The organism is Leptolyngbya subtilissima AS-A7 (genome assembly GCF_039962255.1).
Taxonomy (GTDB): domain Bacteria; phylum Cyanobacteriota; class Cyanobacteriia; order Phormidesmidales; family Phormidesmidaceae; genus Nodosilinea.
Map to the genome: position 1 here is coordinate 1 of NZ_JAMPKY010000004.1, position 57671 is coordinate 57671.

Consider the following 57671-nt stretch of genomic DNA (forward strand, 5'->3'; position numbering starts at 1 on the left):
CGACGCGCTAGCTCATCTACTGCCAGATGGTTCACAACTTGTACTTGCTTAGGCATTGCACGCTTCTGATTGCAATCCCTCTAATTATGCTCCTCCATGCGGACTTGATATAAGATGCGATCGGCCAGGGGGCCAGCCATGAGCGCGGCGCCGGCACTCACGACCTGTAGTACCAGGGCATTGGCGGCAAACACCCTGCCCTGCTGCATGGGGGCAATCTGAGTCATCCAAATGGCGGTTTCGGAGCTGCCCAGCAGAGGAAAATTGAGCGACGAGCAGGACTGTGCCGGAACCCAGACTTGGGGCGCTCGCCCCAGCCCAAACACCGTCTTACTCAGCCCGGCACCAATGAATCCGGCCAGCATGCCGCCTACTCTTTGTTTTGGGCCACCCCAAACGCTAAGGATGATTGCCCCTGCCACGCCGCCAATGCCGGCTGCCGTTGCAGTGCTGGCTAGCACCTGGGCACTGCCGTTGGAGCGGGCCAAAATCATTGGCTCGTAGATGGCGCCACCTAGATCGTGGAAAAACCAAAACAGGGTGCTGATCAACAGCAAGGCCCGCAGCCTGGGCAGCTGCCAAACTTCGCGAAAGCCAAAGGTCAGCTTGGTCAACAGGGTTTCAATCTCAACCGTGGCTGGGGGCGCAGGCTGAGGAATTTGAAGGAAAAGGAGCGTGGCGATCGCCACCCCAAAACTCACCATATCAATTCCTACAATCCCCAGTAGACCCACCAGCGGATAGAGCACCCCAGCTAGGGCCGGACCAAAGATAGTCGCCCCGTAGTGGACTCCCGAATTCATGCTGTTGGCCCGCGTTAGTTGAGAGGTTGGCACCAGGCTAGAGATCGAGGTCTGATAGGCCAAACTTTGAATTTGCCCAAAGCTACCGTTCAGCATAGTGGCCAGATACAAATGCCAAATTTGCAGGTGGCTCGTTAAGTAAAGTAGGCCAATGCCAACTGTAGAGAGAACAGCAACAGCATCTCCCAATATCATCAGGTGTTTGCGATTAAAGCGATCGACGACCAGCCCCGCCACCAGGGTGATCGGGATGCGCGATAGCTGCGAAAAAAATCCCACAAGTGCTAAAGCCGTAGCCGATTTCGTCATCTCCCAGGCCCAGAGGGTCAAGGCAAACTCGGTCATGTAGCTGCCAATAGTCGAGACGAGCTGGCCCAACCAGATGATCGTAAAAGTACGCACAAACTTGTTCTCTAGCCTTAGGGTGCTTCGTCTGAATCACGAGAAGGGCGGGATTTAAGCGATAAGTTTAGTTTTAGACCCTCTGAAAATTGTTGCCGAGCAACAGAGTGAATCCCACTTTTGTAGCTTTACCCTAAATCCCTCTCCCAGAACGGGCGAGACTTTGAATCCGGCTCTCCTTCTCCTTTTTGGAAGAAGGGGTTGGGGATGAGGGTGTTTCAGCAATTTCGCCATAATCGCTGTCTTTGACTAAATTTTGCCAATGGCTAGGACAGCTTTTATCTCCTGTCAAAGCAGTGGCGTAGGGTTGGTCATAGATCCATCAAGCTGGCTGGTTGTCTTCTACCAAATACTTAAATAAGTCGTCTATTACTGCATCTGCAGCCAAGGGATTGCCGCCTCTCCAGGTCGGATAATTAACCGAGTAGACTCGATCGTTCTGAACAGCCCGCAGCTGCTGCCATAACGGATTTTGTTTGAGCTCGGTAATTGTCTGAGCCGCTTCAGAACCATCGGTGGCGACAAATAGAACATCGCCGTCAATATCCATCAGTCGTTCTTCAGACAATTTCACGATGCCGCCAGCAACCGGTACAGCTTGAGCCGGTGGTCGACGTAAGTTTGCATCAGCTAGAATGCTGCCGTTAAAAGAATTTTTTAAGTCTAGGTCAATTGTGCCGCAGCAGGTGTGGACAAAAGAGACTTCCGGGTTTTTCTGGCTATCTTCTAGGGCGGTTTTCAAAGACTGAATGCGTTGGTTGTAACGGTTCCACACCTGTTGAGCTGCATCTGTTTTTCCCAATACGTTGGCGACAAAGTCAACGTGCTGTCGCCAAGAGGGATATCCTTCCCAGTCATCGGCCACTGTAGGGGCAATTTGCGCTAGTTGGCTGTAAATGGCTTCGGTAGCATATTTAATGCCAATGATGAGATCGGGTTTTAGGGCGACTATTTTTTCAAGGTTGGGCTGTTCTTCTTTGCCCAATATTTGAATGGAGTTTAGATGTTCTGCCAGGTAAGGCGGTGGCTCGTCAAAATAGACGACGGTGGCAATTGGTTTGCCCCCCAGAGCGATCGCATCTCCCAGGCTAGGCACACTTAGGGTAATGACCCGCTGCGGCTGATTGGGCACACAGGTTTCTCCCAGAGCATGGCGAACCATGTGACAAGTTGACGACTCGGGCGCTGAACTTGCAGATGGCTGGTTTTCTGAACCAGTACAGCTCTGGATCAGGGCTACCATCAAGACTCCGCTCCAAAATAGTTGGATGCGTCGCCACCAGGATTTATCGATCATAGCGTTACGTTCTTAACCACTCATTTATCATCCTTAAAACGACCAAGAAACTGTGCCCCTGATCGTAAAAGGTGCGCCGTAGAAGACGCGCAGCGGGCTTTCTGCGGCTTCGAAATAGGTGATATTAAATAGGTTCTCGATGTTTAACCCAACCCGAAAATCCTCTCGGTTGTAAAACACCGAGGCATCGGTTCGGGTATAGCCCGGCACTTGAAATGAGTTATCTAAATCGCCTTGGCGATCGCCCACATAAAACAGCCCCAGCCCAAAGCCTAACCCCTGGAGCGATCCCGATTGCAGCTCATAGGTTGTCCACAGGCTAGCGGCATGTTCTGGCACATTATTGAGGCGATTGCCTACGGCTAAAGTAGTGTCAGCGGTAATTTGGGCATCTGTGTAGGCGTAGCCCGCCACAATATTCCATCCGGGCAAAATCTCGCCTGTAGCCGTGAGTTCAACCCCGCGACTTCTCTGCTCCCCAGTTTGCACCGAGAAGTTCGGATTAATAGGGTCTTCGGTTAACACATTAGTCCGCGTGATTTGATAGAGTGCCAAAGTGGTCGAGAACCGATTGTCGAGCCAGTCTGATTTAATCCCAACTTCGTACTGATTGCCTCGCTCAGGTTCAAAGAGACTATTGTCGAAGGCTGTGCCCACGCTCTGCAAGAACGAGCGACTGTAGCTGGTATAAAGCGCATGTTCATCACTGGGCTGATAGACCAACCCCAGACGAGGACTAAAGGCCTGATCATCCTGGAAAGCCTCAGAGCCATCGGCAAAGAGCGTCTGCTGACTGATCAGGTCAAACCGCCCCCCCAGTAAAAGTTTCAACTGGGGTAGCAGGTCGATTTGATCTTGAACATAAATCCCCACCGAATTAGTAATCAGAGGTTCTCTAGGATAGCTAGCCACGAACTGCAGTTGAGCTACTCCGTAGACCGGATTAAAAATATCAATGGGATCAAGAACAAATTCTTGACCACCGCTCGCGTAGATATCGCGATTGACATCAAAACCGAATAAGAGCTGGTGAGAAATGCTACCTGTTTGTACTCTGCCCGTCAGGCTAGTATCAAAGGAGTAGTTATCTTGAGATTGGTCGCCAGCCGTAAAAAGGCCCCGTTCTAGAGTGCGCTGATCATCGAGCAGCGCTGTGGGGAAGAGGGAATTTTGTGGCTGCTGCTGAAAGCTAGCTCGAAACGAATTTTGCAGCTGCCAATCGGGGTTGATTTGGTGATCGAGGGTATACCCTAGTCGCAGCACGTAGCGATCGTTTTTATCTAAATCATCATTGCGTTCTCCAATGAACCGATTGCGGGGCAGCTGACCATTGATGTTAGGCAAAACTGTGCCCAATGCGGGTAGCCCGCGATCGTTGGGCTGTTCAGAAATCGTATACTCGCCTTCAAAGTTGATTTGGGTGTTGGGCCCAGCTTGCCAACTGATCGTGGGCGCAATGACATAATTTCGGCGCTCAAAAAAGTCAATAAAGGTTGACGAACTAGACGCGCCTGCGGTGAGGCGATAGAGCAGGGTTTCAGACTGATTGAGTGGCCCGGTAAAGTCTATAAAACCGCCATAGGTGTCAAAATTGTCAATTGTTCCCTCCACAATATAGTGTGGGGTCGCTAACGGCTTTTTGGTCACAATGTTGACGGTACCACCAGGCGAACCCTGGCTAAACAAGGCCCCCGCCGGGCCTCTTAGAACCTCAATTCGCTCAATGTTAGGAATCGCGATGCGGGAGGTAATGTTGGTGTCATCGCGCAATCCATTGCGCAGAATATTTCTACCCGAAAACCCGCGAATGACATAGCCCTCAAAAGCTGACTGAGACGAGTTGCTGGGGGTACACCTACCACAGTCCGCAGGGCTTCGTTGACGCTTTGTACCTGACGATCTTCCAAAAGCTCTTGGGGCACTACCTGCACCGAAAATGGTAAATCGCGCAGAGGGGTATCGGTTCTGCTCCCGATGGCGGCGTTGGGAACTCGGTAATCCTGTTGCCCCTGGCCCGTAACTCCGATTTGAATGGCGTCTTCAGCACCGTCAAGCTGGGCAACTCCTGGCGCTATGTTAAAGACCAGGTTTCCTGCAGCTGTGTCAATCTGGGCGGTGGGTGGCCCATCGGTACCGGTAATGGACATCCGCACAGTGCCGTCGGGCAGGCTCGTTAACTGAACCAGGGCAATGCCCTCGGCAGGGGCAAACTGCTCAACGGTAGCCTCGTCAGTCAACTCCAGCGTTGCATTGAGAATGTCAGCAATCAGCGCATTGCCCTCGGTGCGGGAGGTGCCGATCGCTAGGGGGCGATCGCTAACCAGCTCAATTCTCAGGCCCTCTGGGGTATCGCTAATGTCAACGTCGGTAATCACTGCGGCGGCGGTTTGTCCCTGGGCCATCCACTCCTCCACGGTGAGTGCCGCCGAGTCAAGCTGGGCTGTCGCCTCTGGAACTCGCTCAGCTTCAGGAAGCTCTAGCGGTTCTGCCCCAGCCCAAGGGGCGGTCACGCCCGCTAGCAAGCCCATCACAAACAGTCCAAAACCCAAGGTTTTCGAAGTCATCATTCCCCACACACAACTAGCCACCAGTTTGTCGGCGCTTACAAACGAGAAAGATTCTCAATTGAGCTAGCTTTAGATTATGAGGCTTAGGCAGGGTTTTTCTCTGCGACCCGGACTTTTTTCTCTTCGATCGGGACTTTTTGAAGCAGCAAAAAAATAGTCGTGCAAAGCGCCGGGTCCATAGCCAATTCTTCAGCCTTGGATCCTACACCCTACGCCCCAAATCTAATTCCTAAGCCCCCCGACAGTTTGCTAATTGATAGGCCTTTGGCGTCACCCCAAACTTGCGCCGAAAAGCTCCGCTGAAGGCAGTTGGGCTGGCGTAGCCGACGATCGCCGCAACGACCGCAACGGAGCGTTGCTGCCCAAGTAGTTGGCAAGCTTTTTCCATCCGCTGCTGGGTGAGATAGCCAAAAATGGTAGTGTTAAATGCTTGACGAAATCCTTCCTTGAGCTTGCGATCGTTAAGGCCCACCTGCCGGGCTAAATCGATTAGGGAAGGGGGTGTTTGCAGATTACTTTGCAGAATTTGCCGCGCCTGGTGGATACGTTCTAGATCATCTTGATGAAGGATGGACTTAGCAACGGTACCATCATCCATTGCGTTTAGAAAAAGAGCAATCAGTTCGAGGGATTTAGCCTCTAGGTAAAGGGTTTGGGTCAGTCCTTGGTAAGGACACTGTAGGATTTGCCAGAGGGCAGTTTGCATTTCTGGCGTGATCGCGATGGGGTCAACAAAGGGGAATTCCTGTGCTCCCGTCAGCATGTTTTGCAGCGTTTTTGGTAGCCTAGCGCTGTGACTTTCAGCTAACGTCGTTAGCAGGGGTGGATCGAGATGAATATCGACCGATAAATAGTCTTGATCCGCAAATTCTCGCCAGCAGCTGTCTTGCCATTCTGGGCCGAGCAAATGGGCCTGGCGATCGCCGAGTACTGGCCCTTCGTTGTATTGACTGTGAGTTGTCAGGCTAAAAACAAATTCAAAACAGCTGCTTTGCTCTGGCGAACAGGCCTGCACTAAATTTTGGTGCAAACGGTAGCGGTGCAGGGTTAGAGCAATGCCACTGGGCAGATCGATATCGCGCTTGTAGCCAGTACCTAACCAGTCAGGATAGGTTAGGGTTTGATCCCGTTCATTTGCCAATAGCTCTGGCTGCGTGTTCTGAACATGCTCTCGCAGGAGCTGGCGCAATTCGCCATTTTGAAAGGTAGTCGTCACAGGCCGCTGGTCCTCCTCCTGACACCGATAATCAGACTAATTCTCGATAGACTGGCTGATGGGCAGGCACAGCGGCGTGTTAGACACGGGGTCAGTAATGATGCGGCTCTTTAGGGCAAAAACCTGCTGCACCATCGTTTCGGTTACAACGGCGGTGGGTTGCCCCTGGGCGATGACCTGTCCGTCGCGCATAGCAACCAGATGATGGCTGTAGCGACAGGCCATATTCAGGTCGTGGAGCACCATGACGATGGTGCGCTTTGCCTGGCGGTTGAGCTGGTAAAGCAGATCGAGCACCTCAATTTGATGGGATAGATCGAGGTAAGTAGTTGGTTCATCCAGCAGTAGGGTTTCGGTATCTTGGGCCAGGGCCATGGCAATCCAGGCTCGCTGGCGCTGGCCGCCGGAGAGGGTGTCGAGGGAGCGGTTGGCAAACTCGTGCAGGTGGGTGGTGGCGATCGCTTCCTCCACTTTCAGCTCATCCTCCTTCGACCACTGTTGTAGCCAGGTTTGGTGGGGGTAGCGGCCCTGGGCGACGAGTTCGCGCACGGTTAGCCCTTCTGGGGCAGCGGGGCTTTGGGGCAAAATGCCCAGGCGTTTGGCCAGGTCTTTAGTGGGTAGGTGGGCGATCGCATCCCCATCCAAATACACCGTGCCGCCCTGGGGCTTGAGTAATCGCGCCATGCCCCGCAGCAGAGTCGACTTGCCACAGCCGTTTGGCCCCACCAGCGTGGTGATCTGCCCCTGGGGAATGGCGAGATCAAGACCCTGAATAATTACGTTGCCGTCGTAGGCCAGGGTGAGCTTGCGGGTGGTGAGGGCGATTTGGGTGGCGGTGTTGGTGAGCATGGTGGCGGGGTGACGGGGTGACGGGGTGGATGGGTGGATGGGTGGATGGGTGGGTTAATTGGTTTTAGGTTTGGGGTTTATGGTTCTGCCTTGCACCTTTTGCCTTGTACCTAATACTCAGCACCTGCATTTTTTTGCCTTCTGCCTTCTCTGCATTACTGGTTGCGATCGCGGTAGAGCAGCCAGAGAAAATAGGGCGCGCCAATGACCGCTGTAATCACCCCGCAGGGCAGTTCTATGGGGGCGAAGGCGAGGCGACCCACGATGTCAGCGAGTTCGACAATGCAGGCTCCGGTGAGAGCCGCAGCGGGAAGCAAGCCTGCGTGGGAGGGGCCAACTAATTGCCGGGCCAGGTGGGGGGCCATAAGACCGACGAAACCGATGGTGCCGGCGGTGGCGACGGAGGCGCCGGCCAGGGCTACGGTGCAGAGCAGCAGGAAGCTGCGGGTCCATTCCACTCGGCTGCCGAGACCCTGGGCCAGGTTGTCGCCCAGATTGAGGGTGTCCAGATCCCTGGCCAGCACCATGGTCAGTGGCAAAAAAATGGCCAGCCAGGGCAGCAGTGGCCACAAATGTTCCCAACTGCGGCCGTAGACGCTGCCGGTCAGCCACACCAGCGCCTGGCTGACCGTATTGATTTCGCCAAAGGTGATCATCAGGTTGCTGAGAGCACTGGTCAGAGCCGTCAGGCCAATGCCCACTAGAATCAACCGAATGGGGGAACTGCCACCATTCCAGGCCAACAGGTAGATGGCGATCGCTGCCCCTAGACCGCCTGAAAACGCAGCGATTGGCAGCCAGCCCGTCGTCACCTGCGGAAACAGAACAATTAGCGCCACCGCCACCAAACTAGCGCCTGAATTAATACCAACGATTTCTGGAGCGGCTAGGGGGTTGCGAGTTATACCCTGTAGGATTGTCCCTGCTACCGCCAGTCCCATTCCCACCAGCAGCGCCACTAGGGCGCGGGGTAGCCGCAGGGTATTCACCACAAAGGCATAGTCAGGGTTCGCTGAGAAGCCCAAAATGGTCTTCACTACCTCCAGGGGCGGCAATGGATATTCTCCCTGGCTAACGTTGAACACCAGCGACAGCAGGGCAGCCAGCAGCAGCGCCACCAAAACCGCAGGGACACGGCGATCAACCCGAAAAGAGAGCGGGAATCGCCGGGGTCGAAGGGAAAGCCAGGGTTTTGTAATGGACATGGGAAGGGATTTAAGGTGACGGGTTTAAGGTTTAGGCTTGTCTAGGGCGGGCATTGCCCACTATCAACCTGTGCCCTACCGCTTGATCTTTGACCTGGCCAAATAAATAAAGAATGGTGCCCCCACCAGTGCCGTCATAATGCCTACTGGTAGCTCCTGGGGGTGGATGATTAGACGAGCAGCGAGGTCGGCGACTGACAGCAAAATGCCTCCAAAAAGCATTGAATAGGGCAAAATCCAGCGATAGTCGACACCGACGGCAAAACGCACCACGTGGGGCACCACCAGGCCGACAAAGCTAATGGGTCCAGCCAAGGCGACGGAGCTGCCCGCCAACAAGACCACCGCGATCGCTGCCCCCGCCTTTACCCAAGCCGTCTGCAACCCTAAGCCCTGGGCCACTTCTTCCCCCAGACTCATTAGCGTCAGCTGCCGCCCTAGGGCCAGAGATGCGACCAGCCCCAGGGCAATATAGGGCAGCACCGGTAGCATACTGGCCATATCCTGCCCGGCTAGCGACCCGGCTAGCCAAAAGCGAATTTCGTCTAGGGTGCGCTGGCTGAGAATGAGAATGCCATAGGTCAGCGAACTGAGCAGATACCAAATGGCGGCTCCAGCGATCACCAGTTTCAACGGTGTGAGGCCACTGCGGCCTAGGGAGCCCATCCAGTAGACGGTGATGGCGGCGATCGCAGCCCCTGCAAAGGCAAACCCTACATAGCTGCCGCCGCTGCCCAAAAAGAATATTGCCAGCACCATCGCCAGCGCTGCTCCCATATCAATGCCCAAAATGTCTGGGGCCGCCAGAGGATTGCGGGTCAACCCTTGGGTAATCGCCCCCGCTACCGCTAGCGCCGCTCCCACCACCACCGCCAAAATTGCCCTGGGCAGCCGCACCGTGCGAATAATCAAGTGTTCGGTCGAGCCATCAAACTGAAAAATCGCCTGCCACACTGTTGCGGGGCTAATATCCGCCGCCCCCAGCAGAATGCTGCATAGTAGGCAAACTAGCAAGAGACCACTGCCCAATCCTAACCCCAGCGCCAGGGATACAGGTGATTTAGAAATAGCTAGGGGTTGGGATTGCACCGACTTTGCATCCATATCAGTTGATCGAAAACCACCGAAACGATTCTTACTCGCCTCGCTGAGTCGCAATCCCCAAGGTTGCACCCTCAATCGCTCGCAGTTCGTCCATAACGGCGATCACGCGACCGTGGTTGACGGCTTCATCGGCGTTGATCACAATCACTGATCCCTGGGATGTGCCCATCAGATCGCGTACGCCAGTTTGCAGCTTATCTAGGGCGATCGCCTCTTTATTCAGGGCAATATCCCCCGACTCCTGCACCGTTACAGTGATTTGATCTTGTTTTTGCATCTCAGCACTGACCGCCTTAGGCAAATTCACCGGCAGCGACTCAGAGCGAGTCAAAAACAGGCTAGACATAATGAAAAATGTCAAAATCGCAAAAATAACGTCGATCATGGGCACGACGTTGAGCTCAAACTCTTCTTCTGGCTCTTCAGGAAGGTAGGACATAGGGGTAGATGGGTGGGAGGGTGGATGGGTAGGAGAGTTGGGAGTTGATGGGTGCCAGGTGTAGTTTTTTGACCTGTATCTAGTACCTAATACCTGACACCTATTCCCTATCTGGCAAAGGTCTCTTCCCTAAGCTGGGTCTTTCGGTCGTAGTGGGTTTCATAGAGAATCTCAAGTTGCCCGCTGTACTCTTGAATCAACGATACCTGCCGCTTGTAGAGACCCTTGAAGATATTGGCAAATAGCAGTGTGCCGATGGCTACGACCATCCCTGCGGCGGTTGAGACCAGTGCTTCGGCAATGCCACCCGTCACGGCAGCCGCATTCGAGTTGATATCGCCAATTCCTAAGGCGCTAAAGGCCGCAATTAGCCCCAAAACAGTGCCTAACAGGCCCAGCAATGGCGAGAGCGTGACTATTGTGGCGAAAACTGTATTAAACCGGCGCAGATGAGGTAGCTCTGCCTGCATAGCGCTGAGCAGGGCCAGATGAAACTGGCTGGGTTTAGCACCTTCTAGCTCTAGGGCTTCGAGGAAAATGCGGGCCGTGGGCAGATTCACGTTTTGTCGCAGCTTGGGGTACACATCCATTGGGGCTTGCCGATAGGTGCGCAAAACTTCTTGCATTACTGGACGCTGGCGGCGATTGATGCGAAACCAAAAGACCGTCCGCTCAATGATGAGCGCGATCGCCAGAATCGAGAACCCCAGCAGTGGCCACATGACGATGCCGCCCGCCGCAAAAATAGTACCCATAGGCTTTGCTGCAAAATAGTGTCAACAAGCATTCACTCTGATTTGCGAGCCAATGTCAAGGTTAAAACCAGGATTATTTTCATCAGCAGGTCTGGCCTTGGCAGCAATTTCAGAGAGTAAACTAAGGATGGAAACGTGTAGAACCCCTGCCCAGGAATGCTTTTGGCAAAATCTCGATCTTTATTAGCGGTCGTTTCTAAGGATAATTTGGCATTAAAAACTGCAGTCTTAATGCAACTGTTTGCCGATTGTGTAATATAGCTAAGAAGATTTTTGCCGTTACTTGGGCAAGCACTAATGAGTCTTTCAGAGATTTGCAGTCAACAACACCAGCACGAGCAGCAAAAACTCCGCAAGATTCTGCTTTGGGGAATTTTAGGTTCCGTGGGAGTGCATGGGGTAGGTTTTGGCCTCAGTCAGCTCGATTTTTGGCAGAGGCTGGCTGCCGATGACATTGAGCCAATCGAGCTGATTGTCGTCGAACCCCTGTCCGATACACCTGAAGCCATTCCCGACCCTAACCTGCCCGCCGAACTCAGCACCGAAGTCAATGACTCCGCACCAGGGGGTGGCGGCGGTGGGGGTGGCGGCGGTGGGGGTGGCGGCGGTGGGGGTGGAAACTTTACGGCAGCTCGGGTCATATCACCCCCTGCCCCTGCCCGGGTCGCACCTCCTGTAGAGCGGGTTGAAGCAAAGCCTGAGCCGGTGCGAAACACCCAAGCCGATTCAGTCGTTGAGGAACTTGAAGCTGAGCCAGAAATCTCAAAAGAAGAGCCAGAGACTGAGCCAGAAATTTCAGAAACAGAAGAGCCAGAAACTGAGCCAGAAATCTCAGAAGAAGAACCAGAGACTGAGCCAGAAACCTCAGAAACAGAAGACCTAGAACAAGAATCTCTAACCGCTGAATCTACGGAATCTCAGGCTGAGAACCTGCGCGACTTTTTGCAGCGTCTGCGCGATGCACAAGCTCAGACCGCAGCTGACTCAGCTGCTGCTGAAAATGGTGTTGCTAGAGACGGCAATGGATTGGCCACTGCCCCTTCCAACGGCAGCGGTGGCACCGGCAGTGGTAGCGGCATCGGTAGCGGTAGTGGCACCGGCAGCGGTAGCGGCACCGGCAGCGGTAGTAGCTCTGGCAGTGGTAGCGGTAGCGGCACTGGCAGCGGTAGTGGTAGCGGCTCCGGCAGCGGTAGTGGTAGCGGCTCCGGACAAGGTTCTCGCACTGTAGCCTGTCAAAACTGCGTGCGTCCCGACTATCCTCAAAGCGCTCTGGATGCCGGTGCTGAAGGCCAACCCATGGTCAGCGTCGATATCAATCCCGACGGCAGCGTTCGCAGTGTCACCCTAACTCGCTCCAGTGGCAACCCGGCAATCGATCAAGCCGCCATTCAGGCTGCCCGTAACTCACAATTTCAGCCCGTTAGCGGCGGAGCCAGTGTTCCCATCGAGTATGACCTGACCATTGAAGGGTCGCGTCGCAACCGCGATGCCCGTCGTCGGGGCGATCGCCAAGCGGTAGAGCTACCGCCAGAGGCCAACCCTACCCCCGAGACAGCAACAAACGAGCCCAGCCCCGTACCAACGCCCACGCCGACGCCACCTGTTGAGGCTGATGAGCCAGCCGCGGCTCCAACTCCACCAGCGGCGTCAGAACCAGAGCCCGCGGAGTCAGCACCCGTAGAGGCAGAGCCCGCAGAGCCAGAACCTGTAGAGCCGAAACCCGCAGAGGCAGCAGAGCCCGCACCCGCAGAGCCAGAGCCCGCACCAGCGAGCCCGCCGCCGGTGCAAGCGCCTACCCCTAGTCCACCCGCGCCTAGCGCTCCCCCACCGCCAGCTCCTGCGGCCCCGGCGGCTCCGCCACCCGCGCCAGTTGCACCACCCTCACCGCCCCCGGCTAGTCCTCCGCCAGCAGCGGAGCCGGCTCCGTCAGCTGCACCAACTGGGGAGTAGATGCAGCGCAAGGTTGAATTTGTATTCTGAAGCCAAGTCTCGTTTGTCTTGGTGCGTCCCGCGTCGGCAACCGACGCGGGACGCACTGCTTTTGGCATGAAGCAAAAGCGGCGTTGCTGAATGAGGGATGAACCGGCAAAGCCTTCAGACTCTGCATGGCCCCTTAAATCACCCAATTCTGGGGATTTTGAGACTCTATCTCCCTCAAGACTGGGGGCTGGGGGGCAAACCATACCTGCGTTAAGCAATGCAGCATGAAGCAAAAGCTTTATGCTGCTGCGCTCTGGTGTCTAGCCAGGGCTTTCTATATAGCAGCGATCGGGTGCCCAATTTAGCGCGATCGCCCATTCGCTCCATTTTGCTCTGGTTTAACCCCGGTCGGTATTCTCTGGGCCTTCCCCTCCATGGGACAACTCAGGGCTGCGACCAGCCGTAAATATGGCAGCAATATTAATTGAGGCTATAGATAGATCACCTTAAATAAGCCAAACCTATCAATTGAATTAAAAATTGCATTGCAAACTTGCGCCTCAAGGTGATCCACTGGCTCAAAAATGCCTATAGACTTACTTTCATGCAAAACAAATGTGCAATTGATTTAAGTCAATGCACGTTTTAGATGTTCTCTTTGGTCGAAGCCCTAGGCTTCTTGGGGCGTAAGCCTCGTGGTCCATTCTGCTCACCCACAGCTGTTCAACTAATCCACAGTCATTTAGCTACCGGCGCTCCCCCTGCGGAGATTGCTCAAAGGAGGTCCTATGTCCGATTATTCGCGTCGCAAGTTTCTGGTTACCGCTGGTGTATCGGCGGCTAGTTCGCTGCTACTCAAAGGCTGTTTGGGCAATCCCCCATCGGCTACGGTTGCCGTCACGCAAGTAGCTGCCGCTGCCCCTTTGTCCGCCGCTGACACGCCCGAGACCCCTAAGGTCAAGCTGGGCTACATTCCCATCGTGGAGTCGGCAGCGATCATCATTGCCCAGACAAAGGGCTTCTTTGCCAAGTACGGCATGACTGAGGTAGAAGTTGCCAAGCAGGCTAACTGGGCCTCGGCGCGCGACAACGTCACCATTGGCTCTGCCGGGGGCGGCATCGATGGAGGTCAGTGGCAAATGCCCATGCCTCACCTAATCAGCGAAGGCATTCTTACCAACGGCCGAAAGGTTCCTATGTATGTGCTGGCCCAGCTCAATACTCAGGGCAATGGCATTGCCATTGCTAACACCCATGCCGGCAAAGGCTTTGGGTTAGATATCTCAAGTGCCGCTGACTACATCAAAGGGTTTCCCAGCACCCAGGGCCGCAAGTTTAAAGCGGCTCACACCTTCCCCAACGTGAATCAAGACTTTTGGATTCGCTATTGGTTTGCTGCGGGTGGTGTTGACCCCGACACCGATATCGATCTGCTGGCGGTGCCCCCAGCCGAAACTGTGCAGGGCATGCGCAACGGCACCATGGACGCCTTTAGCACCGGCGACCCCTGGCCATACCGCATCGTGGCCGACGACGTTGGCTTCATGGCGGGTCTGACCCACGAAATGTGGGCCTTTCATCCAGAAGAATACCTGGCGTTGCGAGCTGACTGGGTCGATGCAAATCCTAAAGCCACCAAGGCTTTGCTAAAAGGGTTGATGGAGGCCCAGCAGTGGTGCGACAACCCTGACAATCGAGCCGAGCTGGTGCAAATTACCTCTGGTCGCAATTACTTCAACATTCCCCCCGAGATTCTCACGCCGCCTTACAAAGGCCAATACACCATGGGCGACGGCAAAGCCGATGTTAACGACATCAACGCTGGCCCCCTCTACTGGAAAGACCCCAAAGGCAACGTGTCTTACCCCTATAAGAGCCACGACCTGTGGTTTTTAACCGAGAGCATGCGTTGGGGTTTCCACAAGGACCAGCTCACCGACTTTGACACTGTGCGGCGCATTGTCGACTCCGTCAACCGCGAAGATCTCTGGCGTGAAGCCGCTACCGAAGCAGGATTTACCGCCGACATTCCCGCCGATACGTCTCGCGGCGTTGAAACCTTCTTTGACGGCATCAAGTTTGACCCGACTAACCCTGAGGCATATCTCAACAGTCTTCAGATTAAGCGGGTCTAGGCGGAGAAAGGGTGGATGAGTGGGGGAGTGGATGAGTAGGCGAGGTAGTTACGCCCATCTACACATCCACCCATCTACCCCTAACTCCAAACAGCACTGGTTCAGAGAGAGATGACCAAAGGCAAGAGCATGGGGTCCACCGTCCACAGCAGCCCCATTCCCCCTTGCCTCGGTGCCTGAACCAGCCTACCTCGGTCGGTCTCCCCAAAGAAAGGCCGGGGTGGGTTTCCTCCTCAAAGCGTTTGTGATTTTTTCCTTCTAACTTAGGTACGGCAACTATGGTTACTCACTCTCCAGTTCGCAAGCAGGCACGCCCTAACCCTTTTCTAGGCTCGGTTCAGGAGTTTTGGCAAAAGCGAGGCCCTGACCTGATTCCCCCCATCATTGGTATTGCGGTGTTTTTGACGGTGTGGCAACTGGTGTCGTGGTCGGGAGCCACCCGACTGCCCGGGCCGCTAAGTTTGTGGACCGATACGCGCACCCGCGAGCTATTGCTATATCCATTCTTTGATTTGGGTGGCTTGAATAAGGGGCTGTTTTGGCAAACTCTGGCTAGCCTAGGCCGGGTTGCCCAGGGCTACAGCGCTGCCGCTGTCGTTGGCATTGGAGTCGGGGTTTTAGTGGGAACTAGCCCCTGGTTAAATAAAGCCACTTACCCCATTTTTCAGTTTTTGCGGATGGTGGCACCCCTAGCCTGGGTTCCGATCGCCCTGGTGGCGCTGCAACAAAACCAGCCCGCTGCCATCTTCGTAATTTTCATCACTTCTGTGTGGCCGATTTTGATCAACACCATTGAGGGTGTGCGTCAGATTCCAGAAGACTACGACAACGTGGCTAAGGTGCTGCAACTGTCTCGCAAAGACTATTACTTGAACATTCTGTTTCCGTCGGCACTGCCCTACATCTTTACCGGACTGCGGATTGCGATTGGTTTGGCCTGGCTAGCGATTATTGCAGCAGAGATTGTGATGTCGGGGATTGTGGGCATCGGTTTCTTTATCTGGGATGCCTACCAGCAGAATTACATCAGCGAGATTATCTTGGCGGTGTTTTACATTGGCTTTGTCGGTCTGCTGCTCGATCGCGCGATCGCTTTTTTGCAGACGAAGATTGCCCCGGCTCGGAAGTAGGAACTTTGAGGGGAGACCTGCCCGGCATAGGTTTGCCCTCTCCCCCGACCCCTCTCCCAGGGAGGAGAGGGGAGCCGGAATCCAGAACTGTAGGTTGGGTGGAGCGCCAGCGGAACCCGACGGGTTGGAAATCTATAACGCTTGACATTTTCGTTGGTGGGCAGTGCCCACCCCACGGCATTACTTAACAACGATCGCGAGGATAGAACTATGAGCTTATTGGTGGCAGTGGATCAGGTGGATAAGGTCTTTAACCTATCCGACGGCGGCGAGTACATCGCCCTCAAGGGCATTGACCTAACAATTAAAACGGGCGAATTTGTTTCATTTATTGGCCACTCGGGCTGTGGCAAATCGACCCTTTTAAACATGATCGCGGGGCTATCGCTGCCCAGTTCTGGAGTACTCACCTTGGAGGGTAAGAAAATTACCGAACCTGGCCCCGATCGCATGGTGGTATTCCAAAACTATTCGCTCTTGCCCTGGCGATCGGTGCGCGAAAACATTGCTCTGGCGGTAAATTCGGTCTATGGCGACAAGTCCAAGGCTGATCGCCGGGCCATTGTTGAAGAGCACATCAACCTGGTGGGTTTGCAGCACGCCGCCGACAAATGGCCTGACCAGCTCTCGGGGGGCATGAAACAACGGGTTGCGATCGCCCGCGCCTTGGCCATTCGCCCCAAGCTGCTGCTGCTGGATGAACCCTTTGGGGCGCTGGATGCGCTAACTCGAGGCAATCTGCAGACTCAGCTGATGCGCATCTGCGACGAGAATAAAGTCACTGCCGTGATGGTTACCCACGATGTAGATGAGGCGGTGCTGCTGAGCGATCGCATCGTCATGCTCACTAACGGCCCCGGAGCCGAAATTGGCAACATTTTAGAGGTCGATATTCCTCGCCCCCGCCAGCGCATGGAAGTGGTGGAGCACCCTAGCTACTACAGCCTGCGCAGCGAAATTATCTACTTCCTCAACCAGCAAAAGCGGATTAAGAAGCTGCGAGCCAGAAAAACTACGGCGGTGGCTCGTCACGGTTTGGAGAAGGTAAATCTGGATATTGGCTTTGTGCCACTGACCGCTTGTGCCCCGGTGGCGATCGCCAAGGAAAAAGGCTTCTTTGCTAAGCACGGCCTGGAGGAAGTTAACCTAACCCGCGAAACCAGCTGGCGCGGCATTGTGGACGGCATCGCTGGCGGCTACCTAGATGCTGCTCAAATGCCCTCCGGTATGCCCCTGTGGTTTTCCCTAGGTGGCCACAAAAATACCCCGCTGCCCGTGATCAGCGCGCTGACCATGACCCGCAACGGCAACGCCATCACCCTATCTCGCCGTTTCTATGACCAGGGCGTCCACAGCCTGGATGCCTTTCGCGATATGCTGCACCGCACCCCCGAAACCCAGCACCGCATGGGTATGGTGCACCCGTCGTCGATGCACAATCTGCTACTGCGCTACTGGCTAGCGGCGGGCGGCATCGACCCCGATCGCGACCTGGCTCTGCAAACCATTCCCCCCGCCCAGATGGTGGTGGATCTGAAGAACAATGCGATCGACGGCTTCTGCGTCGGTGAACCCTGGAACCTGCGCGCCGCCATGGACGAGGTAGGCTTTACCATCGCCACCGATCGCGAAATTTACGACGGCCACCCCGGCAAAGTGCTCGGCGTGCGCGAAGACTGGGCCGCCGCCTACCCCAACACCCACATTGCCCTTACCAAGGCCCTGCTCGACGCCTGCCGCTACTGCGCCGACCCCGAAAACGAGCTAGAGATTCGCCAGATTCTCTCCCAGCGCGCCTACTTAGGCACCCCCATCGACTACATCCAGCTGGGTGACCCCAACACCAAAGTCTGCGAGCTGCAAAAGCCCATGCGCGAGTACGCCCACCACCTGTTCTTTGGCGACGGCGCCAACCGCCCCAGCCGCACTGAACACCTCTGGCACATGACCCAACTCGCCCGCTGGGGTGATGTGCCCTTCCCCCGCAACTGGCTAGAGATTCTCGAACGCATTGTGCGAGTCGATGTCTATAGCACCGCCGCCCGCGAACTGGGCCTGCTCGACGCCAAATTCACTCGCGGCAGCATTCACCTGTTCGACGGCACCGACTTCGACGCTCAAGATCCCATTGGATATTTGAACAGCCTCGCTATCAAGCGCGACATCACCATTGCTGAGGTGGTGCTGGATGGACGGATGGCAGCCTTGGCTGCGTAAGGGGTGGGGAGTGGGGGTAGGGGTGGATGGGTAGGGGGTGGATGGGTGACGCTTGCTTCTTCATTCATCTAGTCAGGGTTTGGAGCCTTCCGTCCAATTCAGGTTTGGAACCCCACAGTTTGATTCCTTTGACACCTCCATCGGCAGAACAGGCGTTTAAACCGATGACCAGCAAATCCTTTCCGTGAGGTCAAGGACGGCGGAACGTCCTTGTCGATGGGGGTCTGGGGCCTGCGAAATGGCCCCAGCGGCAACCTTGGCTTTTCCACCCCACTTTCGTCAGCCCAACATCCTACGCCCTAGGCGATCGCTTTCTCGGCAACCACATCTCAACGTTTAGAACATTCCATCTTTAAGGAGTAAAACCATGCAACCTACCCCTCTCAAACTCAAGTCTCGTCGCCCCGCACGTTCCGAACAGGCCGGCTATACCCAACCCTCTTCCGACCAAGGCTTTCTGGTCTTTGATCAAGTCTCCAAAAGCTTCCCCACTGCCAAGGGCCGATTCCCAGTACTAGAAAACGTCAACCTGAGCATTCAACAGGGCGAATTCGTCTGCTTCATTGGCCACTCCGGCTGCGGCAAATCGACCCTGCTCAGCCTAGTCTCAGGGTTCCAGCAAGCTACCCAAGGCTCCGTCACCCTCAACGGGCAACCCATCCTCAAACCCGGCCCCGATCGCATGGTCGTCTTCCAAAACTACGCCCTGCTTCCCTGGCGCACCGTGTTTGAGAACGTCTACCTAGCGGTGAAATCGGTATGGCCCAATAAGCCCGAGGCCCAAAAGCGGGCGATCGTGCGTGACCACTTGGCCATGGTGGGACTTACTGAAGCCGCCGACAAGCGCCCCGATCAGATCTCCGGCGGCATGCGCCAGCGGGTTTCCATCGCCCGCGCCCTATCCATTCGCCCCGAAGTGCTGATTCTCGACGAACCCTTTGGCGCGCTTGATGCCATCACCAAAGAAGAACTCCAGGAAGAACTGCTCAAAATCTGGAACGACCACCGCTGCACAGTCTTGATGATTACCCACGATATCGACGAGGCATTATTCCTAGCCGATCGCCTAGTGATGATGACCAACGGCCCCGCTGCCGGTATCGGCGAGGTGATGAATATTCCCTTCGAGCGGCCCCGCGATCGGGACCAGATTATGGAAGACCCGCAGTATTACCAGCTGCGCAACCACGCTCTCGACTTTCTCTACAACCGCTTTGCCCACGACGAAGGGTAGCAACCGCTAAATTCCAAGGTTCTAGCCAAGTTTACTGGCCGACTTGTAGAGCCAGAACTAGAACCTTGGAATCTCTGCACTACGGATTACGCTAAGAGCAGATTTTAACTATGGTCACCCCTCAGTTATGAAGTGGTGATTATTACGCCTGCTCCCAAATTTGCCGAATTTCACCGGGAAGGATCGAAACAATTTCCTGGTTTCGTTCAGCAGGCAAAATTTCTTTCATAGCTGAGAACACGGCTGCTGTTACCTCCTCAGGAGCAACCCCGGAGGGCAATGCACCTTCTTGTTGCAGACGCAGCATAAACGTCCCTGGCTTGATGTGTAAATTTTGTGCAGGGCTAATGCGGCTGAAGAAAGCGACCATGACGTTGGGATCTTTCCAAAGATCAAGCACTTCTTGCTCAGATTCAGATGCGCCTGCTTTGAGGTCTTCTTCGATCTGGTCGCTGGTTTTGTTCAACATCATATCCCGCAAAATTCGGAATACTATGTTTGTGGCCCGCTCAGCATCGTTAGCGGTTTTCAAACTACTCCGCTCTATCACTTTGTCGAGAAAAGACTGTTGCTGGGTTTGACTTGCCATAATTTCTCACTACAACTTTTGCAAAAAAAACGAATTGAACTCAGTCAATTCATTGGGATTCCACTACATGTTGCGAAGTGTGAAGATGAATTCCATCCGTCTTTCGACGGAGCCATCTGGCAGAGGTGCTGAGCCAAGTACTCATTAATATTTTCGAATTAGGGTTGAGTTGTTGGTTAGCTTGCTGGGCCTAGTGATTGAGATAGTTAACTATTCGAGGTTCAAGCTGCCGAAACTGTAAGATATTTACTTTTAAACTTTGCGTATTTTGGCAATTTTAGGCAGTCTACGCCAAGTTTCATCTAATATGGCTTTGCTTCAGGCTGCGATCGCCCTATCGCCCGAATTCGTTGAGATCAACCTATATGGTGGACTTGGCAATTTGCCCCATTTCAACCATGACCTTGAGTGAGTGGAACCGCCAGCAGTGACTGGTTTACCAGCCCAAGTGAAATGAGCGGATGGCATCATAATTTCTGGCCCAGAATATGCCCATGAGCGCCTCACTGCCGATGCTAGGGAGGAGCGGGCTTGACTAAATATTTAGGCGACTCAACATAGCCCTGCCGGTAATAAAACCGATGAGTCTGCGCGCGGCGGTTGTGACAGTGCACTTCAATACGATTGCACCCCCGCGCCCAAGCCAGCTTGCTGGCCTCTGTTTCCAGCGCCGCCCCCACTCCCTGCCCCCGTGCCGCCGGGTCAACACAAAAGTAGCTGATGCGGCAAAAGTCTCCCGGCAACGCCAGCTGCGGAATAAAGTGCAGCGAAATGAGACCAACAACGGCGTCCTGTTCTACGGCGACCAGAACCGCGGCATCGGCATGGGTGAGCTGCCGCTGGAGACTGTGAACGACAAAGTCGGGGGTGACGGGGTAGTCGAGGGCAGTAAGCAGGGCCGCGATCGCCACACTGTCTCTCACCTCGCCGGGTCTAATCTGCATAGGCGATCGAGTTCAGCGCAACGCAAGGATTTACTTTAAAGGCCACCACGAAACCTTATCGCGGGTGGCTCCGTACACTTCCTTGAGCCCCTCGGGGTCAACCACCTGCACTTGGTCATTGGCCGACTCAGCGGTTTTGCTGGTTTTGATGTAGCCCGCCTTCGTTAGCCCCTTTAAGACCTGCTCAACGGTACGGTGGTTGAGCTGGCAGGCGCGGGCAATGAGGTCGATGGGCAGGTCAAAGCAGTAGCTAGTGCTGCTGCCCTGGCTCGGCTGACTGCCCAGACTGCGCTCTTGATAGATCAGCGCCCGCAGCAGCGCCGCCACAGCTTGGGGAGGGTAGGTGCTGCAGTTGAGCAGGTGATACTGAAACTTCTCGCGCAGCTCAAATAGGAGAGAGTAGCGATCGCGAAAGATTTCGTGCTGGTCGTATAGCGATTGCACCACCGCTACCGGCACCTTGATCACGTCGGTAGTTTTGTAGGCTTCCACCAAACTGGGAAACGCCCGCACCACCGGCCCAAACCCCACGGGCAAATTGCGCATGCCAAAACAGGCGCCGGGGTAGGTCATGGCCATGACCCGGTCGAGGGGAGTGCTGCGCATGATCACTGGGCCGCCCTCGACCACCACGTAGAGGTGCTCTAACCAGGTCTGCGGACGAAAGGCCGTATACACCGGCCGATTGGAGTACAGCTTTTCTACGACCAAGACACTGGAGTCTAACCCGTTGAGCAGGTCTTTGGCCTCTAGGCCCTGAAACAAAAAACTTTTCGTGGTCAAGGTTTCGACGGCATCAGTCGCCGCAACCTGGCCTTTTTGCCTTGCCATACTGCACTACAGGTTCGTTACCCCGCCATTGTCCCTCGAAAACTACGCTTGCTCAAGAATTCTTGACCGCAATCTCGATTGACCTGTATTTGAATTGGAGAATTGAACCGAGTGGGCAGCTAAGCTGACAGTGAGTGGTAGGGCAGCGAGCGATCGCCCAAGGCCATCGAGCCGCCCCCAAATAAACTTATTAAGACAAACTTAGTAGCCGTCGTCGGTTTCAGTGTTGAACCACAGATCGGCTTCTAGCTCCACCAAGTCGAGCAGGGCCTCGTGAACGGTGCCGGCCTGGCCCTCAATAGCCAGATCAAACCAGCCATCTTCTTGGCCGTTGGCTCCCAGCAACGCGCCTAGAATATTCACCTTGAGCCCATAGCGGTTAATCAGGTTTGAGATTACCGGGTCGGGGTGGCGCGCCTTGGGAATGCGGACTTTTACTTCAGTATGAATCAGGCTTTCAGGGTCTTTCAGGTGCAGAGCCTCAAGACCGTAGTCGGGAGAAACGGATGACATTAGGAACCTCCTAGGACATGAGCTGCGGGGTTTGCGATCGGGCCTGCAGTCTGACCAACCCAAAACCCAAAACCGTAAACTTTAGACCGGATTAGTGCCCTCGATGCTGAATACCAGCCGTGCGCTCTAGCAAATACTTCACTACCAGAGTGACCACAGCCAAACAGGCCAGCAGCAGGGCAGCGGTGTAGGCTGCCTGGCTGTTGTACTGAATGTGGGCCTCTTCAATGAAGAGGGGCAGGGTTTGGGTTTTGCCGACAATGTTGCCCGAGACCACGGTCACCGCCCCAAACTCACCCATGGCCCGCGCGTTAGTCAAAATTAGGCCGTAGAGCAAACTCCACTTAATCGACGGCAGTGTGACCCGCCAGAAGGTTTGCCACTGGTTCGCTCCCAGGGTGGCGGCGGCCTCTTCTTGCTGGGTGCCCGCTTCTTCGAGGGCGGGCAGCACCTCGCGGGCAATAAAGGGCATGGTGATAAAGATACTGGCCATGACGATGCCCGGCAGGGCAAAGATAATCTTGATGCCGTTGGCCTCAAGCAGCGGCCCAAACCAGCCCCGGTTGCCAAACAGCAGCACCAGCATGAGACCCGCAACCACCGGCGAAATCGAGAAGGGCAGGTCGATAATGCTGATCAGGAGCGATCGCCCCGGGAAATTTTTGTTGGCCAACGACAGCGCTGCACAGATCCCAAACACTGTGTTCAGCGGCACCGTAATTGCTGCCGTAATCAACGTCAGCTTGACCGCATTTAAAAAGAACTTGTTGGTAAACGTGTCGAGCAACCCGGGCAGACCCGCCTTTAATGCTTGAACAAACACGTTGAGGGTCGGCACCAGCAAAATTAGCCCCAGGAAGCCAAAGACAAAGGCCACCAGCAGCCACTTGCCCCACTGAAACGTCGTCCCCTGAGATTTAGGCCCAGCGGCAGCAATGGGTTGCTTTAAAGATGAATCAGCCATAGAAGCGCCTCCCGCGGGCCTGAATAAGGTTGATCACCAGCAGTGCCGACAGCGAAATCAGCAGCAGCACCGTACCAATTACCGTTGCGCCGGCGTAGTCAAACTGTTCCAAACGCTGAATAATCAGCACTGGTGCGATTAAGTCTTGAAAGGGAATATTGCCCGCAATAATCACTACTGAGCCGTATTCGCCCACCGCCCGCGAAAATCCCATGGCCACGCCCGTGAGAATGGCCGGCATCAGCGGCGGCAAAATTACCCGCCAAAAGGTCTGCCACCGAGAAGCCCCCATGGACCAGGCCGCCTCTTCCATTTCCGGCTCCAGGTCTTGCAGTACCGGCTGCACCGTCCGTACCGAAAAGGGCAGCGCGATAAAGATCATCGCCACCAGCACCCCCAGACGGGTAAACGACACTCGAATGCCAAAGGGCTCTAGAAAGCCGCCAATCCAGCCGTTGGTGCTGTAGATAGTCGATAGGGTTAAACCGGCCACCGCCGTAGGCAGAGCAAAGGGCAGATCGATGATGGCATCTAAAAACCGCTTCCCCGGAAACTCATAGCGCACCAGCACCCAGGCAATAATTAGCCCAGCAAAGCCGTTGATAATGCTGGCCACCAGCGCCGTAAAAAAGGTGACGTTGTAGGTCGAGATCGCCACCGGATCGGTAGCAATGCGCCAAATCTCTGCCGGGTTTAGGGTCAGCGCCTTGAGCACAAGCGCCGCCATCGGCAAAAACAAAAACAGGGTGAGATAGAACCAGGTAACCCGCCAAGTCCAGGGAGCGTGGAGAATCTGGTGCCAAAGACCTGGGGATGAAGACGGTGGGGATGAAGTCATAGGTGCAGAGAAAGCATGTCGATTAGTCAGTTCTGAGCGACCGTTACCTCAGCCCGATGCGATCGCGTCAGGCTGAGGTAACCGTCATCTACCTACTTGCCAACTTTGGATTGAACCTGGTCAAAGATCGCCCCGTCGGCAAAGAACTTTTTGTCAATCTCTTCCCAGCCGCCTAGGTCGGCCACCGTAAAGAGAGTTTCGATTTTAGGAAACTGATCGGCAAACTGCTCACCCACCTCGGGGTCAGAGGGGCGGAAGCCCACTTTGGCGAATTCCTCTTGAGCCTCTGGGGTAAACAAAAACTCCACAAAGGCTTCAGCGACCTCGCGGGTGCCGTGCTTATCCACGTTGGCATCGACGACGGCAACGGGGTTGTCAATGGAAATATTTACCTCGGGAACCACAAAAGGCAGCTCCTCGCCATTTTGGGCGGCCAGCAGCACCTCGTTTTCGTAGTTAATTAGCACATCGCCCTGGCCCCGGTTGAAAAACACGTCGGTAGATTCTCGCGCATCCTTGGGCAGCACCGGCACGTTTTGATAGACCTTGGTGACGAAGTCTAGGGCGGCGGCATCATCGTTACCGGTCTGGGTCTGAAAACCCCAGGCCGCTAAAAAGTTCCACTTGGCACCGCCAGAGGTTTTGGGGTTGGCGGTCACCACCTGCACATCGTCGCGGGCTAGATCTTCCCAGCCCTGAATATTTTTGGGGTTGCCCTCGCGGGTGACCAGCGCTGCTACCGAGGAATGCACAATGGCGCTATTGGGAGTTTCGCCTTCCCAACCGGGCTCAATCAGGCCACCCTCTTCAATTTTCTTGGTGTCCCCAGCCAGGGCTAGGGCGACGACATCAGCTTCTAGCCCGTCGAGCACGGCTCGAGTTTGAGAGCCTGAGCCACCGTAGCTCTGGTTAAAGGTGACTTCCTGACCAGTTTCTTCCTTCCACTGCTCCACAAACTTAGGAATGATTTGCTCGTAGGCCGCCTGGGTCACAGCGTAGGAGACCAGGGTCAGCTCTACGGGACCAGCGGCAGCGGTGGTCGCTTCGCCGCCATTGCTGGCCTCGGGGGTCGATGAGGTGCTACCGCAGGCGGCTAGGGTGCCCGCCAGCCCCAGGCCAGCCGCAAATAAAATTGCCGACCGCCGCGAAATATAACGTTGAGGTGATGTCATGGGTAGCTCTCCAAAGAATCTCCGGTATCTCGATAGGGTTTTCGAGGATTACGTTTATGGACTGTATCACAAAATTTTGGACTTCGATCCAAAATGAAGTTGAAGCCATTTGCACATTTTTTTAAAGCTAGATCGATCTAGTTTTGGGATGAGTTGCAATTTTATTGTGGGTGGGGTAGCGTAGGGTCACACTGCGGCTTGGTCAGTAGGCGATCGCCCCTAGGGCACTGAGGCACGCCCTGCCCTGCCGCCTAGATTTGGGTTTACGTTGATAGCAAAAGCGGCACCGCTTCCCTCAGCCTTGGTGCCGCCTCGTTAGCTGAAGCACACTGTCGATTTTGGGGAACACCCGTGGGAATTAGAGTAGATAACGTTTCAAAACAGTTTGGGGATTTTCAAGCCCTAGAGCCCATCACTCTAGATATCAAGAGTGGTTCTTTGGTGGCCCTGCTGGGACCTTCAGGCTCGGGTAAGTCGACCCTGCTGCGGGTGATTGCCGGTTTAGAGCAGGCCGACACCGGCAGAATCTACATCTCGGCCCAAGACGCCACCCACAAAACGGTGCAAGATCGCCAGGTGGGTTTTGTGTTTCAACACTACGCCCTGTTTAAACACCTCACCGTGCGCAAAAACGTGGCCTTTGCCCTAGAGCTGCAAAAGTGGCCCCAGGATCGCATTAAGAATCGGGTCGATACCCTGCTCGACCTGGTGCAGCTGGATGGATTGGGCGATCGCTACCCCTCCCAGCTTTCTGGTGGTCAGCGGCAGCGGGTGGCTCTGGCGCGGGCCCTCGCCGTTGAACCCCAGGTGCTGCTGCTCGACGAGCCCTTCGGTGCCCTCGACGCTAAGGTGCGCAAAGATCTGCGCGACTGGCTGCGCCGCCTTCACAACGATGTGCATGTCACCACCGTCTTCGTCACCCACGACCAGGAAGAAGCGATGGAAATCGCCGACGAAATCGTGGTGATGAGCCAGGGTCGAGTCGAGCAGGTGGGCTCCCCCGCTGAGATTTACGAAAACCCGGCCACTCCCTTTGTGATGAGCTTTATCGGTGCGGTTAACGTGCTCTCCCCCGACAACACCTGGAAGTCGCTCCACCGCGACGCCCCCACCCACGGGGAGGTGTTTCTACGCCCCCACGATATTGAGATCTTCACCGAGCATCACGACGGCAGTGTTGCCGCCACGATCAACCACATCATTCACCTGGGCTGGACGATTCGCATTGAGCTGACCCTCGATAACGGCCATCCCATTACTGCCCACATCAACCGTGAGCAGTATCGCGACCTGGGCGTTGAGACAGGGCAAACGGTTTACCTACGAGCCAAGCTGATTCGTAGCTTTGCCCCTGCACCGGGCTATGCGCCGTCGGTGGCCTAACCGACTCGCTTGCAGCCTAGCGCCTTGATCCCTTGGTTTGCGCTCAGCTGGTTCAGCCCAGCGGTGTGCTATTCAAGGGGCTTCAATATAGTGTCATAGTAGTTTTGGCCCCAAGCCGGGGGCCAAGACGTAAGCAGGTAGGCGGGCAATGGGAGCAGGTATAGAACTGGGGCTGGCGGTCAACGGGTTGGCGCAGCTAGCGTCACCGGGGCCAATTATCTTTCAGCTGGGGCCCTTGGCCATTCGTTGGTACGGGCTGCTGATTGCGATCGCCCTGGCGATCGGCATTACCCTGGCGCAACGGCTGGCCCAGCGGCGCGGGCTTGACCCCGAGGCGGTTGCCGACCTGTCGATCTGGCTGGTGCTGGGGGCTTTGCCTGCCGCCCGTCTCTACTACGTCGCCTTTGAGTGGGATCGCTACGCCGATGACCCGCTGAGTGCCTTCGCCATTTGGCAGGGGGGCATTGCCATCCACGGGGCGATCTTGGGCGGTATGCTGGCGGCGCTGTTGTTTGCCCGTCTCAATCGACTGTCGTTTTGGGCCCTAGCGGATGTGGTGGCTCCGGCTTTGGTGCTGGGCCAAGCCATTGGTCGCTGGGGCAATTTCTTCAACTCTGAGGCCTTTGGCGGCCCGACCAATCTGCCCTGGCGGGTTTATATTCCCCCCGCCCAGCGCCCCCCCGGGCTGGAAACCGTGGAGTATTATCACCCCACCTTTCTCTACGAATCGCTGTGGAATTTGGGGGTGTTTGCCCTGGTGCTGTGGCTGTTTTTCTGGGGTCTGCGCCATCCCGAACGGCTGAAGACGGGCACGCTCTTTTTGGTCTACTTCGCCACCTACAGCTTAGGCCGCCTGTGGATCGAGGGCCTGCGTCTCGATAGCCTAATGCTGGGGCCGCTGCGAATGGCCCAGGTGGTGAGCCTCACCGGTATAGCGCTAGGAGTAGCTGGGCTGCTGTGGCTGTACATGGGGCGGCGATCGCTGCCGGATGTGGCCAAAGGTAGCTAAATCTCAATCGAGAGCGCACGTAGGTAAAGGCTCCTGACTGCCACCGTGCGCGTTCTAATTTGCTGCCTATTGCCCAACCAAAAAACGCTCTGGAAATCACAACGAGATTTCCAGAGCGCAGCAAGGGGAGTGACGATTGACAGGGGTTGGGGGACTATTGCGGTGGGGAACTGCCTTCGGAACCGCAGTTGCCGGGGCCGCCGCCTCTTCCCATGTTGCTGCGCAGGGCTTCCTGGAGATCGGTTTCGTTAACGCCCAGTTCGGCGGCAGCGGCGGCCAGATCAGGGCGCGGCGGTGGCTCAGCGGGTAGGCCCAAGGCTTCTTTCAAGGCGGCTTCACTGACGCCTAGCTGTATGGCGGCGGTGGCTAGCCTTTGGCCGCGATCGCCGTCTCTGCCGCTGCGCAGGGCTTCCTGTAGCTCAGTTTCACTGACACCTAACTCAGTCGCGGCGGCGGCCAAGTCAGGGCGCGGTGGCGGTTCAGAAGGCAGACCCAGGGCGGCTTTGAGGGCGGCTTCGCTAACGCCTAGATCTGCCGCAGCGTTGGCCAGCCCTTCACCGTGACCTCGCCCTCGGCCCTCGGGCCGCTGAGCGGGCTCAGTTGGAGTGGCTTCGGGCTGCGGGGGTTGACCCTGGGTGGTTTGGCTAAAGGCGGCCAAACCTAGACCACCAACCAGGGCAGCCGCCAGGCCAGCAGTCAGCAGTGAACGATGAATTACCATGAACGATTTGCTCCGGGTGATTAGGTTGACGATTCCTATTAAGCCTGGGCACTATGGCAAAACCATGGCCGCCAAATTACAGCTTTGTCATTTTTGCGGCCTGCTGGCGGTGCTAGGCTGTGAGCGCCTATGAACGTTTTATTAGTCGAAGACGAGGCCAAAATTGCCAGTTTTGTGGCCCAGGGGCTGCAAGAACAGGGCTTTGTGGTGGACACCTGCCCCAACGGCACTGAGGGCTATGCCCTGGCCACCGATCGCACCTACGATGTGGTGCTGCTCGACATCATGGTGCCGGGGATGGACGGGCTGGCCATTCTCAAGGCGTTGCGGGGGGCAGGCTATGCCGTGCCGGTAATTTTAATTACCGCCCGCAACGAGCTAGACGATCGCTTGGCTGGGCTAAATCTTGGGGCCGACGACTACATCGCTAAGCCCTTTTATGTCGAAGAACTGGTAGCTCGCATCCATGCGGTAGTGCGGCGCAGCAGCGGCGAGCGGCAGAATTTTTTGGCCGCTGGCCCCCTGCGCCTCGATCGCATTACCCGCGAGGTCACCTGCGGCGGGCACCAGGTCGAGCTGACGGCGCGAGAGTTTAATCTGCTGGAATATTTGATGCGATCGCCCGGTCGAGTGCTGACCCGCACCCAAATTTTGGAGCATGTCTGGGGCTACGACTTTAACCCCAGCACCAACGTCGTCGATGTGGCCATTCAGCGACTGCGCAAAAAGCTCGATCCCCTAGACGCGGCTCAGTGGATCGAGAGCGTGCGGGGAGTGGGCTACCGCTTTCGCCCCCCCGAAGAGAGCGCTCGAGGGGAACGCCCGTGACGCGATCGCCGCTGCCCCGATTTTCCCTGCGGCTGCGGCTGGCGCTGTGGTCTGCCGCCCTGGCCGGAGGGGCACTGCTGGGGTTTGCCCTGCTGTCGAGCTGGCTGATCTACCAGGCCAAGCTCGATCGCCTCGACGCCCGGTTAGAACGCACCGTTCCCCTGGGTCGCCCCGGCGATAGCGGCAATTTTCCCCCCGGTAATCGCAATGGCTTTCCCACCAACCCAGAACCGGATTTGGCCCAAGACCTGGGCCTGCCCGCCGATGCCGAGGTGGGGTTTTTGCTGGTGGGCCGCACAGGGGAGGTGGTCTATCAATCGCCCCAGTGGCCCAGTGCGATCGCTCAAATCTCCCCCACACCCAACCCAACTCAGGGGCGCCGGGGACCGCGCCGGTTGATGACGGTGCGATCGCCTGACGGGCCTTGGCGATTGGTGGTGCGGGCTACCCCTATGGGACAACTGGCGCTCGCTGCCAACCTCGACGTTCTTCGTCAGGAAATGGCCACCCTGCGACGCATCTACGCCCTGACGATTCCCGGCCTGCTGCTGGTAATTGGGGGCGGAGCCTGGGCGATCGCGGGCCAGGCGCTGCGGCCCGTGCGTCAGCTTAGCCAGAGCATTAACCAGGTGACGGCCCAGGGTCTGCACCAGCGAGTGCCCGCCGACCCCGACCCTGAGTTTGCGCCGCTCATTGCCGCCTTCAACGCCATGCTAGAGCGGCTAGAGCGCAGCTTTCAGCAGGCGTCTCGCTTCAGCGGCGATGCCGCCCACGAACTCAAGACGCCCCTGACCATTCTCCAGGGAGAGCTAGAGCGAGCCATTCAGCAGGTCGAAACCGGCTCGGCGGCCCAGCAAACCCTGAGCCAACTGCTTGACCAGGTGCGCCACCTGAGCGGCATTGTGCGCAAACTGCTGCTGCTGTCGCTGGCCGATGCCGGGCAGATGAGCATTCAGCGCCAGCCGGTCGATTTCAGCGCCCTAGTGCAAGATCAGCTGGAGGATCTCTCGCTGCTGGCCCCTGAGCTGGCGGTGACGGCTGAGATTGAGCTGGGGGTGGGCGTGATGGGCGATCGCGACCTACTGGCCCAGGTGATCCAAAACCTGATCACCAACGCCGCTAAATACAATCTGCCTCAAGGCTGGGTGCGGGTAGCGGTCAACCGCGCTGATTCCCAAGTACAGCTCACGTTAACTAACGCCACGGCACCCCTCACCGCCGCCGAAGCCAGCCGCCTATTCGATCGCTTCTACCGGGGTGACCCTGCCCGCGCCCGCCAAACCGAAGGGCTAGGCCTAGGCCTCAGCCTTGCCCGCGAGATCGCCCGTGCCCACGGTGGCGATCTGGTGCTGGCCCCTAGCCCCGCTGGAGAAGCCCGGTTTGATCTACACCTGCCTATGTCCTCCAACTAGCCAAAGGTACAGGCTACATGAGGGGACTCGGGTGTAAGGTTTCAGGTCTAAGGTACAAGGTACTAATCTTGCCCTGAACCCTAGACCTTAAACCCTGAACCCCTAAATTCAGACCTCACACCATCTAACCCAAACAGTCAAGTTCTTATCCTACGGAAAGAGAAATATTAGAGTTATGTAAACATCTGTTAACAAAGGTATAGACTAAATTAAGGAAAATACTTCACTATTGGCTTTACTTTAGGCCAGCGGTGAGTCGCTTTCGTCGTTGTCAGTTCTATGTTCTTACGGCAAGCCAGTATGAGACACGCGCTAAACATTTTGGTCATTTGTGTAGTAAGCCTCTGCGCCTGGCTGCCAATGGCACCGGCCTTGGCCTACGACAACCCAGAACTCTTGCCCGATACCCAGACTGCCATCATTGATCTGGCCAAGTCGCTCAGCGCTCGCCAAGAAGAAAGCCTCGACTCTAAGCTCAACGACTTTGAAGCCGAAACTGGCTGGAAGCTGCGTGTGCTTACCCAGTACGACCAAACTCCAGGTCGGGCGGTTAAAGACTTTTGGGGCCTCGACGATCGCAGCATTATGCTAGTAGCCGACCCGCGCGGCGGCAATCTGCTTAACTTCAGCGTAGGCGATGCCGTCTACGACCTGCTGCCCCGCACCTTTTGGATTGAGCTGCAAACCCGCTACGGCAATCAGTTCTTTGTGCGCGAAAACGGCGAAGACAACTCTATTCTCAGCGCCCTGGAGTCAATTCAGGGCTGTCTGCGCCAGGGGGGCTGCAATGTGGTGCCCGGTCTGCCTCAAGAGCAGTGGGTGCTAACACTGATTACCTCCATTGTCGGCGGGGTCATCTGTGGATTTGCGGCTCACCCCCGCAAGCCTGGACAAATTTTCGCCTGGCAGTGGGTGCTGATCTTTTCGCCTCTGTGGGGGATTCTGTTCTTTGCCTTTGGCATTGGCCCGGTGGTAACCCGTACCAGTGACTGGCTGCCCCTAACGCGTAACGTTGCTGGCTTTTTGATTGGCGCTTTAGTAGCCTTTCTGACTCCAATTCTCGGCAATCAGGCCTCTTCTGAGACCTAACGACGGGTAGTTTGATTTAACCCGCACTAGGTGTGGGCTGTGGGCATTGTTCGTCAGAACAATGCCCACTCTGTTTTTGAAGCGGGAGCGAAAGAGCAAAGATAGAAGAATGAAAAGATGCTCAATCAGGCTTCCATTTTTGGCAGGTTGGATTGGTCTAACCCAGATCCACCTGCTGTATGGCGATCGCCCACTCGGCTAAAAGATTTTGGGGCAATAGCTATAAACACCAGTTTTTGCCGCTAGACGTCTCGTCTTCAGCGCCGTGGCATGGCTGTATTTGTGGGCATGCAAGCAGAGGTTTGGGCTACACCGGCTGGGTAGTCATAACGGCGTTGACTGTCGCCAGCAGTTGCCGGGGGTCTATGGGTTTACTGACGCAGTCATTGGCCCCTGCTTTAAGGGCTTGCTCTATTTGGTTAGGGCTGTCTAAATCGACTAAAGCCAGGATTTTTGGCCTTGGGGAGCCTGAGCCCTGGCGCAGGGTGGCAATGATGTCGCTGCCATCGGCGCTGGCTAAGCTGAGGCTGGTGATCATGGCCGCAGGTTGAAGCAGATCTACCTGGTCGAGCACTCGCGATCCATCCACGATCCAGATCACTTGGTAGCCGGCGGCGGTGAGCATGTCGCAGATGACGCTGGCGGTTTCCTCGTTGTCTTCGACCAGCACAATGCGCCCCACGATGGGTTCGGCGGTGAGCTCTGGCTCGGCCGTTAGGGGATCGGTCGATCGCTGCGCCGGGATTCTGACGGTAAAAATAGAGCCCTTGCCAACCTCTGAGTTCACTTTTATAGAACCGCCGTGGAGCTCGACCAGCTGCTTGGTGAGGGCTAGGCCCAGACCCGTGCCTGGGTGCTCTCGCTGGAGCACATTTTCAAGCTGCTGAAACTTGCCAAACAGCAAGGATTGGGCGGCGGCTGAAATGCCAATGCCCGTGTCTTGGACTTGAAAGACGGCGTCGTTTTGCTCACGCCGCACGCGCAGAACGACTTTGCCGCCGGCATCGGTAAATTTGACGGCATTGCTGAGCAGGTTGGCGAGAATTTGCCGCACCCGCCGGGGGTCGGCTAAGAAGGTGTCTTGACCGTTGGGCAGCTTGAGGTCGAGGGCGATGTCGATGTCGTTTTGGGCGGCCTCGGTACGAAAGCCATCGACGCTTTGGCGACAAAGGGAGGTGAGGGAAAACTGACGCACTTCTAGAACGGTGCGCCCGGCCTCAATTTTTGACACGTCAAGAATGTCGTTGATGACCCGCAGCAGATGCTCGCCGCTAGTTTGAATGGTGGAGAGGTAGTCGCGCTGGCGGGGGGTGAGCTCGCCCAGAGACCAGCGCAGCAGGGTAGCCGACATGCCAATGATGTAGGTGAGAGGGGTGCGCAGCTCGTGGCTCATGGTGGCCAAAAATTCGGTTTTGGCGCGGTTGGCGGCTTCGGCAGCCACTAGGGCATCGCGCAGGTCTTGGGTGCGTTCGACGACGCAAACTTCGAGGTTTTGGGTCTGCTGCTGAAGCTGTTGGTAGAGCTGAGCCTGGTTGATGGCGATCGCCAGGTGTTCAGCGATGTGCTGCAAAAACTCGGTTTCCCAAGGCTGCCATTGGCGCAGGTCGGCGCACTGGTGCACAATCAGCAGGCCCCAGAGCTGCTGCCCCACCTGAATGGGAGCCACGGCCTTTGACTTCACCTGCATCTGCTCGAGAAAGGTTTCCATGCAGGGGGCATGGAGGTAGGCTTTGCCCACGTCGTCAATGGCGAGGGGGCGACCGTGGCGGTAGCGGCGCTTCTGATGGGGGTAGTCGGGGTGGTCGTTGAAGCAGAGGTCTTCGGTGTAGTTGAGCACCGAGGCGAGGCGATCGCTCGATCGCGACTCGTAGGTGATATAGCCAATTGGGCGCGCCACGCTGAAGTGGGCTGGAGCATCGCTATCCATAGGCTGAACCGGGGTGGCAGGCACCTGGTCAAACTGGTAGATCAGCAGCCGATCGGCTTGGAGAAACTGGCGCACTTCGGCCACGGTGGTTTCTAAAATTTCGCCCAGCTCCAGGCTGCCCTGAATTTTGGTGATCACCTGGTTGAGCAGCAGGCGGCGCTCTCGCTGCCGGTTGATGAGGCTTTGGGCCGGCACCTCCGCACAGGCCTGCAACCAGGCCAGCATAAATTGGCTGAGGGCACTGAGGCTGGTGGTAGGTACGGGCCGACTCAAGCCCCGCTGGGCCAAGAACGCCTCTATGACAGCAGCCTCGGCGGTGAGATCGACCACGGCGCGATCGTCATCCTGGGAGCGCGCCGTTACGACTACCGCAAGCTCTGGCCCCTCTAGACACCAAAAACTGTCGCCGCTAGAAGTGTCAGCGGGGAGGTCAGTTTCGGTGAGCAGAGTTAGCTGGTACTGCTGGCAGTACTGACGCAAAAACTGCTCCAGCAAAACTAGAGCAGCCTTGGGCATGACCTGTTCGGTGCCACGGGTTATAAAGTCAGGCATTTCTATATTTTGAGGCCGAGGGCGCCCACTGCGGTGGTTTGAAACGGGGAGTTGCCAAAGAAAGCCTTAAGGTTTAAGGATCCTCATCCTAGGGAGTCCCCATGGTAACTTTCGTTTTGGGCCTACCCTGACTTACGCTAGAGTTCCTTCAGATTTGTTGTTGCCCTAGGGATCGCCCATGCATCGCTTAGCCGCTACCCCCGGCGGCTGGACGCCGGATACTGAAGGCGTTATTTTTGTCGAGCAAACCCCGGCGCCGCTGGTGTTTCTCACCGCCGCCGATACCGAAATTCAAAGTCTGACTCGGGCCAGTTTTCCCGCCGATTTTCCGGCCTTGCGGGTGGCCAACCTGCTTCAGCTTCAGCAGCAGTTGGCGATCGACACCTACACCGACGATGTGCTGCGCCACGCACAGATTATTGTGGTGCGGCTACTGGGGGGGCGCGCCTACTGGCCCTACGGTTTGGAAGTGGTCAGGGAGGTGGCCGCCGAAACCGGGGCCGCCCTGATTGTGCTGCCTGGCGACGATCGCCCCGCCCCGGATCTGATCAGCCATTCGACCGTGCCGCTGACGGTAGCAAACCAGCTCTGGCGCTACCTCAACGAAGGCGGCGTTGAGAATATAGCGAATGGGTTAATGGAGGTGTGCGATCGCATTCTCCACACCACCTACCACCCCCTGGCCCCGCAGCCCATCCCTAAAGTTGGGGTGTATGCCACTGGTCAACAGGAGAAGTACCCCGTCCCCCTCTCCCCTAGCCCCTCTCCCATGGGGAGAGGGGGACCGGAGCGTGAAACTGCCAAGGTAGGCTTGATCTTCTATCGGGCGCATTACCTGGCGGGCAACACTGCCCCTATTGATGCCCTGTGCGCGGCGTTGGCAGAACGGCAGCTACACCCGGTGCCCGTATTTGTATCGTCGCTGCAAGATCCTGAGGTGCAGGAGGATTTGGTCGCTCTGCTCAAGCCCAAAGAAGGACAGGGCATTGACCTACTGCTAAATACCACCAGCTTTTCGGTAGCGAAACTAGACGGCGCTACCCCCAATTTGGATCTGTGGGAAACCTTGGACGTGCCAGTGCTGCAAGTGATTCTCAGCGGCGGTACCAAAGCCGCCTGGGAAAGTCAAAGCCTGGGACTCTCACCCCGCGACATTGCCATGAATGTGGCTCTGCCCGAAGTTGATGGGCGCATCATTACCCGCGCTGTTTCGTTTAAATCGATTAACCAGCGCAGCGAAACGCTAGAAACGGACGTGGTCACCTACGAGCCGGTAGCTGACCGTATAGAATTTGTTGCTGACTTGGCCGCTCAGTGGGCCACCCTACGCCGCACCCCTGTGGGCGATCGCCGCATCGCCCTGATTCTCGCCAACTACCCCAACCGCGATGGTCGCCTTGCCAACGGCGTCGGCCTCGATACGCCCCAGAGTGCGATCGAAGTTCTCCACGTCCTCAAGGCGGCGGGCTACACTCTGGGCGACATCCCCACCGATGGCGACGACCTGATTCGCCAGCTCACCGTCGGGATGACCAACGACCCCGAAGGCCGGGATTTTCGCCAAGTTCACCAGTCTCTTCCCCTCGCTGACTACCGCCAGTATTTTGAAACCATGCCGGAAGCGGTGCGCGCTGGCATGAGCGCTCGTTGGGGCATTCCAGGGGGAGATGGAAAAAGTGGGGAGGCCGGGGAAGAAACTCAAAACTCAAAACTCAAAACTCAAAACTCGAAATTCCCCATTTCCGGCCTCCAACTCGGCAACATCTTCATTGGTGTTCAGCCGAGCCGAGGCTACGACCTTGATCCCTCCCTCAACTACCACTCCCCCGATCTAGAGCCGACCCACGACTACCTGACCTTTTATCTCTGGCTGAGGTATAGCTTTGGGGCGCAGGCGATCGCTCACCTGGGCAAGCACGGCAACTTAGAATGGCTGCCCGGCAAGGGTGTCGGCCTGTCGCAGGACTGCTACCCCGAAGCCATGTTTGGCCCCACGCCCCACCTGTACCCCTTTATCGTCAATGACCCTGGCGAAGGCTCCCAGGCGAAGCGCCGCGCCCAGGCAGTAATTCTCGACCACCTGACGCCACCGCTGACCCGCGCCGAACTCTATGGTCCCCTCGAAAAGCTAGAGGGTCTGGTGGATGAATACTACGAAGCCCAGAGCTTGGATCCGAGCCGGTTGACCTTGATTGGCGATCGCATCCTCACCCTGCTCAACGACACCCACTTACTCGACGAAATCTCCCCCACCCACCCACCCATCCACCCATCCACCCACCCACCCTCCTCCCCACTCCCCACCCTCCTCCCCACCCTCGACACCTACCTCTGCGATCTCAAAGAAGCCCAGATCCGCGACGGTCTCCATATCTTTGGCCAGTGCCCCAATGGCCGACAGCTACGAGATTTGATTGTGGCGATCGCTCGCCACCCCGGTCCTGGCCGACAGGGATTGACGCGGGCGATCGCAGAATCCTGGAACCTTGACCTTGACCCCCTTACCGCTGATCCTGGAGAACCTTTTACCGGGTTGGAGCACTGTCGGATTGTGGGGGATGCGATTGAGGCCTTAGAAGAGGAAGCTTCTCGTCTGGTGGAAGGGTTGCTGCCGCAAGTTGCTGCCCGCCCTCTCCCTAGCCCTCTCCCCCAGGGAGAGGGGCCGGGGGAGAGGGGAACAGCCATCGCCACCGAACTTCATTGGATCCAGCACACCCTCATTCCTGCCTTGACCCGCACCACCGACGAGATCGCCAATCTGCTGGCGGGTCTCGACGGTCGCTACGTGCCCAGCGGCCCCGCTGGAGCGCCCACCCGCAATCGCCCCGACGTGCTGCCCACGGGCCGCAATTTCTTCTCGGTGGATATTCGCGCCATCCCTACCGAGAGCGCTTGGGATGTGGGGCGGCGGGCGGCGGAAGTGCTGGTGGAGCAGTACACCCAAGACCACGGCGAGTACCCCCAAACCTTAGGCCTATCGGTGTGGGGCACCTCTACCATGCGTACCGGCGGGGACGACATTGCCGAAGCTCTGGCTCTGATGGGGGTGCGCCCGGTGTGGGATGGTCCCTCGCGGCGGGTAGTCGATTTTGAGGTGCTGCCGCTGTCGGCGATCGGGCGGCCGCGGGTGGATGTCACCCTGCGGATTTCGGGCTTCTTTCGCGATGCCTTCCCCAACTTGATTGACCTGGTAGACCAGGCGGTGGCGGCGGTGGCGGCTCTGGAGGAACCACCGGAACAAAATCCTTTGGCGGCGCGATCGCGGCAGGAGAGTGCCGAGTGGCAGGCCCAGGGACTGACGGCCGAGCAGGCCGAGCTACGATCGCGCTACCGCATTTTTGGCTCTAAGCCGGGGGCCTACGGAGCTGGGTTGCAAGGGCTAATCGAATCGCAAAACTGGACCACTGACGAAGATCTGGCCCGTGCCTACCTGAACTGGAGCGGCTACGCCTATGGTCGCAATGCCCAAGGCCACGCCATGCCCGAAGCTTTTGAGCAGCGGCTCAAGCACCTGCAAGTGGTGCTCCATAACCAGGATAACCGCGAGCACGATCTGCTCGACTCTGACGACTACTACCAGTTTCAGGGGGGCATGACGGTGGCGGCGAGAACCCTTCAAGGGCAGCAGCCAGCCACCTACTTTGGCGATAATGCGGTGACGGCCAAGCCCAAGGTGCGATCGCTCGAAGCTGAGATTGCCAAGGTCTACCGCTCCCGCGTGGTCAACCCTAAGTGGATCGAGGGCGTCATGCGCCACGGTTACAAAGGAGCCTTTGAGATGGCCGCCACCGTCGACTACCTGTTTGCCTACGACGCCACCGCCCGCTGCGTCGCCGACCACATGTATGAGGGCGTGGCCCAGGCCTACCTGCTTGACCCCACAGTGCAGGCCTTTGTGCAAACCTCAAACCCCTGGGCGCTGCGCGATATGGCCGAGCGCCTGCTCGAAGCCAACCAGCGAGGGCTGTGGGCTACGGCCCGCACCGAGATGCTGGATAGCCTGCGGCAGATCGCCAACCAGGCGGAAGGAGTATTAGAAACCCAGCAGTTCAATCGAGGTCAGCCCCAGGCAGAGTAACCCTGGGAGCGATCGCCCCAGCCGTGTCGGGCGGCACCTTCCTACCAATGCCGCAAAATTGGGCTGTATGTTGAAACGCTCTCACGCGATCGCCCCAACCCCCTCAAAAAGGGAGCAGCGACTAGCACGCTAGGGGCTGCCGAACTGTCGCTGTAGTTTGTTGCAGGTAGGCCCGCGTAATCTCAAGAATCCGCTGGGAAGCCTGGCCGTCGCCAAAGGGGTTGATCGCCTCGGCCATGGTCTGGTAGGCCTCGGGGTTCAGCAGTAGCGTCTCAGCCTCCGCCAGCATGCGATCGGCGTCGGTGCCAATTAGCTTAGCGGTGCCGGCCATCACGGCTTCGGGGCGTTCGGTGTTATCGCGCAGCACCAGCACCGGTTTACCCAGGCTGGGGGCTTCCTCCTGCAATCCGCCCGAGTCAGTCATCACCAGATAGCACCGCTGAATCGCGCCCACCAGCTGGGTGTAGTCGAGGGGCTCAGTCAAAAAGGCGCGGGGATGATCGCCAAGGGCGGCCTGGAGCGGGTCTCGCACCGTGGGGTTGCGGTGCAGGGGCAGCAGCAGGGCGGTGTCGGGAAACCGTTCAAGCACTTTGAGAAACCCCTTGGCGATCGCTCCCAGAGGTGCGCCCCAGTTTTCGCGCCGATGCACCGTCGATAAAATTACCCGGTGGCGGTTCCAGTCTAGCCCCGGCACCTCGCAATCGGGACGGCGATCGGCCACCGACAGCAGGGCGTCGATCACGGTGTTGCCGGTCTGGTGCAGATTGCCGGTTACCCCCGATCGCTCTAAGTGCTGCACCGATAGAGCCGTGGGCGCAAAGTGCAGCTGGGTAATTTGGGAAACCAGCCGTCGGTTGGCCTCCTCAGGGAAGGGGTTATAGATGTTGTCGGTGCGCAGACCCGCCTCGACATGGCCCACCGGAATCTTTTGATAAAAGGCCGCCAGGGCCGCAGCAAAGGCCGTCGTCGTATCGCCCTGCACCAGCACAATATCGGGGCGACTCTCTTGAAAGAGGGCCTCTAACCCCTGAAGGCTGCGACAGGTAATGTCGGTTAGAGTTTGGCGGGGCTGCATAATCGCTAAATCTTGATCAGCGCTCAGGTTAAATAGCGCCATGACCTGATCCACCATCTCCCGATGCTGACCGGTGAGCAGCACTTGGGTGTCAAAGTCGGGGCACTGACGAAAACATTGAATCACCGGCGCAAGTTTAATCGCCTCAGGGCGAGTGCCCAACACAATGCAGACTTGAAACGGTGGAACCATAGGGAGCTGCCCTTTGAATGCAAAATCATGCTCAGAATAACCTGTTCATGCCACCATTCCAGACGGCGGTGCCCAGACATAGCAAAAGAACGAAGAATGGAAAAAATGCCCAATGAGTTTGAACTCTGACGTTTGGACTGCCCTGGCTTAAACTTGACCTGCTGTAAAACGGTAGCTGCTAGCTCAGGCCTAATACGAAATCCGATTTGATGAACCCCAATTCATGATGCAGAAACCCTGAGGGGCGTAGCATGCTACGCCCCTACAAATCGGGGGTATTCATTCAGGATTTGGTACAAGTTCACCAATAACAGAGAATTTGCCGCGATCGCAGTCCACCACTCGACAATAATTATTGCCATAGATAGCTTTAGGGATGACTCGATGCTTACCATAGACAAAAACAGCGGTTTGTCGACCGATCGCTATGGGGAGTAGCCACGCCAATGGGGCCACATCCATGGAGCCTAAGAGGTATCCTATGACCGGGCAGCTGGCCAATCAGATTCTTTGGGTAGGAGAGAATTCAGCAGCATTGGGGTGCGATCGCCCTGCATGCCAACTGGGGCTAGTTGCCCTAAACCAGGTCGATGCCGCCCTAGCTTACCTCGCTGCTGGCCATCAAGTTGACGGCATTTTGCTAAATTTGGCTGGCTCAGCCACAGCGGGGCTGGCTCCGCTAGAGGTGCTTCAGGCACAAGCACCCGACGTGCCGGTAATTGTGCTGGTTAACCCAAACCAGGCGGCCTTAGGGTTAGAGGCCGTCTGGGCTGGAGCCGAGGATTACCTAGTTTGGGAACAGACCGCCGCCGAAATTGGCCGGGCCCTAGACTGTGCCCTGGCACGCCGCCGCAGGCCGCGATCGGGGTCGGCGACAGGGGCGGGGGGCAACCTTGGCGGACAGATGCAGCTTGACGCTGAACGCCGCCGGGCCGAGGCGCTGTTGACCACACGTATTCGTCAGCAGGCCACTTTACTTACCAGCGCCGAACGCATTGGCAACATGGGCAGTTGGGCCCTCGACTTGAACACCAACCACCTAGTCTGGTCGGTGGGCACCTATCGCCTGTTTGGCCTGCGTCCTGAGGAGCCCATTGAGAGCTTTGAACGGTTCATCGAGTGGGTGCTGCCCGAAGATCGGCTGGAACTGCTGAACAACCATGCTCAGGCCGGTCGGTTGAGCGGAACTTTGGAGGTCACCTACCGCATTCGTCGCCCCGATGGGGATGTGCGCTGGCTGTCGGATCGGGGCAACATCGAAGTGGACGCCGAGGGACAACCCTACCGGCAGCTGGGCACGGTAATCGACGTGACCGCCCAGAAGACGGCTGAGGTCACTCTGCGGGCCAGTGAAGAACGGTTTCGACTGGTCTCGAAGGCCACCAACGACGCCATTTGGGATTGGGATTTGCTTGCCGATATCACCTGGCGAGGGGAGGGGTATAAAACTCTGTTTGGCTATGGCAAAGATGACCTTGGGACCTCTTACGACTGGTGGCACAGCCGCCTGCACCCCGACGATCGCCAGCGGCTTCTGGCCTCAGTGCAGACGGTCCTAGAGGGAGACGCCACCATCTGGACGGATGAGTATCGATTTCGCTGCCACGATGGCCGCTATGCCTACGTCATGGATCGCGGCTATGTGATTCGCAATGAGCAGGGGCAGGCAATTCGGATGATTGGCGGCATGCTCAACCTAACTGAGCAAAAGAACCTAGAGGCGCAGCTGCTGCAAAGCCAAAAAATGGAGGCCATTGGCCAGCTAACCGGCGGAGTTGCCCATGACTTTAACAACCTGCTGACGGTGATTTTGGGCAACGCCGAGCTGCTGGTCGAACTACTCGACACCCAGCCCCGGCTGCGATCGCTGGCCGATATGATCAGCGGGGCGGCCCAGCGGGGAGCCGACCTTACCCAGCGCCTGCTGGTCTTTGCCCGCCGCCAAATCCTTGACCCCAAGCCCGTTGATGTCAACCAGCTGATTGGCCGTATGGATGCAATGCTGCGCCGCACCTTGGGAGAACAGGTCGAGGTGCGCTGTAGCTATGACGTTCAGCTGGGGTCTGCTCTAGTCGATGCCAGCCAGCTAGAGAACGCCCTGCTCAACCTCTGCCTCAATGCCCGCGATGCCATGAACGGCGTGGGCCGCCTCACCCTCACGACCGCCCAGACCTGCATCATCTCGCCCGGCGACAAGTTCCAGGGCGACTTCTCCCCAGGCGACTATGTTGTAGTTGCCGTGTCGGACAATGGGGTAGGCATGGGGCCAGAGCTGCTGAGCCAGGTTTTTGAGCCATTTTTTACCACTAAGGCCAGGGGCAAAGGCACCGGGCTAGGACTGAGCATGGTCTATGGCTTTGTCCGCCAGTCCAACGGCTACGTCACCATTGACTCCGAGCCGGGCGCAGGAACCACCGTGCGACTATACCTGCCCCGATACCATCATGGCTCTAACCCGGTTTTAGAGAGTTCTCATGCCCCAGAGACTTCCCTTCCATGGCCAGATGCTTATCCTGGTGGCTCAGAGCTAATTTTGCTCGTTGAAGACAACGCTTTGGTGCGCGCTCACGCCCAGCAGCAGCTTGAGAGTCTGGGGTACCGGGTATTGGCGGCTGAAAATGGCCCAGCGGCCCTAGAGCTGCTGCATCAATGGCCTGAAATCGATCTGCTGTTTACCGATGTGATCATGCCCGGCGGCATGACGGGCTGTGACCTCGCAGCTGCGGCTCACCGGCTGCAGCCGCAGCTGCGAGTCCTCTATACTTCTGGCTATACCGAAAATGCCCTAATTCACCAGGGGGCGCAAGAACCTGGAATTTTACTGCTAGCCAAGCCCTACCAGCGAGCTGAGCTGGCCCGTCATGTTCGTCAAGCCCTTGCCAAAGGTTAACTTAGGGAATGTTTTCTCGCGGCCCAGCTATGACGTTTCGGCTGCCTCGACCCTCGACCCGCTGGGCTCGGGGATTGACCCTCGCCGGTTTTGTGGGGGTGTTCCTAGCCGATATGGTGACGCCCCTGGGGTTTGCCCATGGCATGTTGTATATGCCGTGGGTAGTGGTGGCGGGGCTGTCTCGCAATAGCCGGTGGGTTGTGGGAGCAACCGTGGCCGGTGTGGGGCTAACGGCGGCGGGCTTTCTTGTGTCACCCTCGAATCTGACCGGGGCGGCTCTGGCCTACGCGATCGCCAATCGACTGGTGGCAGCTCTAGCAACCGCCACCACCGGTGGGCTCACCCTGGCGATTTTGCAATACGTTCACCGGGTGAAAGAGACCCAGCGGTTGCTCAGCGAGGCCTACGACACCCTGCGGTCGCAGCAGACTTTACTGCAAATTGCTAGCGAGATTGGCCATCTGGGCGGCTGGCTGGTGCGCCTGGATACCCATGTAGCGGTCTGGTCTGAGGAAGTGTGTCGCATCCACGAGGTCGAGCCGGGCTTCGCCCCCACGGTGGCTCAGGGCATTGAGTTTTATGCCCCTGAGTACCGCGATCGCATTACCGCTGTCTTTGCCGCCTGCGTCGAGACTGGCTTGCCCTTTGACGAAGAGCTGCAAATTATTACGGCCCGCCAGCGCCGGCTGTGGGTGCGCTCTATTGGCCAGCCCGTGCGCAACGAGCAGGGAGCTATCGTGGCCGTGCAGGGGGCCTTTCAAGACATTACCTCGCAAAAGCTGGCCGAAGCGTCTTTAGAGCGCAGCGAGCAGCGGTTTCGCCAGCTGGCCGACGCCATGCCCCTGATCGTGTGGACTGCCGACCCCAACGGCACCGTCGACTACGCTAGCCACGCCCTAAGGGTCTACACCGGCATCTATGACCCTGATACGCCCCCGAGCCAGATCTGGATGACCCTGCTGCACCCTGACGACGTTGACCTCTGCTTGACTGTGTGGACGGCGGCGGTGCAGTCTGCCAGCCCCTACCGGGTTGAGCTTCGGACGCGGCGCTACGACGGCGACTACCGCTGGCATCTGGTGCAGGCGGTGCCCATTCGTGACGAAGCCGAGCAAATTGTTAAGTGGTACGGCACTGCGATCGAAATTCACGACCAAAAGCAGCTCGAACAGGAGGCCCGCCAGATCGCCGATCGCCTCAACACCACCCTGGAAAGCATTACCGACTGCTTTTTTACCCTCGATCGCCAGTGGAACTTTACCTTTATCAACCGACAGGCCGAACAACTCTTGCAGCGTGAGCGGGCCGATCTACTGGGCAAATATGCGTGGGATGAGTTTCCAGAAGCGAGCGGCAGTGTCTTTCAGCAGCAGTATGAAAAAGCGGTAAATGAGGGGCAATCGGTCGAGTTTCGAGAGTTTTATGCCCCCTTAAACGTCTGGTTAGATGTACGAGCCTATCCATCCCAGGAGGGCCTGGCGGTGTATTTTCAAGATGTGACCGATCGCATAGCCCTTGAAGAGCGTCTGCACCAATCGCAGCGCCTAGAATCCATAGGGCAGCTGACCGGGGGCATTGCCCACGACTTCAACAATCTGCTCACCGTCATTTTGGGCAACGCTGAGCTACTGGGCGAAATGCTTGAAGCTGACCCTCACCTGCACCCCCTGGCGCAGATGATTGGCAGCGCCGCCCAGCGGGGGGCCGAACTCACCCAGCGGCTATTGTCCTTTGCCCGTCGCCAGGCCCTTGACCCCAAGCCCGTTGATGTCAATCAGCTGATGACCGCTACGAATGGGCTGCTGCGCCGCACCCTGGGCGAGCACATCGACATCAACATCGTGGCAGAGGCCAATCTGTGGCCCGCCCTGGTCGACCCGGCCCAGCTAGAAAACGCCCTGCTCAACCTCTGCCTCAACGCCCGCGATGCGATGGTTCAGGGGGGCCAGCTCACCCTTGAAACCGCCAACATATACCTCAGTCAGGACTACGCCAGCCAGCACGTGGAGGTGATGTCGGGGCATTACGTCATGGTGTCGGTGTCGGATACGGGCGTGGGCATTGATCCCAAGCATCTAGAGCGGGTATTTGAGCCCTTCTTTACTACCAAAGAACAGGGCAAGGGCACCGGCTTGGGCCTGAGCATGGTCTATGGCTTCATCAAGCAGTCGGGGGGCCACATCAAGATCTATTCCGAGCTGGGCCACGGCACCACCATCCGAATGTATCTACCCCGATTTTGGGGTGATGTTCAGCCCTCCCTGCCTGCCCCAGAGGGAGTGGTGGTCGGTCACTCAGAGCTGATTTTGCTGGTGGAAGACAACGAGCTAGTGCGCCGCTACGCCCACGACCAGCTGGTTGATCTAGGCTACCGAGTGCTGGTGGCCACCAGCGGTCCGGCAGCTCTGGCCATGCTCTACCAGCAAGACAACATTGACCTGCTGTTTACCGACGTGGTGATGCCCGGCGGTATGAGTGGGCGCGAACTGGCTGACTTGGCCCAGCAGATCAGGCCGGGGCTGCGGGTGCTCTACACCTCGGGCTATAGCGAAAATGCTATTGTCCATCAAGGTCGGTTGGATACGGGTATACAGCTGCTCAGCAAGCCCTACGGCCGCACCGAACTCTCGCGAAAAATTCGAGAGGCGCTGACTTCTCCCTGTCACTGACACAAACTTCCCAACCCACCTTCTCTAACTGAGCAGCGGCGACTCTATTCGGACTGAATGCCGTCTTCAACATAACAAATGGTAGGCATTGATAAAAAGTATCTATTTTGCCTATGTGAGCCCCAATCTACAACGAAAAATACGGCCAGGGCACCGAGCTAAGGCTTAGCATGTAGACGGGTTTGCTCAGCAGTCCAACGGATTTACCACAATCGATTTGGAGTTAGGTCAGGGCACGACGGTTAGGCTGTATTTACTCAGATATCAAGGAATCCAGGACGTTCTCTGCAATTGGTTAAGAACGGTTTCTCTCAATCAAAGACGATAACCTAGTGCACAGCTACGGGCAAAATCAGCTAGAGCAGCTGGGGTATCAGATGACAGTAGCCAGAAGTGGCCCAACGGTCCTGGCTACTGTTCAGCGCAGGTCATTGTTCACCCGGAGCGGCTCGACCCTGGAGTCAAGTTGCTGAGTAAGTCCTACCGGCGGGCCGATTTAGCCCAAAAAGTTTGTGATGTGCTGGATGGGTAGGGGTGGGTGGGCAGGCTGAGAGGGGGCTGGCTGGGACTATGGCAGCACAAGGACGGTTTGAGGGGGGCAACTGGTAAGGCATGGGCGATCGCCGACTGTTAATTTTAGATGACGATCCCATGACCGGGGAGACCATTCAGCGGATCGCTGAGTTTGCTGGGCTGGAGGTATATTTCACCTCCGACCCCGATCGGTTCTTTGTCCTGCTCCGCGAGTGGCAGCCCACCCACATTGCCCTCGACCTGGTGATGCCCACCATGGATGGGGTGCAAGTCATGGCTCGGCTAGCCAAGCTATCTTGCCGGGCCAAAATTATTATTACCAGTGGTGTTGGCAGTCGAGTGCTGGATGCCGCTGGGCGATCGGCGGTTGAGCACGGCCTCGACATTGCCGGGGTGCTGGCCAAGCCCTTTTCGCCTAACCAGCTGCGGGAAATGCTGCTGGGCCAAGTCGCCAGCCCGCCCCCGCCGCCCCCGGTTGTCGGTGCCCCCTTCCAGCCGCCGGAGCTGACCCCGGCTGACCTGCTCCAGGCCCTCGATCGCCGTGAGTTTGTGCTGGCCTATCAGCCTAAAGTGCTCTGTACCACCGGCGAACTGGCCGGGGTTGAGGCTCTGGTGCGGTGGGCTCACCCCACCTACGGCCTGCTGCCGCCGGGGCGGTTTATTCCCCTGGCGGAGAGCTGTGATCTGATTGACCCTCTCACCGATCAGGTGATTGAGCAGGCCCTAGCCTGGTTTGGGCCGCTCTGCACGGCGGGGGCGACCCCGCTGTCTGCGGCGATCGGCGATCAGCTGATGCTGTCGGTGAATATTTCGGCCCGCACCTTGGGCAACGGGGCGCTGTTTGAGCGCGTGCAGGAGCGCTGCAGTGCCCAGGGCGTTGACCCCGCCCGGCTGATTTTTGAACTCACCGAAACCAGCGCCATGGATGACCCGGTGGCCTCTCTCGATCTGCTTACCCGGCTGCGCATGATTGGCTTTCACCTGTCGATTGACGACTTTGGCACTGGGTTTTCGTCGATGCTGCAGCTGGTGCGGCTACCCTTCTCGGAGATTAAGGTTGACAAGTCGTTTGTGATGACGGCGATGACGTCTCCCGAGTCGCGCACAGTGGTGAAATTTATTGTTGACCTGGGCCACAGTCTGGGGCTGCGCTGCACCGCTGAGGGGGTTGAAGACGCCGAAACTCTCGATTATCTAACCACCATTGGCTGCGACCTGGCCCAGGGTTACCACATTGCTCGCCCCCTGGCTGGCGACGATTTTTGGCCTTGGCTAGCCGTGCGCGATCGTTATGCCCTGAGGGAGAGCTAGGAAACCGACCTGGGGCTTTACAGTTTAGATAGGGGTGTCCTTAGTGCCGGGTTTGCCCAGGCCGTTAACTACAGACTGTGAAGGTCGAGGAAGCCTCGATCACCCCAACGCTATGTAAGGGCATCATAAAGAAAGCGTGCAAACCCATACATTTGCATACAATTCGCCACACAGGCCAGGATGAACAATTTAACCGACGACGCTGAACGGCTGGCGGCGGTGCATCGCTACCACATCCTTGATATGCAGTCGGATAAGGCCTTGGACCGGGTTACGGCGATCGCGGCCCGCCTGTTTCAGGTGCCCATTGCGTTGGTGACTGTAGTCGATCGCGATCGCATCTGGTTTAAGTCGCGCTATGGGGCGACCCTGGATCAAATTGACCGAGAGTTGGGGTTGTGCGCCTCGGCAATTTTGCAGGGCGAGGTCTACGCCATTGCTGATGCCCGTCAAGACCCACGCACGCAGTTCAATTCTCTGGTGCAGGGTGAGTTGGGCCTCAGGTTTTACGCCGCCGCTCCCCTCACCACTGCCGATGGCCATACTATCGGCACCCTGTGCATTATCGACCACCAGCCCCGCCAGCTCACCGCCGATGAAACTCAAACCCTGGTTGACCTGGCCGCCGTGGTGATGGAGAAGCTGGAGCTGCAGCTGTCGAGCCGCCAGCTGATCGCCACCACTGCCGCCCAGCGGGTAGCCATCGACAACCTCTACCATCGGGCTCCCTGCGGCTACCACTCGCTCGACAGCAACGGGGTATTTATTGAAATTAACGACACCGAGCTGGGGTGGCTGGGCTATGACCGCGAGGCGGTAGTGGGCCGACTGCGCTTCTGGGATGTGATCACTCCGGCCAGCCAGGCTACCTTTACCGCTAACTTTTCTCTGTTTAAGCAGCGAGGCCGCATTAGCGATTTGGAGTTTGAGCTGGTGGGGGCCGACGGCTCCACCCAGTGGATTTTGCTCAACGCGATCGCCGAGTATGATGAGCAGGGCAACTACGTCAGCAGCCGATCGACGGCGTATAACATTAGCGATCGCAAACGCACCGAGATCGCCCTGCGCCAGCTAAATCAGTCCCTAGAGGCCAAGGTGGCCGAGCGCACCACCGAGCTAGCCGAGCGCAATGCCGAGCTAGAAACCAGCAACCGCGCCCTCCGTCTGAGCAACCTGCGCTTTCGTAACGCCTTTGACTACGCTGGCATTGGCATGGCTTTGGTCAGCCTAGAGGGCCGTTGGCTAGAGGTCAACCGCTCCGTGTGCGAAATTACGGGCTATAGCGAGGCCGAGCTGCTCGCCACCACGTTTCAGGCCATTACCCACCCCGACGACCTAGACACCGACCTAGACCTGGTGCGGCAGCTGCTCAATCAGGACATTCGCCACTACCACTTAGAAAAGCGCTACCGCCACCGACGGGGCCATTGGATTTGGGCGATGCTCAGCGTGTCGATTGTGACCGACGAGCATCAGGTGCCGCTCTATTTTGTGTCTCAGATCCAGGATATTAACGAGCGCAAGCAGTCAGAGTTGGCCCTGCGCAAAAGCCAAGCCATGCTGCTAGAGTCCCAGAGCGTGGGCCGCATTGGCAGTTGGGAGTACGACGTTGCCACCCAGAAAGTCACCTGGTCAGCCGAAAAATTTCGCATCTTAGGGCGCGACCCCGCCCTGGGCGAGCCTGGCTTCGACGAACTGCTGCGGCTCTACCACCCAGAGGACGGCGACTACCTGCGCCAGTCGGTCGAACAAGCCCTAACGACCGGTGAACCCTACAGCATCCGAATTCGGTGTAACCGCAGTGACGGTACCGTGGGCTATATCGATGACCGGGGCCAGGCCGAACGCAATGCCCAGGGCGAGGTCGTGCGCCTCTACGGCATTGCCCAAGACATTAGCGATCGCGTGCAGGCCGAGCGAGAGCTGCGCGAAATGAGCACGGCCCTGGCCCATGCCGTTGAGGGCATTTCGCGATTGGACAACGCCGGGCGCTACATTAGCGTCAACCAGGCCTATGCCGCTATGGTGGGCTATACCCCAGAGGAACTGGTGGGCCAAACTTGGCAAATTACCGTTCACCCTGACGATCTCGGTCGGCTCAATCAGGCCTATGACACCATGTTGGCCCAGGGCAATGTCAATATCGAAGCTCGGGGCTTGCGCAAGGATGGCTCAATTTTCTACAAGCAGTTGTTTATGGTGACGGCCTACGATGACCGGCAGCAGCGCCAGGGTCACTACTGCTTCATGAAAGACATTAGCGAACGAGCCCAGCTCGAAGCCGAGCGCAAGCAGGCCGAAAGTGCCCTGCAACAGGAACTAGAGCGCCTGTCTGAGGTCGTAGAGACCCAACAAAAGGTGGCCCTGGTCAATCCCCATTTAGAACAGGTGATGGCGGTGATCGCCGCAGGTGCTCTATCGCTCACCCGCGCCGACGGGGCCGCCGTTGAGCTCCTCGAAGGTACCGAACTGGTGTGCCAGGCCGGTAGCGGCATCGCTCAGGCCCATTTAGGCTGGCGATTGCCCCTGGCCGATAGCCTAGGCGGTCAGTGCCTCACCGAGGGCCGCACGCTGTACTGCGCCGATGTGGAGCAGGAGGGGTGGAGCAAGTCCTCTGTTATTCAGGCGCTGGGGCTGCGATCGATGGTGGTGGTGCCTCTGACCTATCAGGCAGAACGGGTTGGGGTGATCAAAGTCTTCTCATGCCAGCCCAATGCCTTTACGGGGTCCGATCGACAAACCCTACAGCTAATGGCTGGTTTTTTGGCGGCTAGCTTACACTCAGCCAGGGAGTTTGAGGCCAAAACTACCCTACTGCAAGAGCTTCAAGACAGTGAGGAGCGCTATCGTTCGGTAGTGGCGGCCCTTTCTGAAGGAGTAGCCGTGGTGCAGGCGGATGGCGTTCTATTGACCTGCAATGCCAGCGCGGCCAAGATTTTAGGGTTGCAAAGTTGGCAGATCGTCGGCCGCTCCCTAGCCGATATGAATTTGTACATGATTGGGGAAGATGGTTCTCCCTGCCCCCAGGAAGATCACCCAGCTTTACTTACCCTGAGCACGGGGCAACTGGTTAACAACCAGGTGATGGGCGTGGTCAAACCCGACGGCATTACCTGGATTTCCTGCAATACTCGTCCCCTATTTCATCCCAATGAACGCCTGCCCTATGTGGTGGTGCTCTCGTTCACCGATATTACTGAGCTCAGGCGATCGGAGGTGGCGGCCCTGCGGCGGCGGGCTGAGCAGGAGCGGCTGCTGAGTGAAATTGCCCAACGCATTCGCCAAACCCTTGACCTGAAGGCAATTCTTACCACCACTGTGACTGAGGTACAGCAGTTTTTGCGCACTGACCGAGTGCTGATCTACCGTTTAGAGGCCAGTGGTCAGGGCATGGTGATCGCCGAGGCCATCACCGCTGGCTTTCCACCGCTGCTGGGGCAACAGGTGGACAGTCCGATCGCAGAGGCGCGGCTGATGCAGTTGCAGCAGGGCAACCTGGAGGCGGTTGCCGACCTCCAGATCGAGCCCGATCGCCTCTGCCCCCTCGATTGCCTTACCCAAGCCCGGGCTCAGGTGGTGGTGCCGATTGTGCAGGGCAATCGGCTTTGGGGCATGCTGATGGCCCACCACAGCCAGGGGCCACGCCCTTGGGAAACCTCTGAGCTAGATGTGTTAAAGCGGCTGGCCATTCAGCTGGCGATCGCGATTCAGCAGTCGCAGCTCTACCAGCATATTCAAACCGTCAATCGCCAGCTTGAACACCTGGCCACCCACGACGGCCTTACCCAGGTGGCCAACCGACGCAGCTTTGACACCTACCTCCAGCAGGAGTGGGGGCGTTTGCTGCGAGCACAGGCTCCCCTGAGCTTGATTCTGTGCGACATTGACCACTTCAAGCAGTACAACGACACCTACGGTCACCCGGCGGGGGATGTGTGCCTGCAGCGGGTGGCTCAGGCCCTAGAACAGGTGGCCAAACGCCCGGCTGACCTGGTAGCCCGCTACGGCGGCGAAGAGTTTGCCCTGGTGCTGCCCGACACTGACCAGACCGGAGCCGAGGCGATCGCCCGCGCCATTCAGCAGGCCTTGGCGGAGCTAGCGCTGTTTCACGGCGCCTCGCCCCTAGGCCAGCGCATCACCCTTAGCCTCGGCATTGCCAGCGTTATACCCACTGTTGAGCAGCAGGCTCAAACCCTAATTGACCAGGCCGATGCCGCCCTCTACGCCGCCAAGCAGCAGGGGCGCGATCGCTACCGCGTGTTTTAGCTCGGCGGGCGAGGGCAGGACAGTTTGGGCAACGGGACATGCTAAGCGAGATGATCTACTCCAGCATCTCCAGGTTGCGCACGCCGCCTTGGTCGGCGCTGGTGGCCAGCAGGGCATAGGCTTTAAGGGCAGCAGTTACCCGCCGCTGACGGGGCTGAGCAGGCTTCCAGGCGTCCTTGCCCTTGGCCTCCATAGCCACCCGGCGGTTGGCTAACTCCTCTGCCGACAGATCGACATTGATGGTGCGGTTGGGAATGTCGATCAGGATGCGATCGCCCTCTTCCACCAAAGCAATATTGCCGCCCGCTCCCGCCTCCGGCGAGGCATGGCCGATGGAGAGGCCCGAGGTACCGCCCGAGAAGCGTCCGTCGGTGAGCAGCGCGCAGACCTTGCCCAACCCCTTCGACTTTAGGTAGCTGGTGGGGTAGAGCATTTCCTGCATGCCCGGCCCGCCGCGTGGCCCCTCGTAGCGAATGATCACCACGTCGCCCGCCTGCACCTCATCCTTGAGAATGCCGTTGACGGCGGCATCCTGACTTTCGTAGATGCGGGCCTTGCCCTCAAACACCAAAATACTCTCGTCAACGCCGGCGGTTTTGACAATGCAGCCGCGCTCGGCCAGGTTGCCATAGAGGACCGCCAGGCCGCCCTCGGCACTGTAGGCATGGTCGACACTGCGAATGCAGCCCTTTTCGCGATCGAGATCGAGCGTGGGCCAGCGGGTCGACTGGCTAAAGGCCTGCTGGGTGGGAATGCCTGCCGGGCCAGCTCTAAAGAAGGTGTGGACAGCTTCGTCGTTGGTGCGGCGCACATCCCAGCGATCGAGGGAGTCCTTCATCGTGGGGCTGTGGACGGTTGGTACGTCGGTGTGCAATAGCCCTGCCCGGTCTAGCTCGCCCAAGATAGCGGGAATGCCGCCGGCCCGGTGCACGTCTTCCACGTGGTAGTCGGGGATGTTGGGGGCGACTTTGCAGAACTGGGGCACCTGGCGTGACAGGCGATCGATGTCGGTGAGGGTAAAGTTGATCCCAGCCTCGTGGGCGGCAGCCAGCAGGTGCAAAATGGTGTTGGTGGAGCCGCCCATGGCAATATCCAGCATCATCGCGTTCTCAAAAGCCTCGAAGCTGGCGATCGAGCGGGGCAGCACCGACTCGTCGCCCTGCTCGTAGTAGCGGCGGGTGATGTCGACAATGGTGCGGGCAGCGGTGAGGAAGAGATCTTTGCGATCGAAGTGGGTGGCCAGGGTGGTGCCGTTGCCTGGCAGCGATAGGCCAATCGCCTCGGTGAGACAGTTCATCGAGTTGGCGGTAAACATGCCCGAGCAAGAGCCGCAGGTGGGGCAGGCGGAGCGCTCGTACTCATCGGCCACTTCATCGCTGATGCTGCTGTCGGCGGCCACCACCATGGCATCGACTAGATCGAGCTTGTGTTCTGAAAGCTTGGTCTTGCCTGCTTCCATCGGGCCACCGGAGACAAACACGGCGGGAATGTTGAGCCGCAGGGCCGCCATTAGCATGCCGGGGGTGATTTTGTCGCAGTTGGAAATGCAGACTAGGGCGTCGGCGCAGTGGGCATTGACCATGTACTCAACTGAGTCGGCAATGATCTCGCGGGAGGGCAGGCTATATAGCATGCCGTCGTGGCCCATGGCGATGCCGTCGTCAACGGCAATGGTGTTGAATTCTTTAGCGACGCCGCCAGCGGCTTCAATCTCGCGGCACACCAGCTGACCCAAGTCTTTGAGGTGAACGTGGCCCGGCACGAACTGGGTGAAGGAGTTGGCCACCGCAATGATGGGCTTCTCAAAATCTGCGGTTTGCATGCCGGTGGCGCGCCAGAGGGCGCGAGCCCCGGCCATGTTGCGTCCCTGGGTGGAGGTTTTAGAGCGATAGGTCGGCATGGCGCATTCTAGACTAAAGGATTGTCTATAGTCTGGCCCTAGCACCTGCAAGACACGAGCAAGACTACAAACTGTAATAACCACAATAGCTGACTATACGGTTCAAGTTGCCCAACGGATTGCCTATGGTCTGGGTCGAAATTTCTTAAGCGATAGTCTTCGATAGGTGCGATCGCCCACCGCACCGCCAAGTCAGAGTGAGGCGCTGAAAAGCGCAGTAACTTCTAAAGCAGTTGAGCCCGTCGCCTAGCCTTCTTGTCCGCCCTAGCCAAAGAACGCACAGGTTAGGTTGGCTGCGTTTGTCCTTATAAATAATAAATAAGGGACGCCCACCAACCCGATCGGGTTGGTGGGCATCTAGAGCTTGATAACGAGATCAAAGAGCGCTACTTAAGGCGTTTACCACCTTATTTTTCGATACTCTCAGACGCTACAACTAGTCGCTAAAAGCACCCTTGATGTTATCCACAGCACGCTCAACGGCGTTCATAGATTTTTCTGCTGCTTGCTCGGTACGATCGGCATCTTTGGATGCTTTTTGCTCAATACGGTTGCGATCGCGCTTGGCTTTGCCCTCAACAGCGCTCCCTGTTTCGTCAGCCTGATCGACTTTGGAGGCATTGCTTCTAGCAGCATCTTTAACTTTGTCTTCCGTACCGCGGATGATATTTTTAGAAGCCCCTTTGATGTCCTCAGCGGCACCTTTAACTTGGTTGCCAGCATCTGCGGTCGCAATTAAAGTTCCAGCGGGGGCGGCCATAGCTGAAATGTTTGAGACTAGTGGGCTCTGCCAAACGAAGGCGATCGCAACTAGGCAGACTAGGGTTACAGTCAATTTACGACCTAGGGTCGAAAGTTGGGTCATAAAACGATTAGACTTCATAGACATAGTCCTCATAGAATTTAACTATCCAGTTTTACCCTGCTAACCCTCTTTGCTAAAACATCCTCTAGATAGACTTTCTTCTGGCCCGATTTTGAGAGAATTTGATAGCTATTGATATATCAAATCTGTGAAATAGCACTATAGATTTTGGATCCTCTCTTCACTGCCCTCCTGAAAGGGGCTGTAAAGACTCCGATTGGTTGCCTCATTTTTGTAAGGGAAGCTATCGGTCAAGATTATCTGCGTTGAGCAGAGCGGTTACTACTAAAAAAATTGATATCAAAAAAACTTACCCTCCACTCTTAAAACAGGCGATGCATAGCGCGATCGCTCATTTCTTGAGTAGAAGGGTAAGAGGGTCCTCGAGAGAGGGAGCAATGCAGCATTTCCTAGCTATATAAGGCACGGTTAGGACCCAGATGCCAAAGGTCTTAGGGCAGTTCATGTGCCTTACTAGCCTGCAAAAATGCCGTAACGGGGTTACCAGGTCTCTACCCTAGCGCTTTTGGGTAGAGACAGGATTGGTATTGGCGTGGGTATTGGGATTAGTGTCTGGGTTGGTGTTGGGGTTGTAGGCATTTTGGCCAACTCCATCGCCGGGATTACCGGGCAAGACGCTCTGAACCGCATCCTTGACGTTGTCTAGAATGCCCTGAGCCTGATCTTCGGGTGCCTTGGAGAGCCCTTGCGGAGTTCCTACTGGCTGGTCGCTACCAGTGACATTATGGCGGCTACCGGGCTCGCGGGACTGACGCACAGCTTCGCCCTCATAGACTCTGCCATCCAGATTGTCGCCTGCTTGGGCAGACTGGGTGTAGGCACCGATGGAGCCCACCCAAAAGGCCATAGCCAACACGCTAACAATAGCCGTTTGGGTGGCTAGGCGAGTTAGAGGTCGGCGCATCTGCACAGTCTGAAAGCTTGAGCCCAGCCGCGCTAAAAAGCCAGGAAGCTGACGATGAACCGCGACCAAAAAAGAACGAAAAAGTGTAATCATGGCATTATCCAATATTTTCAAGAGTTGATGATCGGTTGCCCACCAATAAAGTTTTGGAGGCAATTTGAGATTCTTTGAGATTCAGTGAAGTAACTAACTTGAGGTGAAATTTCCGCATTTGATGCTAAGAAGGTCTTAGCGGTTTAGGAATGTGCGGGTTGAATATGGTCTCAGCCTAGGAGAATAACTGAGTATCTCCTTCGCTCTAAGGGCAGAAACTAGCACTAAACTAACCCTCCGTTTGAGGGAGATGCAGCAAAAGCCTGTAGCCCAAATCACCATATTCAGCTGACAAACAGCTTTTTTAAGAAATAAGTGTTTATTCGATTCGCGTAATTTTAGTTGTAATGACCAGCTACGTTCCATCTCCCAACGACTGTGCTATTATCTCTGGGTCAAGGGTGCTGAGTGGCACTGGAGTAGCCGTTGGTAGGGTTGGTATAGCCAAGGGCATGGAGAATTTTGATAGTGCGGTCTATCCCGCCAAGGCTACCGCAGAGCATGTGATGCACTCACTCTGGCCGAGGATGGGGTTTGGCAAACTGAGCAGGCGGAAGATTGGACGCCTCATTGGCGGCTGGTTCGAGGTATTGAGGCATAGGTTCTATTTACTTCTATGTTTGATGAGCAAGCCTTTCCCCAGGACGGGGCAGGTGAAGGAAAATAGAACGCGAACAACCCTAGCTACCTGCTAATGCAGTGCAAACGGGGTAGCTAGGGTACGCTCGCCCAGCTCAAAGGCTGAATTTATAGTGAACCCGACACCATGTCTTTCAGCATCATGCGATCGCCCCCTAAATCTTTGAAGAGAAGCTTGAATAGCGATCGCTCACAAAGGTCTCTACCGATCGAGCAGAGGCGATTGCGCCTTTTCACACGCAATCAGTAGCGAAATACTGCTGCGATAGGAGCATCATCCGGCATCGTCTGCGGTTCAACTGCATACACTGTTCCACCATGAAAGATTGTCTGAATCGCCGCTGCATTTAGTAAATCTTCGTCACCCGGTTGAGCATCATTGTGCATTTCAAGCTCCATTGCTTCTGGATCGAAATGCCCCCACTTCTGCACCCCAACAGGAACGAAGAGCTGCTCTACACGACCATAGAAGGCGCCTTGAATCACTTCGTTTAAATCATCTGATCCTTTACCAGCGGCAATCGACTCGTGATAGTAGTCGAGCGCATTTTGTTTGCCTGCCTCAAACTGCGGCTCCACGATCGCCCATGCTTCTGCATGAAGCTCTTGCGCTGTTTGTTCCTTTGTGTTGTGTTGAATGCCTTCTTCCACGATGAAATTGTAAGTATTGGCCTCCTGGTAAATCGGCAGCAAATAACTAACCCCAGCTAAAACAAGCGGCGCACGGCGATTGCGGAAAAAGTCGTGCAGCGCTTTATCCAGTAGCAGGAAGTATTGCAGTAAGTCTTCCTTGACGTTCTCGCGATCGGCTCCCTGTCCGTGATATGAGCCACCTCCTTGCAAGCCTGCACGACCAGCGCCACCTTCCTGCCGCCGCTGTTGATCCTTCGATGTTTCGTCATACTGCAAGGCTTCATCCATATCCTTCGGCAAGCCTTCGATTTCAATTTCACGAGTGATACCGTAGCGATTGCCTTCTAAAAGACGCACATCGCGCTGACCAAGCGTGAGAATATAAAAACGGTCATCTCCGCTTAGCAGCGGGATTAGCGGTTTAAGATGAAAGCGATCGCTCACAACCACCAATTCAATCACTTCTATCGGCACACAGTAATAACGAAAGAATCCTTCTGCAACAAACAAAGCCAATCCGGCACTCTGATGTTGCCAAAACTCATCGTTATCTAAGTCGAGAGCGGGCGCAAAGAATTGAGTCAAATTATCTGGACGCGATTCATATTGTTCTAGCTGTGCTTCTGCTTGCCGAATTAGGTTTTTAAACCGGACAGAGTTTTGCTTTGTATCTGAACCTACCTGTACGGTCGGCATGTACATCGATATACACAATCCTTGTGGCTGTTCGACGAGTTCTTTTAGTTCTTCTAGCGAAAGAAAGCTCATGGGATTAGGTAGAATTAGAGTTGGGGTTTGAAGAGGTTAAATCGAGGCGTTTATTAGGTAATGCTAAAAATTTCTTCAAGCGAAAGGACCTATCGAATGGCATAGAAGGGAGGCACGATAGGTTAAAGTTCGTTGAGTGCCCGAATGCCAAGACTATTCAAGCTACTTGTACAACAGCAAGTACGATTGCAGCTTAATAATCTGCTTAGAGCGAACCTCTGAAGACCTCTAGATTGAGTTCGAAGTTGCCTGCTGATCAAGCGCACTGTTTGCTAGCTGTCTTTCACCTAATTCTTAGTTGAGAATCTGGAATTTAGTTAAAGTTTTTTGTCTATTCTGTCTAAGTCAAGCAAATTCCATGATTGCTGGTGTAAGCAAGTCATTATCCTTCTTTGCTTGCCTGGTTCTTGTTTAGATGACGGTCGCGATCGCCGTTATCTAAACTTGCGCGTACCCTCAATCGCCATGGGCGGCAGCAGCACTTGGCCACCTAAGGCTTTAGCTTGTTCTGCGATCGCATCCACGTCCTCCACCGTTGATATGGAAACCCTGGGCATGCGGCGGTGAGACCATGCCGCCAATATCCTTTCCTACCCTTCTATGACGGTGTGGAGCCTTGCCCTTGGGTGCTATCAACAACGTAGCGATCGCGCCCCTGCTGCTTAGCGGCATAGAGCGCCCGATCGGCACTGGCAATGAGTTGCTTGGGCGACCCGATGGTGGTGGGTATTAGGCTAGCAACACCCAAACTAATCGAAACAACGGTGCTGACTGTTGAGGTCTCGTGG

At 56.8% G+C, this 57671-nt stretch carries 41 protein-coding genes and 1 pseudogene (1 of these 42 running past the window's edge); 17 read left to right on the top strand and 25 right to left on the bottom strand.

Features of this window, described 5'->3' with window-relative positions; translation table 11 throughout:
• Positions 1–80: 80 nt before the first annotated feature.
• The 9 genes and pseudogenes from NC979_RS09595 to NC979_RS09640 all read right to left on the bottom strand — a co-directional run bounded on the left by NC979_RS09595 (position 81) and on the right by NC979_RS09640 (position 10637).
• Positions 81–1205: an MFS transporter gene (locus tag NC979_RS09595; RefSeq protein WP_190520118.1), complete on the bottom strand. Its 1125-nt coding sequence runs from the start codon at positions 1203–1205 to the stop codon at positions 81–83.
• A 322-nt stretch (positions 1206–1527) separates the two neighbouring features.
• On the bottom strand, positions 1528–2367 hold the full coding sequence (locus NC979_RS09600; protein WP_242024055.1) for an iron-siderophore ABC transporter substrate-binding protein: 840 nt from the start codon (positions 2365–2367) through the stop codon (positions 1528–1530).
• Between the two features lie 171 nt (positions 2368–2538).
• Positions 2539–5069: pseudogene (locus NC979_RS09605) on the bottom strand (AMIN domain-containing protein); the annotation flags it as partial.
• Between the two features lie 229 nt (positions 5070–5298).
• On the bottom strand, positions 5299–6285 hold the full coding sequence (locus NC979_RS09615) for a helix-turn-helix domain-containing protein (RefSeq protein WP_190520124.1): 987 nt from the start codon (positions 6283–6285) through the stop codon (positions 5299–5301).
• Between the two features lie 36 nt (positions 6286–6321).
• Entirely contained in the window at positions 6322–7134 is an 813-nt protein-coding gene (locus tag NC979_RS09620) for an ABC transporter ATP-binding protein (RefSeq protein ID WP_190520126.1), read from the bottom strand.
• A 155-nt stretch (positions 7135–7289) separates the two neighbouring features.
• Positions 7290–8339, bottom strand: a complete 1050-nt coding sequence (locus NC979_RS09625; RefSeq protein ID WP_190520128.1) for a FecCD family ABC transporter permease — start codon at positions 8337–8339, stop codon at positions 7290–7292.
• A 75-nt stretch (positions 8340–8414) separates the two neighbouring features.
• On the bottom strand, positions 8415–9443 hold the full coding sequence (locus tag NC979_RS09630) for a FecCD family ABC transporter permease (protein ID WP_190520130.1): 1029 nt from the start codon (positions 9441–9443) through the stop codon (positions 8415–8417).
• A gap of 31 nt (positions 9444–9474) precedes the next feature.
• A complete protein-coding gene (locus tag NC979_RS09635) occupies positions 9475–9882 on the bottom strand; it encodes an ExbD/TolR family protein (protein WP_190520132.1) in 408 nt (135 codons plus the stop codon).
• A 107-nt stretch (positions 9883–9989) separates the two neighbouring features.
• On the bottom strand, positions 9990–10637 hold the full coding sequence (locus tag NC979_RS09640) for a MotA/TolQ/ExbB proton channel family protein (protein WP_190520134.1): 648 nt from the start codon (positions 10635–10637) through the stop codon (positions 9990–9992).
• Positions 10638–10934: 297 nt separating this feature from the next.
• Here NC979_RS09640 and NC979_RS09645 point away from each other — a divergent pair, with 297 nt between their 5' ends.
• From NC979_RS09645 to NC979_RS09670, 6 genes are all read left to right on the top strand, one after another.
• Positions 10935–12587 (top strand): TonB family protein, encoded by a 1653-nt coding sequence (locus tag NC979_RS09645; protein ID WP_190520136.1) that lies wholly within the window; start codon positions 10935–10937, stop codon positions 12585–12587.
• A 247-nt stretch (positions 12588–12834) separates the two neighbouring features.
• Positions 12835–13023: a hypothetical protein gene (locus NC979_RS09650; RefSeq protein WP_190520138.1), complete on the top strand. Its 189-nt coding sequence runs from the start codon at positions 12835–12837 to the stop codon at positions 13021–13023.
• A gap of 322 nt (positions 13024–13345) precedes the next feature.
• On the top strand, positions 13346–14692 hold the full coding sequence (locus tag NC979_RS09655; RefSeq protein ID WP_190520139.1) for a CmpA/NrtA family ABC transporter substrate-binding protein: 1347 nt from the start codon (positions 13346–13348) through the stop codon (positions 14690–14692).
• A 278-nt stretch (positions 14693–14970) separates the two neighbouring features.
• On the top strand, positions 14971–15822 hold the full coding sequence (ntrB, locus tag NC979_RS09660) for a nitrate ABC transporter permease (RefSeq protein ID WP_190520142.1): 852 nt from the start codon (positions 14971–14973) through the stop codon (positions 15820–15822).
• Positions 15823–15963: 141 nt separating this feature from the next.
• A complete protein-coding gene (locus NC979_RS09665) occupies positions 15964–18039 on the top strand; it encodes an ABC transporter ATP-binding/substrate-binding protein (protein ID WP_313887071.1) in 2076 nt (691 codons plus the stop codon).
• Positions 18040–18406: 367 nt separating this feature from the next.
• Complete coding sequence (locus NC979_RS09670) at positions 18407–19273, top strand: nitrate ABC transporter ATP-binding protein (RefSeq protein ID WP_190520144.1); 867 nt, start codon at positions 18407–18409, stop codon at positions 19271–19273.
• Between the two features lie 142 nt (positions 19274–19415).
• Here NC979_RS09670 and NC979_RS09675 read toward each other — a convergent pair whose 3' ends face one another.
• From NC979_RS09675 to NC979_RS09705, 7 genes are all read right to left on the bottom strand, one after another.
• The gene (locus NC979_RS09675; protein WP_190520146.1) at positions 19416–19862 is read right to left on the bottom strand and encodes a DUF2267 domain-containing protein; all 447 of its coding nucleotides are present in this window, start codon (positions 19860–19862) and stop codon (positions 19416–19418) included.
• Between the two features lie 515 nt (positions 19863–20377).
• On the bottom strand, positions 20378–20806 hold the full coding sequence (locus tag NC979_RS09680) for a GNAT family N-acetyltransferase (protein ID WP_190520148.1): 429 nt from the start codon (positions 20804–20806) through the stop codon (positions 20378–20380).
• A 30-nt stretch (positions 20807–20836) separates the two neighbouring features.
• Positions 20837–21637 (bottom strand): Crp/Fnr family transcriptional regulator, encoded by an 801-nt coding sequence (locus NC979_RS09685; RefSeq protein ID WP_190520150.1) that lies wholly within the window; start codon positions 21635–21637, stop codon positions 20837–20839.
• 201 nt (positions 21638–21838) lie between these two features.
• Positions 21839–22150: an NIL domain-containing protein gene (locus NC979_RS09690; protein WP_190520152.1), complete on the bottom strand. Its 312-nt coding sequence runs from the start codon at positions 22148–22150 to the stop codon at positions 21839–21841.
• Positions 22151–22241: 91 nt separating this feature from the next.
• Positions 22242–23114 (bottom strand): sulfate ABC transporter permease subunit CysW, encoded by an 873-nt coding sequence (gene cysW, locus NC979_RS09695; protein WP_190520154.1) that lies wholly within the window; start codon positions 23112–23114, stop codon positions 22242–22244.
• Positions 23107–23952, bottom strand: coding sequence for a sulfate ABC transporter permease subunit CysT (cysT, locus tag NC979_RS09700; RefSeq protein WP_190520155.1), 846 nt, complete (start codon positions 23950–23952; stop codon positions 23107–23109). The genes cysW and cysT overlap by 8 nt, the downstream gene beginning before the upstream one ends.
• 92 nt (positions 23953–24044) lie before the next feature.
• Positions 24045–25124: a sulfate ABC transporter substrate-binding protein gene (locus NC979_RS09705; RefSeq protein ID WP_190520157.1), complete on the bottom strand. Its 1080-nt coding sequence runs from the start codon at positions 25122–25124 to the stop codon at positions 24045–24047.
• A 351-nt stretch (positions 25125–25475) separates the two neighbouring features.
• On the opposite strand from NC979_RS09705, the gene NC979_RS09710 reads away from it, so the two are divergent.
• Positions 25476–26507: a TOBE-like domain-containing protein gene (locus NC979_RS09710; protein WP_190520159.1), complete on the top strand. Its 1032-nt coding sequence runs from the start codon at positions 25476–25478 to the stop codon at positions 26505–26507.
• A 148-nt stretch (positions 26508–26655) separates the two neighbouring features.
• Entirely contained in the window at positions 26656–27516 is an 861-nt protein-coding gene (gene lgt, locus NC979_RS09715) for a prolipoprotein diacylglyceryl transferase (RefSeq protein ID WP_190520161.1), read from the top strand.
• A 154-nt stretch (positions 27517–27670) separates the two neighbouring features.
• On the opposite strand, the gene NC979_RS09720 is transcribed toward lgt, so the two are convergent.
• Positions 27671–28237 (bottom strand): hypothetical protein, encoded by a 567-nt coding sequence (locus tag NC979_RS09720; RefSeq protein ID WP_190520162.1) that lies wholly within the window; start codon positions 28235–28237, stop codon positions 27671–27673.
• On the opposite strand from NC979_RS09720, the gene NC979_RS09725 reads away from it, so the two are divergent.
• The 4 genes from NC979_RS09725 (at position 28236) to NC979_RS09740 (ending at position 31566) form a co-directional block, all read left to right on the top strand.
• Entirely contained in the window at positions 28236–28370 is a 135-nt protein-coding gene (locus tag NC979_RS09725; RefSeq protein ID WP_255524833.1) for a hypothetical protein, read from the top strand. The two genes, NC979_RS09720 and NC979_RS09725, sit on opposite strands and share 2 nt — an antisense overlap.
• Complete coding sequence (locus NC979_RS09730; RefSeq protein WP_190520164.1) at positions 28367–29065, top strand: response regulator transcription factor; 699 nt, start codon at positions 28367–28369, stop codon at positions 29063–29065. The genes NC979_RS09725 and NC979_RS09730 overlap by 4 nt, the downstream gene beginning before the upstream one ends.
• Positions 29062–30477, top strand: a complete 1416-nt coding sequence (locus tag NC979_RS09735) for an ATP-binding protein (RefSeq protein ID WP_347403944.1) — start codon at positions 29062–29064, stop codon at positions 30475–30477. Before NC979_RS09730 ends, NC979_RS09735 begins: the two co-directional genes overlap by 4 nt.
• A 300-nt stretch (positions 30478–30777) precedes the next feature.
• Entirely contained in the window at positions 30778–31566 is a 789-nt protein-coding gene (locus NC979_RS09740) for a TPM domain-containing protein (protein ID WP_190520166.1), read from the top strand.
• A 307-nt stretch (positions 31567–31873) separates the two neighbouring features.
• Here the strand turns inward: NC979_RS09740 and NC979_RS09745 are convergent, their stop codons facing one another.
• Positions 31874–34045, bottom strand: a complete 2172-nt coding sequence (locus NC979_RS09745; protein WP_199308879.1) for a GAF domain-containing hybrid sensor histidine kinase/response regulator — start codon at positions 34043–34045, stop codon at positions 31874–31876.
• A gap of 178 nt (positions 34046–34223) precedes the next feature.
• Here NC979_RS09745 and cobN point away from each other — a divergent pair, with 178 nt between their 5' ends.
• Complete coding sequence (cobN, locus tag NC979_RS09750; protein ID WP_190520168.1) at positions 34224–38123, top strand: cobaltochelatase subunit CobN; 3900 nt, start codon at positions 34224–34226, stop codon at positions 38121–38123.
• A gap of 121 nt (positions 38124–38244) precedes the next feature.
• On the opposite strand, the gene wecB is transcribed toward cobN, so the two are convergent.
• Entirely contained in the window at positions 38245–39390 is a 1146-nt protein-coding gene (gene wecB / locus NC979_RS09755; protein ID WP_190520170.1) for a non-hydrolyzing UDP-N-acetylglucosamine 2-epimerase, read from the bottom strand.
• Positions 39391–39871: 481 nt separating this feature from the next.
• Between wecB and NC979_RS09760 the strand changes: the two genes are divergently transcribed.
• From NC979_RS09760 to NC979_RS09775, 4 genes are all read left to right on the top strand, one after another.
• Positions 39872–42280: a PAS domain-containing protein gene (locus tag NC979_RS09760; protein ID WP_190520172.1), complete on the top strand. Its 2409-nt coding sequence runs from the start codon at positions 39872–39874 to the stop codon at positions 42278–42280.
• A 29-nt stretch (positions 42281–42309) separates the two neighbouring features.
• Positions 42310–44949 (top strand): hybrid sensor histidine kinase/response regulator, encoded by a 2640-nt coding sequence (locus NC979_RS09765; protein ID WP_190520175.1) that lies wholly within the window; start codon positions 42310–42312, stop codon positions 44947–44949.
• 612 nt (positions 44950–45561) lie between these two features.
• Positions 45562–46794 carry an EAL domain-containing response regulator gene (locus NC979_RS09770; protein ID WP_190520176.1) on the top strand — a complete coding sequence of 411 codons (1233 nt, stop codon included), beginning with the start codon at positions 45562–45564 and terminating at the stop codon, positions 46792–46794.
• Positions 46795–46974: 180 nt separating this feature from the next.
• Positions 46975–51060, top strand: coding sequence for a PAS domain S-box protein (locus tag NC979_RS09775; RefSeq protein WP_190520179.1), 4086 nt, complete (start codon positions 46975–46977; stop codon positions 51058–51060).
• Positions 51061–51115: 55 nt separating this feature from the next.
• Here the strand turns inward: NC979_RS09775 and ilvD are convergent, their stop codons facing one another.
• From ilvD to NC979_RS09805, 6 genes are all read right to left on the bottom strand, one after another.
• Entirely contained in the window at positions 51116–52960 is a 1845-nt protein-coding gene (gene ilvD / locus NC979_RS09780; RefSeq protein ID WP_190520180.1) for a dihydroxy-acid dehydratase, read from the bottom strand.
• Between the two features lie 436 nt (positions 52961–53396).
• A complete protein-coding gene (locus NC979_RS09785; protein WP_242024056.1) occupies positions 53397–53720 on the bottom strand; it encodes a protein phosphatase CheZ in 324 nt (107 codons plus the stop codon).
• 622 nt (positions 53721–54342) lie between these two features.
• Positions 54343–54843 carry a hypothetical protein gene (locus tag NC979_RS09790; RefSeq protein ID WP_190520184.1) on the bottom strand — a complete coding sequence of 167 codons (501 nt, stop codon included), beginning with the start codon at positions 54841–54843 and terminating at the stop codon, positions 54343–54345.
• A gap of 882 nt (positions 54844–55725) precedes the next feature.
• Entirely contained in the window at positions 55726–56883 is a 1158-nt protein-coding gene (locus NC979_RS09795; RefSeq protein WP_190520186.1) for a baeRF3 domain-containing protein, read from the bottom strand.
• Between the two features lie 434 nt (positions 56884–57317).
• Positions 57318–57440 carry a VOC family protein gene (locus NC979_RS09800; protein ID WP_348253533.1) on the bottom strand — a complete coding sequence of 41 codons (123 nt, stop codon included), beginning with the start codon at positions 57438–57440 and terminating at the stop codon, positions 57318–57320.
• 41 nt (positions 57441–57481) lie between these two features.
• Positions 57482–57671: the final stretch of a GGDEF domain-containing protein gene (locus NC979_RS09805; RefSeq protein ID WP_190520196.1), read on the bottom strand. It continues 869 nt past the right edge of the window; 190 of the gene's 1059 nt are visible here — the last part of the coding sequence; its start codon lies off the right edge, out of view; its stop codon occupies positions 57482–57484.

Excerpts from the sequence above, each read along its gene's own strand:
- NC979_RS09600 (WP_242024055.1), bottom strand. The coding sequence starts at position 2,367 with ATGGTTCGCCATGCTCTGGGAGAAACCTGTGTGCCCAATCAGCCGCAG.
- NC979_RS09620 (WP_190520126.1), bottom strand. The coding sequence starts at position 7,134 with ATGCTCACCAACACCGCCACCCAAATCGCCCTCACCACCCGCAAGCTC.
- NC979_RS09625 (WP_190520128.1), bottom strand. The coding sequence starts at position 8,339 with ATGTCCATTACAAAACCCTGGCTTTCCCTTCGACCCCGGCGATTCCCG.
- NC979_RS09630 (WP_190520130.1), bottom strand. The coding sequence starts at position 9,443 with ATGGATGCAAAGTCGGTGCAATCCCAACCCCTAGCTATTTCTAAATCA.
- NC979_RS09635 (WP_190520132.1), bottom strand. The coding sequence starts at position 9,882 with ATGTCCTACCTTCCTGAAGAGCCAGAAGAAGAGTTTGAGCTCAACGTC.
- NC979_RS09640 (WP_190520134.1), bottom strand. The coding sequence starts at position 10,637 with ATGGGTACTATTTTTGCGGCGGGCGGCATCGTCATGTGGCCACTGCTG.
- NC979_RS09645 (WP_190520136.1), top strand. The coding sequence starts at position 10,935 with ATGAGTCTTTCAGAGATTTGCAGTCAACAACACCAGCACGAGCAGCAA.
- NC979_RS09650 (WP_190520138.1), top strand. The coding sequence starts at position 12,835 with ATGCAGCATGAAGCAAAAGCTTTATGCTGCTGCGCTCTGGTGTCTAGC.
- NC979_RS09655 (WP_190520139.1), top strand. The coding sequence starts at position 13,346 with ATGTCCGATTATTCGCGTCGCAAGTTTCTGGTTACCGCTGGTGTATCG.
- ntrB (WP_190520142.1), top strand. The coding sequence starts at position 14,971 with ATGGTTACTCACTCTCCAGTTCGCAAGCAGGCACGCCCTAACCCTTTT.
- NC979_RS09670 (WP_190520144.1), top strand. The coding sequence starts at position 18,407 with ATGCAACCTACCCCTCTCAAACTCAAGTCTCGTCGCCCCGCACGTTCC.
- NC979_RS09675 (WP_190520146.1), bottom strand. The coding sequence starts at position 19,862 with ATGGCAAGTCAAACCCAGCAACAGTCTTTTCTCGACAAAGTGATAGAG.
- NC979_RS09680 (WP_190520148.1), bottom strand. The coding sequence starts at position 20,806 with ATGCAGATTAGACCCGGCGAGGTGAGAGACAGTGTGGCGATCGCGGCC.
- NC979_RS09685 (WP_190520150.1), bottom strand. The coding sequence starts at position 21,637 with ATGGCAAGGCAAAAAGGCCAGGTTGCGGCGACTGATGCCGTCGAAACC.
- NC979_RS09690 (WP_190520152.1), bottom strand. The coding sequence starts at position 22,150 with ATGTCATCCGTTTCTCCCGACTACGGTCTTGAGGCTCTGCACCTGAAA.
- cysW (WP_190520154.1), bottom strand. The coding sequence starts at position 23,114 with ATGGCTGATTCATCTTTAAAGCAACCCATTGCTGCCGCTGGGCCTAAA.
- cysT (WP_190520155.1), bottom strand. The coding sequence starts at position 23,952 with ATGACTTCATCCCCACCGTCTTCATCCCCAGGTCTTTGGCACCAGATT.
- NC979_RS09705 (WP_190520157.1), bottom strand. The coding sequence starts at position 25,124 with ATGACATCACCTCAACGTTATATTTCGCGGCGGTCGGCAATTTTATTT.
- lgt (WP_190520161.1), top strand. The coding sequence starts at position 26,656 with ATGGGAGCAGGTATAGAACTGGGGCTGGCGGTCAACGGGTTGGCGCAG.
- NC979_RS09725 (WP_255524833.1), top strand. The coding sequence starts at position 28,236 with ATGAACGATTTGCTCCGGGTGATTAGGTTGACGATTCCTATTAAGCCT.
- NC979_RS09720 (WP_190520162.1), bottom strand. The coding sequence starts at position 28,237 with ATGGTAATTCATCGTTCACTGCTGACTGCTGGCCTGGCGGCTGCCCTG.
- NC979_RS09730 (WP_190520164.1), top strand. The coding sequence starts at position 28,367 with ATGAACGTTTTATTAGTCGAAGACGAGGCCAAAATTGCCAGTTTTGTG.
- NC979_RS09740 (WP_190520166.1), top strand. The coding sequence starts at position 30,778 with ATGAGACACGCGCTAAACATTTTGGTCATTTGTGTAGTAAGCCTCTGC.
- NC979_RS09745 (WP_199308879.1), bottom strand. The coding sequence starts at position 34,045 with ATGCCTGACTTTATAACCCGTGGCACCGAACAGGTCATGCCCAAGGCT.
- cobN (WP_190520168.1), top strand. The coding sequence starts at position 34,224 with ATGCATCGCTTAGCCGCTACCCCCGGCGGCTGGACGCCGGATACTGAA.
- wecB (WP_190520170.1), bottom strand. The coding sequence starts at position 39,390 with ATGGTTCCACCGTTTCAAGTCTGCATTGTGTTGGGCACTCGCCCTGAG.
- NC979_RS09760 (WP_190520172.1), top strand. The coding sequence starts at position 39,872 with ATGACCGGGCAGCTGGCCAATCAGATTCTTTGGGTAGGAGAGAATTCA.
- NC979_RS09765 (WP_190520175.1), top strand. The coding sequence starts at position 42,310 with ATGACGTTTCGGCTGCCTCGACCCTCGACCCGCTGGGCTCGGGGATTG.
- NC979_RS09770 (WP_190520176.1), top strand. The coding sequence starts at position 45,562 with ATGGGCGATCGCCGACTGTTAATTTTAGATGACGATCCCATGACCGGG.
- NC979_RS09775 (WP_190520179.1), top strand. The coding sequence starts at position 46,975 with ATGAACAATTTAACCGACGACGCTGAACGGCTGGCGGCGGTGCATCGC.
- ilvD (WP_190520180.1), bottom strand. The coding sequence starts at position 52,960 with ATGCCGACCTATCGCTCTAAAACCTCCACCCAGGGACGCAACATGGCC.
- NC979_RS09785 (WP_242024056.1), bottom strand. The coding sequence starts at position 53,720 with ATGGCCGCCCCCGCTGGAACTTTAATTGCGACCGCAGATGCTGGCAAC.
- NC979_RS09790 (WP_190520184.1), bottom strand. The coding sequence starts at position 54,843 with ATGATTACACTTTTTCGTTCTTTTTTGGTCGCGGTTCATCGTCAGCTT.
- NC979_RS09795 (WP_190520186.1), bottom strand. The coding sequence starts at position 56,883 with ATGAGCTTTCTTTCGCTAGAAGAACTAAAAGAACTCGTCGAACAGCCA.
- NC979_RS09800 (WP_348253533.1), bottom strand. The coding sequence starts at position 57,440 with ATGCCCAGGGTTTCCATATCAACGGTGGAGGACGTGGATGCGATCGCA.